We start from the raw sequence: 55315 nt of genomic DNA on the forward strand, positions 1-55315 counted from the left end.
TCTCCGGTTAGTCCTGTTATTCCGGTCGGTCCTGTTACTCCGATCGGCCCCGTTTCTCCGGTTGGGCCTGTTATTCCGGTCGGCCCCATTTCTCCGGTTAGTCCTGTTATTCCGGTCGGTCCTGTTACTCCGATCGGCCCCGTTTCTCCGGTTGGGCCTGTTATTCCGGTCGGCCCCGTTTCTCCGGTTGCTCCTGTTATTCCGGTCGGCCCCGTTATTCCAGTCGGGCCTGTTGCTCCTGTTGGAATATAAATCGGTGGAAGAATCGGAAATGTAGGTCCAATATTTTCTGGTCCTATCATCTCCTTATTCAATGATAAATTGTCATTGCGTTTCAATTTAATACCTCATTCCACATGTTTTTTAATTCATACACATCATTATGACCCTATCATTAAAGAATAACTTTATAACTATTCTCTTTTTTCTCCCCAAAGAATTATTACATATATTAAACATTTTACCGTTGCTATAACCGCTTTAATTAATATAATAAATTAATCATTCTATTTAAAAAGTACTAAATCTATAACATTCTTATTTAAAAAGATGAGGTGATTTATATTCATGATAATAATGAAATTAGAAAAAAAGAAATAATGTCAATGGCCCTTGACATTATTTTCCCTTACAGGCTTACTGGACCTACGGGGCCTACTGGAAGTACTGGGCTTACCGGAAGTACTGGGCCTACCGGAAGTACTGGGCCTACCGGAAGTACTGGACCTACCGGAAGTACTGGGCCTACCGGAAGTACTGGTTCAATCGTTACAACAAACTCTATGTTCGCTAATAATACATCAGGTGGTCCTGTTTCAGTCATATTAGGAGGAACAAACATTCCACTTTCAAATAACCAAAGTCTCGGTAATTTTACAGTTAACGCTTCAAATGACGTATTTACAATTCCTGTAACTGGAAGATATCATTTAACCTATCAAGTTAATATGACAACCGCTCTACTTGCTGGAACTAGACTACTATTAAACGCTTCTACGCCAATTCCTGGCTCTATTTTTTCTCCCGCTTTATCAACTTCAAATTATAGTAATAATTTAATTACTAATTTAAATGCTGGTAATACAATTTCACTACAATTATTTGGTATATTATCCGTCGTGAATTTAGTTGGAGGTGGATCAACAGGTGCCTCTCTTACAATTATACGAATTGATTAAAAAATGATTCATTCTTTTTATAATAAACAATCTAAATACTCAATTGATAAATATTACGATAGTGATTACGTAACAAAAATAAATTGTACTATATCCATAGTAGAAAACATCTATACTAAATTTTCCGTATATATATTATCAATTTACACTTCCCCCATGTCGATGTTACATTAAAGATGAAGATCGTTTCTTCTTTACAGACCATCTCAATATGTATTTGAGGAACATCTCCAATCCTATACGCGAGAGCAATACTATATTGACACTCAATTGAGTGTCTTTTTTTATATTCAAAAAAATAAAACCATCTCTTATAGATGGTTTTAACAATACACATTTACTTTTACTCTTTATATTATTGCCAGCTTATAAAGCTGGATAATAAATAGTCATACTTAACCGAGTTAATGTTCTTCCTGAATTAGTATAAGTATGCGGTCTATCCGCCTTAAAGCGAATTGAGTCTCCATTATTTAACGTATATTGACAATCATTTATATCAATTGTCAATTTCCCTTCAAATACCGTTATAAACTCTTCTGTTCCTTCTTTATGCGCTTCTGAACTTAATTTCCCTTCTGTATCAATTTCAACCATATAGATTTCAAAATTCCTATCATCTTGGAAAGGAAATGAGGGATACACCTTATATCTCCCATTGTCTTCAGACAATACTTGAACATCATTTCGTAAAACTACTTTCGTATCAGGCTGTGGATTATTAATTAAAGAGGTAAATGATACTTTCAAACCATTAGCAATTTTCCATATTGTTGTTAGTGTCGGGCTTGAATCTCCTCTTTCTATCTGTCCAATCATTGTTTTACTTACACCTGTTAATTGAGAGACCTTTTCTAAACTTAATTTTTCTTTTTCACGTATTGATTTTAAATTTTTTGCCAGAATAAGTTGAATTTCTTCCATAAAAAACACTCCTACACTGTATACAATATAACGACCGTTATGTATAATAAAAAGCACACGTTATATTGTTCTTTTTGGTCATTATAACACACAAAAAATAGGGGGTTTTGAAATGCCTATATTTTCTTTTTTGTTATTTGTATTTATAAGTAGCTTCACACCTGGTCCCAACAATTTCTTAGCTATGACATACGCAAATCAACATGGATTAAAGAGAAGCATAAACTTTTGCTTTGGAGTAGCATTCGGTTTTTTCATCCTCACTTCTTTATGCAGTTTCTTTAATATTGTATTAATTAATATTATCCCTATAATTGAATTTCCTTTAAAAATTTTAGGTGTCGCGTATATGCTATATTTAGCCTTTAAAATAATTACTAGTAAAGGCGGTGCCGGTCACAATGAAAAAAATAATAAAAACTTATTTACAGTGGGTATTTTCCTTCAATTTATTAACCCTAAAGGAATATTATTCGGACTCACAGTAGTCTCTACTTTTATACTCCCTTACTACAATTCATATTCAAGTTTTCTACTTTTCTCATTATTTCTAGGTATAGTCGGTTTACTGAGTACATTTAGTTGGAGCCTTTTTGGTTCCATGTTCCAAAAACTTTTATTAAAACATAATCAATTATTTAACATCATTATGGCTGTTTTATTAGTTTTCAGTGCCGTTTCAATCGTTATGCACTAATTCGATGCTCATTTTAGATTTTGTACTTTTTAATACCACTCTTTATCATTCAGACTACTTTACATACTAATCCATCCACATACCCTATGTGGTTTAAAACTTTTAAGAGGAGACCTTCTAACAATAGGTTTCCTTCCATATCATATTAAATAAGAAGCAGGTTAAATACGGAGGTGATTTTGATTCAGACTACTTTAATTTCTCATTTTTACAATGAAGAATATTTACTTCCGTGGTGGTTAATGCACCATACAAAGCTATTTGATCATGGCATTCTTATTAACCGTGGATCCACTGATCGTTCAGTTGAAATCTGTAAAACATTCGCTCCTAATTGGGAAATACGAAACTCAAAATCATTCGAATTTGATGCTTATTTAGTTGATCAAGAAGTTATGGAAATTGAAAGAGAAATTACAGGATGGAAAATGGTATTGAATACGACAGAATTCCTGTGCTGTTATAATAAAGAACAATTTTTCAAATCACTTAACACTATGGGCGGCAATATGTTTTCAATAAGAATGATTATGATGATTGATGAACCGACTCATGGCTACACTAATCCAAGATATAGCTCTCCGCTTGTTAAACAACGTTATCACGGCATAATAATTCAACCTAATCCAAACCAACTATATCTTAACGGTAGATTAATTCACAATAATTCGCATGGGAACTATAGAGTCGGGAGACATGGTTCGCATTATCCTTATAGCATTTACATGGAACCTGCTTTTATTTTTAAATTTTTTTATAGTCCATGGAACGATGCAATGAAAAAACGAAAATTACAAATTGGGCCGACTCTTTCTCAACATAGTGTACGACGCGGATTAGGTTCTCATCACATAACAACAATTGAAAAATTAGAAAAAAAATACAAATACTATGCAACCTTAACTACGGATCTCCGGTTATTCCCAGAATACCAAATTATATTTCCTGATCTTTGTCCTTAATGTCATGAATATTTAGTTTCGACATCCATCCGTTTTTTATTAACATACCAACTCCAACTAAATACTTTTCTCTAGTAGAAATCTGAGCTAGGACGCTTGCAGCACGCAAACTCCTCTTATTTAATCTCGTATCTCTAGCCTATAATCTTTCATACCATTTCATTAAGCACTTGATGTTGGATCAGAAATAAAAAATCGTAATTCATTTGGAAAATTTTCAATTTCAGATTATATATCTTCTAAAACAAAAAATTCAAACAATAGAACCTAAACTAATGTTTGAAGTTATGGCTTTATTTTTTTCTTATTATTCACTTTAAAATCTTTTTATAATAATATTGGAAAATACGGTATAATATAAATTACTGTTCTTTAGGAGGATCACAATGGCTGATAAGTATAAATTTTTTATTCTCATTGTTACCGCATTTTTTTCATTCTTTTCTTTAATAAAAGATTTCCGCAACACTTCAAAAAGTTTCTTTTGGGGTAGTTTTATCATTCTTACAAGCTTCATGATACTATTAATACATGCTCTAGATTTAACTCAAATACTTTTTTATCCAAAGCAAATTGCGCTTGAATTTATTACAATACCACGTAAATTATTTCTACCATCTGTCACTGAGGCCGCCAGTTTCCCTCCAACACTAAGATAATAATTTGATTAAGAGCTCTTTCTAAAAGAGCTCTCTTTTTTAACATAAACATACCATATACAAAATCCAACCTTAACCACTTAATTACTTATAAGAACCTAACTTATAAAACGCATAATAATTATACTTATTTACTAGTATACAAGCCGTATCTCTTAGTAGAAGCACAGCATAATATACGATACAGGACAAAACTTTCAAAAAACTTGTCTAAGTTAATTCTCAAAAAGGGGTGAATATAAATGCCTATCGTTAAACCTTTTATAGCCGGAAGACGATTTGTAAGTACAGCCGCAACAGGAACTGCTGCTGGTGCAGATTTAACTTTTGCTAACACAGACTTCACTGATGACACTGGTGCTGTAACAACATTCCCTGCTTCTTATGCCTTTTTAACACTTTATATTAATGGTGTTATTCAAACAGGTGATACTATTACTGGTGTGACTACTACAGCTGCTACTATTGTAGGAGGAGCAGTCCTAGATGGAGGCACTCCTATCGCAATTGAATTTACTATAACGTAAATTTAGTTGTCTTTTTAGAGGTTTCATTGAAAGAAACCTCTAATTTTAAAAATTCACATCAATTTTAGTAGCAACTACATAATACAGTGCACATACTAGATAGAATGATAGAATTTTATACTCACTCTCAAAAAGAGCACTTATCTATAGCGATCTTTTATATAGCGCAATAATTTTTCGCCTATTTGCTCTTGGAGAACCGACTAAGCAGTTAGTTAAATTAGCTAACTGCTTTTTCCATATAGTATTTATTATTATTCATAGCTTTATCCGTAATAGTAATGCTTGTGCACTATCTACTATAAATTTTCATATATTGTATTACGCTTGTCCAAAATGTGAAGTTAATACTCACGAAATCTAAATACAAGAAAGGAGTGAAAATATGCGCTCATCCATTCGTAAATTCGCTAATTTTAATTGTGAAGCACAAGCACCTAGTTCACTACCTGCCCTAGGTTTTGCCTTCAATGCTACTTCACCTCAATTTGCAACATTATTTACACCACTACTATTACCTAGTACAGGCCCAAATCCTAACATTACTGTCCCTGTAATTAATGATACAATTAGTACTGGAACTGGTATTAAAATTCAGGTAGCTGGTATTTATCAAATTAGCTATACATTAACGATTAGCCTTGATAACGTTCCATTAGCCCCGGAAGCAGCTCGCTTTTTCTTGACATTAAATTCATCGACTAATATTATTGCAGGATCCGGATCCGCAGTCCGTTCTAATATTATCGGAACTGGTGAAGTCGATGTATCAAGTGGGGTCATTCTAATTAACTTAAACCCTGGTGATTTAATTCAAATTGTCCCCGTTGAAGTAATAGGTACAGTAGATATTCGTTCTGCAGCGTTAACAGTTGTGCAAATTCGTTAATAAAGTGAAACTTTAATCAGCCCTCACCAATCGGGCTTTTATGGGCAGTCCAGCCCCCACCTAACTTCTTTGCTTCCGCTGAATTTTAAGGTGGGGGTCTTACTGTCCGGCAAATAGCAGGATAAAAACAAAAGACTTAGCTAATTAACATTTATTGTTCCTTATACACAATATCTTTTTATAGATTTGACACACATTTATATTAAACAAGCATATTTTATTGTATGACTATATAGTCATACAAATCTAAAGCGTTCATAAAAGCACACTTATATGTGTGCTTTATTTTTAATTAAAACCTACAACATTCTCACACAATATCCATATATTATCTTGATTCCTCTCTAAATGTATGGTTTGTCTCAGAGCGCTTTTAACAGCGCTCTTTTTATTTAAACTCCGATTTTTAAAGTTCGATTTTATGATTTACGTTATTATACACATGCTACGCTACTTTTGAAACAAGGTATACATCCAAAGACTGTAAGTGGACACTTCAGTTATAAAGATATGTTCATAACATTAAATCGCTATTCACATGTTTTGCCTGGAATGCAGGTGGATGCTGTTAAAATATGTAGTGAAAGACCATTTGGATAGTAATATTTGCAAATATAAAAAATGCGGTTTCTCCTCTCAAGAGAAACCGCAACATATCAATGCTTTTACTATATTTTAAACTGACTCGTATACAAATCAAAATAAAACCCTCTATCTTCCATGAGAGATTCATGATTCCCTCTTTCTAAAATATTTCCATCTTTTATAACAAGAATTTGATCTGCTTTTTCAATTGTTTTAAGTCGATGAGCGATCACAAAACTTGTGCGACCTCTCATTAAATTATTTAGTCCTGCTTGTATTTGTAATTCTGTTCTTGTATCAATATTTGATGTCGCTTCATCGAGAATTAATATATCTGCATCTGCTAAAATTGCTCGTGCAATCGCTAGAAGTTGTTTTTGCCCTTGACTTAAATTCGATCCTTCTGAAGCAATTTCTGTTTCATATTGATTTGGCAAATGCTTAATAAAAGAATGTGCAGATGCTGCCTTAGCTGCAGTGATAACTTCTTCATCAGTAGCATCTAAGCGTCCATAACGGATATTATCCATAATCGAACCAGCAAATAAATACGTATCCTGTAAAACTACTCCTATTTTACTTCGTAAAGAATTAATATCATAATCTTTTATATCTTTTCCATCAATATGAATTTGTCCTTGCTGTATATCGTAAAAGCGAGTTAACAAATTAATGATTGTTGTTTTCCCTGATCCAGTCGGACCAACTAAAGCAATTGTCTCTCCTGGCTGCGCTTTAAGACTCACTTCTTTTAAAATCGTTTTATTTTCTGCGTAGCCAAATGAAACATTCTCAAGTGCAACATGCCCTTGTAAATTTTGTACAACGAATGCGTCTTTTTTATTTTGAATTTCTGGTACCTCATCCATAATTTCAAAAACACGTTCTCCACCAGCAACTGCCGCTTGAATTGTATTCATTAAAGTCGCAAATTGACTCAGCGGTCTTGAGAATTGACGAGAATAATTAATAAAAGCCGCAATAACTCCTACTGTTGTCATTCCGTTTAAGACCATAACTGATCCAGTCCCAATGACAAGGCCCATACCTAAATTATTAATAAAGTTCATACTTGGAAAAATAAAAGCTGAAAATGTATCAGCCTTCGTAGCTGAAACTCTTAGCTGTTCATTAATTTTATTGAAATTTTGTACAGTTTCTTTTTCTTTTCCGTACAACGTTGTAACATCCGCACCTGTAATTGCTTCCTCAATAAATCCATTTAATTCACCTAAATCTTTTTGACGCTTCGCAAAGTTTTTACCACTATATGCAACTAGTTTTTTTGTAACGTAAAACATAATAGGTACTGTAATTAAAGTTACAATTGCTAAAATCCAATTTAAGGCGAACATTGCAATCGTTACACCTATAAAAGTTAATGCTGATGAAATAATTTGTACAACGCTTTGTGTCAAAGCTTGATTCAAATTATCTATATCATTTGTCACACGGCTCATTAAATCACCTTGAGAACGCACATCAAAGAACCGTAAAGAAAGCGTTTGGATTTTCTCAAAAATATCTTGTCGTATTTTTTGAATTGTTTTTAATGCAACGTTAATCATGACAAACGTTTGTAACCATGTTAAAAGTACAGTTACACCATAAATCGCGATAAGTAACATACACATTCTTGCTGTACCACTTAAATCTTTCGGTACAATATATTGATCTATAATGACTCCCATAAAATAGGGACCTAATAATCCAAGTAATGTAGTAACAACGACTAGAAATATAACAAACATAAGAGCAGCTTTTTGATAGCCCATATAGTTCCATACCCGCATTACAGTTCCTTGAGCATTTTTAGCTTTTCCCATCTTTGGGGTGTTTCGTCCAACTTTATTAGCAAATTGCCCTTGAAAATTACGCATGTTCTTCCCCACCTTCTTTATCTAAATTACCACCTTGGGAAAGATAAATTTCCTGATAAACCTCACTTTGTTCTAACAATTGTTCATGTGTACCATTGCCAACTAATTCACCATTATCTAATACAAGTATTTTATCCGCATCCATTATGGAAGAAATTTTAGACGCAATTAATAAAGTTGTTGTGCCTTTATATTTTGTTTTTAAAGCTATTTGAATAGTAGCCTCTGATTTTGCATCAACTGCTGATGTAGAATCATCTAATATGAGAATCGGTGGCTTTCTCACAAGTGCCCTTGCAATTGATACACGTTGTTTTTGTCCACCTGATAGATTTGTCGCGCCTTGTGTTAAATTATATTGATAAGATTCTTCCAGCTTATTGATAAACTCAGTCGCACAAGCTGATGCAGCTGCTACTTCCAGCTCGTCATGTGTTGCATCTTCTTTACCATAACGTAAATTTTCTTCTATACTGCCTGAGAACAACAACGCCTTCTGAGGTACAAACCCTATTGAAGCACGGAGTTTTTGCAAATCATATTTTTTAACATCTATTCCATCTATACATATTTCACCATGATCCACATCATATAGACGTGGTAACAGTTTCGCTAAGGTAGATTTACCACTTCCAGTTGATCCAATAATCCCTACTTTTTCACCTTTTTGTATGCTAAACGAAATATCTTTTAAAACGTATTCATTATTTTTCGTATAGCTATAACTAACATTTTTAAATTCGATATTTCCTTCAATTTTCTCAGGTTCGATCGCATACGCTTCGCTTATAATATCAACCTCGGTATTTAACACTTGCTGTACACGATCCGCAGATGGAAAAGCTCGCGCAATTTGAATAAATACCATGCTAATCGACATAAGTGACATTAAAATGATATTCAAGTAATTAATAAATGCCAAAATCGCTCCTACTTGAAGCGTTCCATCGAATACTTTTTCTCCACCAATCCATAATGTTGCGACAATCCCGCCACTTACAACTAGCATAATGATTGGCATCATTAAAGAAATAAGTTGCACAGCTCGAATATTTATCTTCGTTAAATTTGTATTTACATTTCCAAATTGAGCGATTTCGTATTTTTGTCTTACATACGCTTTTATAACACGCACACCAGATAAATTTTCTTGTAGCTTTGTATTCACTTTGTCTAATGCCTCTTGCACCTTTTTAAATGTACCACTTGCTTTACTTGCAATTAAAATAATCGCAAGTAATAAAATCGGAACAACTACAAGTAATATTGGAAATAACTCTCGCGCTGTTACAAAAACAATAATTATACTTCCGATAAATAACAGTGGACCACGAACGAGAACACGTAATGTCATCGTCATTGCCGATTGAATGGAAGTGATATCATTTGTCACGATCGTTAATAATTTACCTGTTCCAAATGAGTCCCGATTATTACTAGAAAATGTTTCTATTTTCGCAAACACATCTTTTCGTATGTCTGTAGCGAAATTAACAGCTGCTTTTGTAGAATACATCATACACCCAAGCCCTCCAACTAAACCGAGTGCTGCTGCTCCTATCATAAGAAGCCCCATTTTTATTACATAATTTAAATCCCGATTTGCAATCCCAACATCAATGATATGTTGCATAATAGTCGGTTGAATTAAGTCCATCGCAACCTCAAGTACCATAAATAGCGGCCCAATAATAGCGAAGAACATGTATGGTTTTAAATACTGTAATAACTTACGAAATGATTTCATACATAATCTCCTTTTCCCATGAAATTACCACTGAATAATTCATATCCCTCCTTATTTAAGCTATATATTTTGTAATTTCTTTATTACTTCTATTATATTATGTAAATTAATATTTAACATTATTAAATGATAAGTATTAATGACTTTCTAGTCAATAAATGTGCTTTATATTATATAAATACAAAAACCGTATTCTTAATGAAAAGAATACGGTTTTTCATCTATATTTCTTCAATTGTAAAATGTAAAAACTCAGTCTCAAATCCCTTATTTTTAGAAGGACTACACGTGTAAAAACCTATTTTAACAGGCTCCTTCCCTATATCCTCCATTAAATGAGCGATTCTTATTTGTTCCCATTGATGGCCCTTTTTCACATATATTGTATAATCACCGCTTTTTCGAATAATTCGAAAACGAAGTTGTTGCTTAGATGCTTCAGTTGGATAATCTTGCGTTGACCAGTCAGAATATCCATTATTCGTTACGACAGCACCTAAGTGAGATGGCCCTTCAGGGATATATTCTAAAGATGTTTTTAGCCAACAGTTCTCCGAAATCATAACAAAAAGACCTGCTTGATCGAATTTTGAATTTGGATTCATACGTAACTGAACTTCAGCTTGAAAGTCTGTCATCATCTCATTATAAAATACATGACCATTCATTACTTCAAAACCATAATGTGTTTTAAGCCAAAAATCAGTTTCTGCTTTCGAACGGACAATAAACGCATGATTATCATTAATTTTATAGTATTCAGGTACATTCATTATAGTGAGTTGCTCAATATGTTCTGGTATATACGATATATTCATAGCTCCTCCATAATAAAGCATTTATATAGACACTTAAAACTCCGCTAATACTGGGAATTTATAACCTTTAAAATCTAACTCTTTATCACTTCGAACCATTAAATACTTGCTAGACTGTACTTCTGTAAACTGTACATCCTCAACCCCTAATTGATCCGGAGAAAAATAAAATTCGATTTCCGTAAACCTTTCATTGATTTCTCCACATAATTCATCTAAAACCGGAAGTACTGGCGCAAATACTCCAAATAATTTCAACTTTTCATTTTCTACTTCATAAACGATTAGAGCATCTAGTTTCTCTGAATAATACAATTTCTCATTCCATTCCGAATCATACATATTCAAATAAAATGAAGGATGGAAGTTTAAAGTTGAAAAACTATTTGAAAGTCTTTGGCTACTATCAATAGTTTCATGTATTAACTGTCTATTCTCTATATTATAGTAATCTAACTTTTTAAGTAGTGAATCGTTATTATTAATATTTTTATCATATGGTATAGTCATCAAATATTCCTGCACAACTTTAAATCCAAATGCTGTATATAGTTCAGGGTTTTCCGTAAACAATAATGCACATTCACATTTCTTATCGATTTCTTCTATCATTTTATCCATTAATTGTGTCATTAACCCTTGTCTACGGAAATTAGGGTGTGTCATTACTGATTGAATACCCGCCGCATTTATTTTTTCACCATTAATTAATAATGGGAGTGAAAATGCCGCAACATTTGCAATCACTTTATCTTCTTGTAAAAACGATAAAGCTTTATATGTATCATCCCAATATCCTTTATCCGAAAAATCATTCAATGTTTGAGTTTTAATTCCAAACACTTCTTCAAATAAAGGAAATAACTGCTCTCTTTTCGGTTCTTCTATTAGAAGACTTGCCAATTTTTCAACATTCCCCATGTTGTACCTCCAAATGTTAAATTCCATTAAATTAGATATACTTATATGACCTACTCTTAAAAATAGAGGTCTTACCAATCAATATACTATCATAAAACATAAAAAAAAAGTCTAATTAATTTTATGTTTTGACTATTTGAAAATAAGTCGAATAAAACAATATTAAGATTTCTGGATATTAATTAGTTTATTATATAAAAATAGCGCTTTCTAATTAGCTTTTACTAATAGAAATACACTATTTATAATAAAATATTTTTATTCTTTTATCCCTTCAAGTCTTTCCTTCGTATTAATTTCTTCTCCACTTATACGCTTTTCAAAAGACTTTCTCCAACTACTTGAAAGTGCATTTACTTCTAATATTCTTTTTACCCCTTCAATATTTTGTTTTTCCTTATGCATGATACGATTAGCAAACGCTATTGAAACACCTTTCGGATCAGACTGTAGACTTTTTAATGTATCGACTGATGATACCCATCCTTCTTTTAATACACGAAAATAAAATCCTGTATATCCTGTTTCTTGAAAATATAGTGGTAACTTTGGAATATTATATTTTTTTGCTAATTTAAAACAAGGTTGCCTTGGTTGTGTTACCTGTACGATTGCCTCTCCGAGCTCAAACGTATCACCAATACAAACATCCTCTTCGCGCATACCACTAACTGTTATATTTTCTCCGAAAGCCCCATATACAAGATCTTGATTCAATTCTTTTTCCCAGTATGGATAGTGATCACCAGTATAAACACAAACTGCTTTATCTACTCCTCCATGATGAACTAAGTCCGCCTGTCCATCTCCATTAAATTTTACAAAGGATAAATATACCGGTTCCTTTACTTGTTTCTTATTTATGCCTGTATGAATTACTTTTCCGCCGTATATAACCTCTTTTGGTAATCCTATATTTAAAGATAATAATTGATATTCATTAGCCATTCTATTTCCTCCTTTAAAGGTGTTACATGTATTTTCTCTCGATTAATTTTTACAACCCTCTCTGTTACATAAAGATGATTATAAAACCTCTAAAATCATTGTTCAATTCAATTATTTATATAATAATGATAGGTATAACCTATCATTATACTTGAGGTGATTCCAATCGAATTACGACAACTTGAATACTTTTTAGCTGTTTCAAAAGAATTACATTTCACAAAAGCAGCTGAAAAATTAAATATTTCACAGCCTTCACTAAGTCAACAAATACGTGCATTAGAGCATGAAGTAGGAATGCCACTTTTCGATCGAATTGGTAAAAAAATATCATTAACTGAAGCAGGGAAGATTTTATTATCACATAGTAAAACCATTTTTCATGAAGTCGAACAAGCTCGTTCAGCTATTCAAGACCTAAACGGATTACAGCAAGGTTCCTTAACAATAGGGGCTTTGTTAACCGTCGTAAATTATTTACTACCAACAGCTATTTTAAATTTTAATAATTTATATCCTAATATAGAGCTTTCTGTATTAGGGCTTCGTACAGGAGATATTCGTGAAAAATTATTACAAAACGAACTAGATATTGGAATTACATTTCTCCCGGTGCAAGATAAAGAGATTATCTCCATCCCTCTATACAAAAGCAATCTTACATTGGTCGTGCCCACTGGTCATCGATTAGCTGAACGTAATCATGTATCTATTGCTGAATTACAGAACTACCCTTTAATTCTTTTACCTAAAAATTTCTTTTTAACCGAACTAATTACATCTCATTGTCAAAAGTTAAACTTTAAACCAAGGCCAATTTTAGAAATTAGTACGATGGAATCTTTAATCCAAATGGTTTCCAAAGGAATGGGAATTACAGTGTTACCCAAACCATATATAGACTTTTTACAAAATAAAAACATTCAAGCTATTAAAATAGAAAACCCTACTCCAATAATTGAAATAGGGCTAATTTATAGAAAAGATAAATATATGTGTGCTGCAACTCGAGAATTTATTGAGCAACTAAAAATCACAGTACGTTCTTTCCAAAACTAAACAAAAGAGATTATCCTATGAAACCGTTTCACAACAATTTAGTAGAATAATCTCTTTTCAAAACAAAGTAAACATTATATTTAACTCTTATAAACTTTAATGTACCTTTTTAGATATTGGAATATATTTAGTAAAATATGCACCAACTAGCAATAATACAATTGAAAATAACCAAGTAAAAGCACCGCCAAAATGAAACCAATATGCAAACATATTTAAGATTGCAAGTGAAAAGAAGCAAATAGAAGTTACCGCACTTTTCAATCCTTTTATCCCAGACTTTTTTCTCTTTTGATAAGCAATATACATCGCAATGACAAGAAAAAAGATAAGAACAAATGGTAACGTAACTTTTAGTATTGATAATCCCTCCAGTATAAATGCACTCTTTACATCACCATCTTATCCCATTTATCTTTTAGGTATCAATTCATTCTTATCTTCCTTCCAAAAGTCAGTATAAGTTTTATTTTTAAAGTTCACGTTCACCTCAGAAAACGGCATACTTCCTCCAACTTTCAATGAATACCAGTCGTTTAAAAGTGGTGATCCGAAACAAATCTTCATTGTACGATCATGTAAATCGAATAATACAGAATGTAAAGTTCCAAACCATTCTTCATAGTTATGCACAGTAAGTCCAGCAGGATATTCTTCTTCTACTAACTTTTTTAAAGACTCTATGCTTACTTGTTCACATCTATTTAAATGCTCATGTAAAAGGTGATATCTCTTTGTTGATTGTTCTAATTTCCTATTATTTAATTTCTGAATTGATGAACTAACTGCATGGTTTGTTGATACAATAAAAGCTTGTTTTTCACCATCAATCGTTATTGTGGATTTATGACCGTCAAATATTTCAATATATGCTGCATTTAAAGGATCAGCTATTATTAAATTAATATTACTAGCAATTGGGATTTCTTCTATTAGTAACTTAGCTTCCTGCACATTTTTACATTTCTCCAACAACAATCGAATTACCGCAAAACATTGTAAACCACTCACCATTGGCTTTCTTAAACCTGCAATATTTCCTACTGGTTGACCACATGCTGAAAATGTAACAGCTAATCCATGCTCGTTTATCCCTTCCGTTCGGCCAAAATATTGAGTAGAAAAGCCACTATGTGCATACGCACCTTCAACATGAGTTGAACAAAAACGCATATCATCTATTACTGGTGACAAATCATAATTCCTTAATACATATGTGTGCTCTAAATCGGTCTTTTTAGGTAATACTGCACAATGACTACAACCTGCTTTCAATAGTGTTTGATAGTAATACATCATATTTTTTGAAGGAATTTTTAACACTTCACAAAACCCCTCAATTTCTTCATTTATGCCTGGACAATGTTTGTTTAGTATATTTCTCGATTCTGTCCAATGGTTATTAGATATTACATTTTCTTCGTGTATAAATTGCGGGATGAGATACGGATTTTGTTTCACGAATTCCCCTTGTTGCTTTCCAATCTCATAATAACTTCCTTTTAATGATGAAAAATACCCCTTTACTTGATACATCAAACTCCCCCTCACATTGGATATATCCATATCGTACCAAATGGATTTCATTCATCCTTGATGTTTTTTACTATCTTTCTTTAACACCATCCCATTTTAATATCTCCACTAATAATTATTTACTAGACAATTAAAGTTTTGTTAATATTGCTGTAATAGCTTTATTTCAAAATACAGTAGTTTGGATATCAAATGAGCAAAATACTTTGTTAAACCCACTTATAAGCAATCATCTAATTCATGAAATCAAAAAACTTATTTATCAAAATAAAAGGAGAATTTATGTATGAGTAGTTGCAAACCAATTGATAAATTAACTATTGAGGACCTAAAACAAAACCCCATTTGGGAATGGGCAATAGATGAAGAGGAAAACGAAGAACATGACGAAACATGGGTAAAACCAGCGGCAACTACTAATTTTACAGAAGAATTAAACGGTTCAATCGTACTAGGCGAATTATTCTTACATAATGGTGAAAAATCCCCTATGATGTGTGAAATTGATATTGAAGGTGACGAGGCCGTAATTCGTTCTGTTGTTTATTATAAGGAAGCAAAAAATGAGTATATTGCTATAGAAGATATTGTGAAAACGGTCGAAATGCCGTTATCGATTATTATTAATCTTACAATTCATGCAGAATCCAAAACCTTACGCTTCACTGCACATAAAGTAGATATTTATAAAAATTCAATAACGACTAATTTTAATTAAAGTCGGCCGAAATAAAGAAATCAATTATGAAATACAAACTGGGGAATCATTAACGATTCCCCAGTTTTTTAAACTATATTAAAGTATCCCCTTTTCCACTAAAGTCTCTGCGATTTGAACTGAATTCCAAGCCGCACCTTTTAATAGGTTATCGGAAACAATCCAGAGGTGGAATCCGTTTGGCGTATCAGGATCTTTACGTATTCTTCCGACAAATGTATCTATTTTCCCTTCTGCATATAATGGCATTGGATACAACTGTTCACTAGGGTTATCCTGCAAAATAACACCTGGTGCATCCATTAGTATTCCCTTGATTTCCGCAACGCTTGCTTCTTTTTCCAGTTCTATATAAACCGATTCTGAATGCCCCGATACAACTGGAACACGTACACAAGTAGCTGCCATTTTCAAGTTTTCATCTTCTAATATTTTCTTCGTTTCTTGAATCATTTTGACTTCTTCAAAAGTAAAATCATTGTCTGTAAATATATCTACTTGAGGCAGTACATTAAATGCTATTGGATAATGTTTTTTATCTTTTTTCACCGGTAATATATCACTCTTCACTTCTTCACCTGCAAGTATAGACTTAGCCTGCTCTCGTAATTCATGAATCGCATGAATGCCAGAACCCGATACAGCTTGATATGTTGAAACGATAATTCTTTCTAAACCAAATGATTTTCGAATCGGCTGAAGTGCTGTTACCATCTGTAGTGCTGAACAATTTGGAACTGCAATGATACCTTTATGCTGTTTTAAAGTGTGCGCATTCACTTCCGGAACAACGAGCGGTACACCTTGTGCCATTCGGTACTCACTTGTGTTATCAATTACAATCGCACCACTAGAAACTGCATGAGTTACAAATTGTCTAGATACTTCTCCCCCAGCGCTAAAAAAGGCAATATCTACACCTTCAAAGCTAGTTGTTTTTGCCTCTTGTATAATTATCTCTCGTCCTTTGAATCTTACTTTCTTACCAGCGGATCGTTTTGACGAAAGCAATGTAACTCCAACTATATTAAACTTCATTTCATTCTCTAACAGTTCAATAATTTTTTGCCCTACCGCACCTGTAGCCCCAACAACAGCTACATGATAGCCCTTTTTGATCATCTTTTCTCCTCCAATATCACCTGAATGAATATTTCTACAATTTCATTTTATACAGAATTTAATCATTTGGAAAATTAAAATACATGATATAATCATTCACAAATCATGATAATAAAAGAGGGATCGCTTATGGAAATGAGACATGTTAAAACATTTTGCGCCATTGTGAAGTATGGTAATTTTTCTAAAGCTGCGCACGCGCTAGGTTATGCGCAATCTACTGTTACAGCACATATGAAAGCTTTAGAGAACGATTTACATATTCCTCTTTTCGATCGGTTAGGGAAAAAAGTGCTACTTACAAAAGCAGGTCATCAATTTCATCCTTATGCATTAGAATTACTTTCAATATATGAAAAAGCGCAAGAAATCCCCCAAAATACAGATTATTTAGAAGGTACATTAAGTATTACATCTAATGAATCATTAGCGGTATACCGATTACCACAATTATTACGTACTTACAAACAGAAAAATCCGAAAGTAAATATCGTACTTGAAACAAACACAAATGAACAAGCATTACAAAAATTACGTGAAGGAGAAACAGACGTTGTCTTCATAATTGGAGAAAGTATAGAACATAATGATTTTATTACGCGTACTTTTAGTAATGAAACATTTGGATGGATTTTACCAGCTTATTCCGCTGCACATACAAATCCATTCCAGTTATTACAGGAAACTCAGTTCATTTTTACAGAACAAAGCTGCGGCTATAGGACAATGGTAGATCGTTTTTTACGTCAAAGCGGAAATATTCCAGCTAAAACATTTGAAACTTCCAATGTTGAAGTCATTAAACAATCTGTCATGTGTAAGTTAGGCATTTCAATTCTTCCTTATATCGTTGTACAGGAAAGTTGTCAAAAAGAACAACTATGTTTTCAGCCTATCGAAACTCCATCCGTTATTCAAAGTCATGTAATCTATCATAAATCCAGATGGATTTCCCCGGTGTTACAGTCGTTTCTTTCCTTACTTGAACGAGATTAAGATATTAAGAAGTACATTTAAAAAGAGTAATTGCCTAATAAGCAATTACTCTCTTACATTAATTAGTATATTATTTATTAGTCTGTCCGCCACCTGCAATTAATTTACTACCTGAATATGTACCTTTGTTCATAAACACTTGATTAATTAATTCTTTTTGCTCAGCTTCCGACATTACTCCTTTTCCTTCTCCTAAATTCCCACTTTGTAATTTCCAAATCTTATTGTGATCCCCATCAACCTTTTCATATTTTCCTTGTTTCCATCGTTCTAAAATTTCTACATATGTACTTCCCTGTACAAGATCATTACTCTTTACAATATCAATTAAGCTTTCAATCCGCTCTTGTGTAATAAAAATATAGCCCCACTTTTGATCAGCTTTCGCTTTTTGATGTGCCATTTCATGTAATGCTGTCTGTATGTTCTCATCTGTCCATTTAAAATTTTTATTAAAACCACTATTTGGCAATGAATAATTGCCATTCTCTAAAAGCTTTGCATCTTCTGCTTTTACGTTACTATCAGCTAATACTTCTACTGCTGGAGCAGCTGGTGATGCCTTTTTCGCAGCTGGTTTACTATTATTTAAATAATGCAGCATACCATATGTTAAACCTACTCCGATTACCGCCATACCAGCTAGAATACCGATTATTTTAAATAGTGTTTTCATCGCGCTTGTTTCCTCCCAAATATCTCTGTTCTGACTACCTAATTATTTTTTATATAAAAACTGTTACTTCATTTAAAATATCGCATCCCATCCCCTATCATATTATTTATATATACTTTCTCATATTGTATTTCTTTTTCTTTAAAATTGAAAGATTATTCTGTTAAATTTTGAAAGTATTCTACAAATTTTTCCTTTATATTTATAAAGAAGCAAAAAAACAACGAGTGCGTTCTACAACACTCGTTGTTTTTACTTTATGCACGATTTTCTTTTAACCACTTCGTAATAGCATCTAACCTCGAAACATCAAAACGTCTTTCTTCACACACGTTCAAATTTTTTGAGTTTCTCACTATTTCTAATTCATTATTTCTTACACTTTTCGCCTCAATTAATTTACAATACCCATCTGTAACAGTATTTAAATTTTCATAATAACGCTGAAACGATTTTGATATATGTAAATGTTTTTCAAAGTTTCTCCTTCTTTTCGTTTCATCATATACTTTCCGCTTTCTAAGTTCTTCATCGTTCGTATATAAATAAAAATATTGATCCGGAAAACCAATTTCCCTATTTAACATCTTTTCTTTATAAAAATTTTCTATTAAAGATAATGGCTGATTAAATATATCAAAATGAAAACACCAATTATAACTAAGTGGCTGAAATATATCACCATCGAGTATTACTAATTCATATTGCTCTGACTTCTGAACAGCTATATTCCAGCGCTCAACTTGTTTTTCAAAATACCATGTTCTATGTTCATTTTTTGGCCTTTCAAATAAAGAATTCACTTCAGGTATTATATAAGCACCATAATTCTTTTCTAATTCACGGCACGTGGTACTTTTACCAACAGCGCTTGCTCCCTCAAATGCTATTATCCCCATAGTTTCTCCTTCTTTCATTAACTAAAATTTCGTTGTTTCACTTTTCTTCCCCATAACTTTCTCCATAAAACAATTGAAGCGATAGTGAGCATGATTGTTGTAATGATACTACCTTCAATTCCAAACGTGCCTCCATGAAGGAATACGGGGCCATTTGTTGCAGGTTTAAATAACGGCGTTGAATATATGGTCATCCCGCTAACTGCAAAACCGTAGACGTTATATTGTGCCCAATTCCAAATGGAATGCCATGCGCAAATCCCCCACAGACTACTGTCTTTTAAAACGTAAAAAGCTGCAAATACACCAACTAATATTATATTCGATATTGAAAGAATTGTAATACCTGGATTAAGTAAATGAAGAAAACCAAATAAGAAAGACGTCACAACAATCCCAACCCATATACGACTTCTAACAGAAAGAACCGGGAATAACCAACCTCGTACAATAATTTCTTCTGTTGCCCCTTGTATTAAAAATGCGACTAAAGAACCTACAATACCCAATATAGCGGTTACTGTAATTTTTTATATTTGTAATGTTACAACTCCTGCTAATAGGAGTAAAATTACTGGTATTGAAATGAAAACAAATCCTATTAATGCACCTCTCAAATATTTTCTTATCCATTGATTCCCCCAAAAACCAATGGATGAAAATGATCTTTTCTCTACAAATCTAATCCATAAAAACACAAAAAATATTGCGCCGCCAAACGTTAATATCATCTCAATGTCGCTATAAATCGCCTTCATAAAAGTTGTTTCTGCTTTCGGTAAAATCAGCAAAAACAACATAAATAATTCACCTAAAGTTAAAAATATAATCGCGAGTATGACAGCAAAAACAGGATGAACTTTTCTTCTTCCTTCTTTTGCTGCTTCAATTATTTTAAATTGTTTATTTTGCAATATTCTATCCTCCTAATTATGGTACTCATCAGCAATATTAAAATAATATTTAGCCTTTTATTTAAACTTATTTTTTCATATAAATGATTTTTGTTTGGAATAAATTCAAATTAGGAATAATATATAAATAAAAGAGGTGCCTTTGTGCCTTTACTATTATCACCCAGATTAGTCAGTGGTATTACCAGCACTTGCTATTTCCCACCATTTGTTGTAAGATAGTAATTAAGGTCAATTTAACACTATATTTTCTTTGCATATTATCAAGTATCAATCAGGGACATTTTGTACTCCTTATGGGTTTTTGATAATATGTGAACTTTTATTTTCATTCAAATAAGGCCGATCATATTGTAATTTTTCTACTTTTAGGAGGCATTACCATGACATTAACAGGTAAAGTAAAATGGTTTAACAGCGAAAAAGGTTTCGGTTTCATCGAAGTTGCAGACGGTAACGACGTATTCGTTCACTTCTCAGCTATCACTGGCGACGGCTTCAAGTCTCTAGACGAAGGTCAAGAAGTTAGCTTCGAAGTTGAAGAAGGTAACCGCGGACCTCAAGCTAAAAACGTTGTAAAGCTATAATTCAAACAATAAAAAGGTTGTTACCAGCAAGGTTAACAACCTTTTTAATATATAACTAAAATTTTTTACATAAAAGGAGTGGTTACATGTATCGCAATCGAAAGAACGATGTAGCAGAAGTACCACCAGAACAAACCCCTGTTTGGGAATGTGAATCAGAGGATTGTTTAGGATGGATGAGAAAGAACTTTTCATTTGAAGAAGAGCCTAAATGCCCTTTATGTAAAAGTAGCATGAAAAGCGGAGAACGTTTATTACCTAAATTAGGTTAATTTATAATAAAAAAAACCTCTTTTAATTAAGAGGTTTTTTTTATTATAAATTTATGTCCTCAATATCAGTTCGCACTATAGAATACAATAATGCATCGTGTTGCTTATTTCCTTGATGAATATATCCGCGCAATAGACCTTCCTTTTGAAAGCCGATTTTAGATAACATTCTACAAGAAGTAACATTTTCAGGATATGTAATAGCTCCAATTCTAAACAAACCCAAATCTTTAAACCCATAATCAATAATTTCTCGAGCCGCTTCTGACGCATAACCATTTCCCCAATAACGAGGATGCAGGTCATATCCAATCTCAGATCGTTTACTCCATAATTGTAAATTGTTTAGTCCAATTGTTCCTATTAAAACGTTCGTTTCTTTTAACACAATTCCCCATCGTATTGCCTTTTTCTCAAAGTAATTTTTCGAAAAAGATTCGATCATACGTGAAGCTTGTCCAAACTCCGTAAAAGAATTCATACCGTAATAACACGTTACTTCATCCAATGAAAAGATTTCATATATTTTTTGACAATAAGATTGTTCTATTTCAACTAAACGTAAGCGTTCTGTTTCTAATATAGGAAATGCCATAGGATCACTCCTTTCTCTCTACTCATTCATTATATCAGAAAAAATATTTATAATTACTAAAGTCCTTATTGTTCCATAAATCAAACATTTCTAATGACGCATTCCCTCTTTATTCTATATACACGAATTGGATACCTTCTGATTACTACTCAAACATTACGCTATAATTTCCATAAATCGAATTTCAAATTATCAAGAACTGTAAAAAAAATTGTTTCTTCATTTTCTCCTTCCAAACAACCACCCTACCCCATACATTTATGGTAAAATATAGTTAATACATTATTTTATTGTGGAGGTGTAAATTTCCTATGTATATATTCATCGGCTTATCCCTCTTACTCATATTACTTATTTTTTTATTCGCAAAAAAATTCACACCAAACTCTTTCATGATGACTAACTTTAAAGGCAATAGCTTTAAGACATTTTCAATCGGTATTTTAATCGCTGCCATACTCTCACTTTCATATGGAACTTATCATGCAGTAACATATCAACCTAGTTATTTAGATATTAAATTAAAAAATCAAAACTACACTGTTTTCGGTAATGTAGGCGAATTCGGTTATTTCTCCGAAGAATTATTAAAAAAAGATACAGAAGTTCAACTATATTTCGTCTCTTGGAAAAAAATGCAGTTAAAAAATCCGGTAATACTTATAGAATATCCTTCAGGAAAACAAGAAACATGGAAGCCAAATATCGTATTAATACCGATAAGTAAATTACAAGAAAAACATGATATAAAAGATATTTATCAACTATCACCGTATTCATTTAAAGAATCTGGAGAAATAACATTAACAATAAAAGAAAACAATGTAAAAAACAATAAAATTTCCATTCAAATAAAATAAATAAAAACTGTTCCTTCATTTTGCTGAAGGAACAGTTTTTATTTATTCTACAGTATTATTTATTTAATGTAGCCATTATTTCATTGGCAATATTCTTTCCATTTCCAATACACGCACCAATTCCAACACCGTAATATGAGGCACCAGCTAAATATACATTTGGATAAAGATTTGTCATTTTTTCTTGCAATGCTTGAACCGCTTGATTATGTTCTAAATGATATTTCGGCATTAAATCTTTCCAATTTGTAACTTCAACTACTTCTGGTTCACCTTTAATTCCGAGACTCTTTTCAATATCATATAAAGCTACTCGTACTAATTCTTCTTCACTGTAATCCTTGATTGTTTCATATACCGGATTGGTACTCTTATAAAACATTCTAACTAATAATTTTTGTTTACCCGATGTATGTTTCCACTTTCGACTTGTCCATGTACAAGCATCACAATGTAAATCACTGTTTTCCGTTACAATAAACCCCGTACCGTCAGCTGGTAGTTGTTCATCTAGTATGTCAAATCCTAAATAAATACTAATAAGAGATGAGTTTTTAAATGTATTAAACTGCTCATTTAACTCATTAGACTGTAATAAAGTTTGCGCTATATCATGTGGAGCTGCTAAAACAACATAATCAGCTTGTATTGTTTCATGATTTGCAAAAGAAATCTCATATCGATCTTCTTGTTTACTTACAGCCGTCGTTATAGCACCTTTTTTTACGACAGTTTCAGTCAGCACTTCTTCTAAGCGATTAATTATCGTAGATAGTCCACCCTTAAATGATACGAATTTTTTATTTCCTGCTGATTGAAATTGTTTTTTATTCTCTTCAAAACCTTTAATAATACTTCCATACTTATTTTTATAATCCAGTAAATACGGTAATGTAGATGCCATTGTAAGCTCATTCAATTTACCAGAATATACGCCTGAAAGCACAGGAGCAATTTGTCTGTCCACTAACTCTTTGCCTAAAAAGCTTTCTAAAAATAGAGCAAGTGATGTATCTTTCGTAAACTCTTTATTTTTCGTTATGAAATCTTTTAAAGCTACGATTTTCCCCTTCGTTGAGACTAGCGTACTGCTAAACAACGACCGGGCGCTCATCGGTATCCCAAATATAGTATCAGAAGGAATCGGATGTAACATGTTTTCAGAATATATGTAAGAAATACCCGTTTCATTATATACCATTTCATCTTCTAAATTTAAATCTTTTATAAGCGGCATGACATGTTCATTACGAGCAACAATAGAATCTGCTCCGGATTCCATAATAAAATCCTTTTCTTCCACACTATGGATTTTACCACCTAAATACTCTTCTTTTTCAATAAGAATTAAATTTAAATCGATATTATAATCCTTTTTTAATTTTTCTAAATAAAACATAGTAGAAAGTCCCGTTATACCTCCACCGATGACAACAACTGTTTTCATATGTATTAAGCTCCTAACCGATACAATTAATAATTCCTTTATTATTATACCCAAAAGTCCTTATATTCGACTAGCAACTTGCGCGTTCTGTAAGAAATTAGACAATATATTCGAATAAATTTTTGGTTGATCACTATGCACTAAATGACCAGCAAACGGAATAACGGCAATATGAATATTTTTGTTTAATTGTTTAAACGTTGTAGCAGCTGTAACTTCATCTTCTGAATCTCCCCCAACAATACAAAGTGTAGGTATTTGAAGATTCGCTACTTCACCAGTTTCATCGTAAGGGTACCAATCTTTAACTTGCCACGATTCAAGCAATGCTTTCCAATCACTTTTTTCATGAATTTGATTCATATAAGTTACAACTTCTTCATTTTCCATCAATTGCTGGTGACACTTCGCTTCATACTCCAGAGACTCTTCCCAATTATCCCTCTTAACCGGAAATATACCTGAAAAAGTTAATGTTCTCACTTTCTCTGGATACTTTTTTGCAAATAATAAAGCGACTAATCCTCCTAGTGAAACACCAGCTATATGACATCTATCAATTTGTAGATGCTCTAACGTATCATATAAATCCTTTGCAGAACGTATGAAATAATCCTCCAATGCTCCTCCTGATCTTCCATGCCCTCTTAAATCAGGGCGAATGACTTGATAATTTTGTTCTCGAAAAAATGCTACCTGCTCTTCATATTCTACTAAACCTGTCATACCACCAGAATGTAAAAGTACGATTTGTTCCCCTTCGCCTGAAATGTGCGTAAATAATATCATAGTTCCCCCACCTTTAAAACGGAATATTCTATCAATTATTAGTATATAGTATACATTTGAATTTCCAAATAAAAAAGAACTATAACATTTTCACATCATGTCATAGTTCTTCCTATTTTAAAAACATAAAGTAATTGATTAATTTGTCTAGTTCTTGACTCAATGCCAATACTTTTTCATGTTGAATTCCATAATCCGATACTAAATATAAAAGTTCTTCTTTTTTTATTTCAATTACTTTTTCCAATTTCGCTAGTTCCATGTCGTTTTACATCTCTCCAAAAATAAAATGTATGTATTTCAGTATAGCCTACTTACATAATTAGTAAAAGTAAAATACGCATGTAAAATCTTACATATTTGAAAAAATAATATACTACTAACAAAAAAACTAGGTTAAACTTCCTTTTACAGATCATTAACGTTCATTAAGAATGAATAACATACCGGAATTTTTCTAATGTGATATCTTTATAATTTGGAGCTCTTTTTATATGATTAAAATAACTATATGAGAATTTAAATACATGACCAAAATCCCAATCGAATTCACTATAGTCTTTTATCCAAAATATATTTTCAGTTGGTAAAATATTTGCACGTTTAGATTGAATTAAAGGTAATCGATCAATAGGTGAGTGTAAAGTTATTTCCGTATTCAGCTTGAGCTTTTGGCTAGCTCTTAGTACGTATACTAGTTTTAAAAGCGGACGTATCCCTCGTTGAAATATATCTATATGTCCTAAATCGTACATTATATTAATTGCGTGGGAGTATGTAAGCAAATGCCCAATTAAATCATGATGTGATTCCGCTCGATAAATACTATTAAATTTCGATAACTCATTTAAAATGAACTGAGATACTTGTGTTGGATTACTCAATTCACTTTGTATCTCATCTTCAAAACTTAATTGTTTTACTTCTTTCGTCGTATAACCAATCCACGATCTACCTGGAATTGTTTTTCGAAATGATAAAATAAGAGTAGTAATCCCTTCAATTGCTTGATTATTACCCCATTTTTGTAGCTCTTTCATAGCTAATAAACTTAATGACGCATAAATGACGTTATGCCCCACCCAATGAAGTTCATCAATCGTTTGTTCTAAAGATTTTATAATCATATTCTCCGCAATCTGAAAATCTATTTCTTTTTTATCATCAATCATCTCACCAATTTTTTTCTTGCTTAGCATCATCCTTGTTTGCGAATACATATTACGAGCTGTTTCTTCATCAATATTATTATCTTTCATAAAAAAATAACTAGCAATTGCAGCTGCTCCAAAATGCGCATGCCAAATATCATTTGTTTCTTTTTTACATTGAGAAATAATTGAAAGGCCGCCTTTTAAAATACTTTTGTTTTCCATTTTCTTTCTCCCCTAATAAAAATCACTATATTTTCATCCTAAAGATGGTGTCAGTACAAATAAAATGTGATTCGATTCATCACTTTTATTCAAAAATCGATGCTTCACATTCGGTGGAATACGTACAACATCGCCTTCTTCTAAAAAATATTCTTTTCCCTCCAATTCCACATACACTTCCCCTTTCATTACAACAGCAATTTCTTCCTTATCTTCATGGGAATAATGGCTTTCTGTTGTGTTTGCTTGTTTATTTAAATCCATCATTAGCATTTCAATACGTGCTTTCATAAAATCCGGTGTTAATACATCATATACAATGTGATCATTGTTTTCCCGATATACTTTTTTTCGATCTTTTCTCTTAGAAATGAGCGAATCTGTATCAATATCGTTAATAAAAAGTGTAAACAGCGGTACATTTAATGCTTTTGCAATTAATTCCAAAACATTTAAAGAAGGATTAGCATGTCCTCTTTCAATTTGGCTAATTAACGACGTACTAATCCCTGCATAATCAGCGAATTCACGAATTGTCATATTATTTTTCTTACGATAACTTAATACTGTTTGCCCAAGCCTATCATGTACCATAGTAAAACTTCCTTTCGTCCATCATAATGCATGTTTCGTTGTCTTTGTGCTGACATACTAAACAAAGGTAAATAACCCTTCCCTATTATCTCCGGGACTTATATACTTACCTTTGTACATTATATCGTATTAAGTTTATTATAATAAACATTCTATCGGAGGGACAAACTTTGAAATCACCTATTCTTTCATATTGCATCTTATTTTTTGGTGTATTCGCCTTATCAACTTCAGCTATTTTTGTAAAATTGGCAGATGCTCCTGCGACAATCATTGCTTTTTACCGATTATTCTTTGCCACACTAATTCTGTTACCGTTATTACTATTTAATAAAAATAGTCGAAATGAGCTAAAAACTTTAACGAAAAAACAATGGGCACTTGGATTCGTATCTGGGCTATTTTTAGCTGCACATTATGTACTATGGTTTGAATCATTACAATATACTTCTGTAGCAAGCTCTACAGTTATCGTAACGTTACAACCTTTGTTCTCAATGATTGGTGGTTATTTTTTATTTAAGGAGAGGTTTACGAAAGGAGCAGTTATTGGTTGCCTCATCGCTATTTCAGGTAGTATCATCATTGGCTGGCAAGATTTCCAAATTAGTGGAGAAGCTTTATATGGAGATATTTTAGCACTTATCGCTGCCGGTATCATTACTGCTTATTTTTTCATTAGCCAACACGTTCGTAAAGATTTGTCACTTATACCATATTCGGTAATTAGTTATGGAAGTAGTGCTGGCTTTCTTGGCATATTTGCTTTCACGCAACAAGGATCTTTCATCCATTACTCTACACAAACTTGGTTGTGCTTTATTGGATTAGCTTTCATTGCTACAATTTTAGGACAAACCATTTTTAATTGGTTATTAAAATGGATGAGTGCTACTGTAATTTCAATGAGTATTTTAGGAGAAACAATTGGAACTTGTATACTAGCGTACTTTATATTACATGAGACCATTTCTTTACAACAAGGACTAGGAATTACCGTTATTTTTATTGGTTTAGTATTATTTTTATTACAGCCAAGTTCTAATAAAAAAGCATGACAGTATACTGTCATGCTTTTAACTATTCATTATGTACAATTAAACCATCCGGTCTAAAACGACTCATCATAATTTCATTAATAAACTTTCCATGAGCTTTCAAATTCCCTATCTTTACTCCCTCTTCTACAAATCCAAATTTTTCATATAAAGCTTTTGCTTTTGGATTCGTTTCTAACACACCTAGTTCTACTCTCTCTAACATTAACCAATTATCAGCCAGATCAAGTATCTTCGTAAGAAGTGCTTTCCCAATTCCTTTATTATGATATTCACTGTCTACCCCAATGAATAAATCACCTGAATGAGATCTTCGGCCCTGACTTTGTGTTAAACCTACAAACCCAACAACTTCTCTATCATATTCTGCAACAAATTCAAATTGATTTGGTGCTAAATTTCGAATTCTATTTTCCATAGCGTCTACACGCATGCTAGGTAAGAAAACCATATACGGTAAAACGTCATCTTGTATACATATACGATGAATTGCTCTAGCATCTTGTATTTCTACCGCTCTAACGTTAATCCCCATCTTTCTCTCCTCCATATAAATAACAATATATTTGTGGTGTATTCTAGAAACGTTCATGAATGTCCTTCTCATCCGTATTTCTTTATGTCATTTTTACATAATTATTTCGATATAATACTTAACTTCCAAAAAGATTAACAACTATATGGATATGGTTAACTTTTCACCTTGTTATATAAATTAAGCAAATTTTCAATCGGAATGCCATTTAGTTTCATACCGACTATATCACAATTTTCTATTTCAATATTTTTCAGATTACTATCACTTATGGTACTACCTTCCAAATCACATTTATTAAATAAAATAGGTTCCTTCTCATCTCCGAGACTTGTATTTTTAAATTGTACTCCACCTAAAGTCACCAAATTAAATTTACTGCCAGAAAGATTTAAATCTGCATATGATGACCATCTAAAATTTATATTTCTAAACTTTGATTGACTTACATTACAATTACTCATATTCATATTCATTATATTGCTACCAACAAATGAACTGTTTTTTAAATTCACTTGATAATACTCTGTATTTGCTAAATTACAGTTTTCGTATTGACTATTTTTCATATCTTTATTTGTAACTACACTCTCTTTGTTTGAGCTTGTTTTTATTCTTTTCACGTAACAATACTCATCTTCCGATTCAAAAATCATTTGGTAACCCATCTTTTTATAAAAGTGATGATTATTAATTTGTCTACTAGATGTTTCGAGATCCCAAATCTTTATGTTTGGATATTCCTTTTCTATTAATTTCATAACATGTGATCCAATTCCTTTTCCTTGATAAACAGGATCTACAAAAATACGGTCAATTCGACCGTACGACTTACCAGAAATCGTAACTATTATCCCTCCGATTATTTCTTTATCCATTACAACTTTGAAAGAATCCAATTCTTCAATGGAATATTCCATCATTTCAACTGAAGAATATCCTGGCGGTTGAATGTTATAATCAATGACATCATCTTGGCCGTATAGCCATTGTTTTGCTTCTGCATCAAATGTTCTTTTCATTATTTCTGTTAACTTTTTAGCATCTAAAATTGTAGCTTTTTCTATAGATATCATTGTTGTTTTCCCCTTCATTATTACAAACCAATAATTTTTGTGAATGCCATAATTATCAATTCACTTTTGTTTTTAATGCTTTTCCCATTATTACATATGGAACATCATTTTTACTTGGATGAAATGGCTCCAATACATTTATCCAATCTAATCTTTCATATAACGAACGTGCTTTTTCATTGTTTATTTGTGTTGTTAAAACACTCGTTCTATTTGAAACCCCTTCTAGTAATCCATTATGTAATTTCGTTCCAAGACCTTCATTTTGATATTGTGGGTGAACTGCTAACTCTACAAATTCAAAACAATCTTGTAACCATTCTTCTACTAACTCTAGATGTAACGCTTCTCTCATTAATTGATTATAGTACTGTCCCTCCATTGAGCGATAACCATAAGTAAAACCAACTACTTCATTTTCATCATTTATTGCTACTATACCTTTAAAACCTGTATATTCTATATGCCTATTCATTCGCTTGATCATTTCATTGAAATTTGTTTTCTCAAATAATTTACAATACAAATTTGCCATATTCCCAATTAGGATCTCCTCTTTTTCAATGCTTACAAATTTCACTTTACTCCCCCTATTAAAACATTTATATCCTTTTTAAAAAATAAGAAAATTAACACTAATCACTCTATTTACTATTAAACTACAAATCACCCTATATTTTCCACAGTTACTTAGTATTAATGAATAATAAAAAGAGACCATGTAATATAAACATGTTCTCTTCTTTTATTCATTTTCAATTTTATCCCGCTATTTGCCTGGCAGTAAGACCCCCACCTCAAAATTCAGCGAAAGCAAAGAAGTTAGGTGGGGGATCAATTGCCCGTAAAATCCCGATTGGTGAGGGCTGAACCCCCCCACTGATTAAAGTTTCACTTTATATAATTAAAAATTAGATATTACTTAAGCCACTCGTTGCAAGTATTACTTAACTGCTGTAAATCTTCTATAAATTTACTCGCATCATATCCATCACAAACCGAATGATGTACTTGCAATGAAACTGGTAGCATAACCTTGTTTCCTTCGTTAAAATATTTCCCACAAGTTATAATTGGCAATAGAAAATTTTCATCATTATTAATATTAAGATTAAATCCAGTAAAACTAGTCCAAGGTATGCTAGAAATCGGAAATACATTAGGCGGAATATTTTCTTTCGTGAAAAGACCATGAACACTAGCATAGTATCTCATATCGTCTTCATACTTTTTATAGAAAGTGCGGAAATCACTTGAATAATCCGTCCATATACTTGAAAAAGACTTATCATCTTTATGAAAGATTGTATAACTCGGTATCATTTCCTCCCAATAGCCTAAAACTCCTTCATCGTTAAAACATGTTCGAAATTTTTTATGATTATTTACTACTCTAGAAATTAAATATATAAAAACGGGATAAAATTTTATTCCCTTTTGATATACTTCCTCTAATAACATCGTGATATCAACATTCACAGTCATACTAAATGTACATTTCAACTTTAAATAATGCTCAAAATACCGCTCTCTATTCCAATCTTCTCTATCAATTACATGAAACTTCATTCTAATAGCCTCCTAAAATTTTCTTTTTATTTTAGAAGGCTAATTCCCTTGCTCTCACCATACTTTGTCACTCCTAACAGTTTACAATTCACCCTAATTATTCATTTAATTATATAACATATGTAAGAATCAATTCACATATTTCTGGAAATCCATCCACATACTATAGATAAATCAAATGAAATTTGGAGGATACATACATGAATAACAAAAATATGAATAAAAAAGAAAATGTTACTGAAAACACTACATCTATTCAAAATAATAATACTGCAAATCTTACTATCGAAGAACAAGCAATGAACGGCTTATACGGAATGCCCGAAACAACAATTGAAGATGCTGATCACGCTGCAGCTGATGATTTGACTTCAAAAAATTAATTAACTACATTTAAAAAAGCCAAGGAAAATATCCTTGGCTTTTTTAACTATGCATCCACCTTTTGTATTTCTTCACTCTTTCTTGAAAGTTTACCTGGCCAAAAAGCAAATCGGCCTAAAACTACTGTAATCGCGGGTACAAGTAACGGTCTTACGATAAACGTATCTAGTAATACGCCAATTGCAGTTACAATACCAAATTGAACTAATACTTGAATTGGAAGTGTACCTAACACTGCAAAAGTTCCTGCTAAAATTAAACCAGCCGATGTAATAACACTACCTGTTTGTATTACACCATTTTTTACTGCATCCAAGTGATTTTGTGTCTTTCTGTTTTTCCATATTTCTGAAACCATAAAGATATTATAATCTTCACCTAAAGCAACTAAAAATACGAATGCGTACAACGGTATCGCACCTTGAATGGCCGGCGCACCCATACCGTAATGAAGTAATATCCATCCTGCTCCTAACGCTGAGAAGAATGATAAAACGACAGTTACAATTAAATAAATCATCGCAACAACCGATCGTAAGTAGACAAGTAATAGTAAAGCGATAATGCTAATCATTACTGGAATAATTACTGATTCATCACGTTCCGTAATTTGCTTTGTATCATATAATGAAGCTGTTTCCCCACCAATCCATAATTGATCTTTAGCATTACTAATCCCAGCATCTTTTAATACTTTTTCTATACTACTTTTCAATTTAGGAATTTGATCTAACGCTTCAATTGAGTATGGATTTTCCGCTAAAGAAACTTCATACATTTGTATTTGCTTATTTTCTTTTCCCTCTTTTGGCTCTTTCACTGTATTTACGAAAGAAAATTTCTCTAGTTCTTGTTTAATAGGAAGCTCTTTGCCTTTCGTATCAACAACAACTTTTATTGGTGCTAGTTCACCAGCTGAGAAATGATCACTAATTAACGTAAACCCTTCACGAGAAGGCATATCCTTTGGAAACGACTCTAATAAGTCATATGTGTATTGAATACGTGGTACGAATGAAGCCAATCCGCCTAATACAAATACAGTTAGCATAATTATTGTCCACGGTCTTCGTACTACAATATCTCCAAGTTTTTTACTAAAGGAGCCTTTTGATTTTTCAACTTTTACAGCCCTCTTTTTCTTTCTTGCAAACTCCTCATTCATTGAAGTTGTTCTCGGTATAAACGGGAAAAATGCAATCCTACCGAATATTAATAATAGTGCTGGTAAAATCGTTAAAGCAGCGATTCCCATTATAAATACAGCAACACTAAATGGTACTGCAAATCGATGAAAGGCTCCATAATGAGCAAGTAGTAATGTTCCTAATCCAAGTACAACAGTTAATGCACTCATTATAATTGCACCGCCAGAAGCTTTAATCGCAAGTTGTAATGCTTTATATTTACTTTCTTCTTCTAACAAGTACTCTCTATATCTCGAAATTAAAAATAGACAATAGTCCGTTCCAGCGCCAAACAATAATACTGTCATAATTGATATCGCTTGGGCATCTACTTTAATCCATCCGTGATCAGCTAAAAAACCGAGTGTAGGACTAATAATACCGTATGCAAAGCCAACAACAAGTATAGGTAAAATCGCTAAAATTGGTGAACGATAAAGTAAAATTAACAAAACTAACACTAGTAGTACAGTAGCCACTAACAATTTCACATCTGCTTGACTAAATAAACTAACTGCATCCGTTTGAATACCTACAGGTCCTGATAATCGAACATGTAAACCAGATTCACTTATTTTTTGTTTAAATGGATCTTCATCCACCTTACTATTCACTATTTTTCTAAACTCTTCAAGATTTCCTTTTAATATATCTGTACCAGCAGATTTATTAAAAAATACCGGTGTAACAAATGATGTACCATCTTTTGATGCACTTTTTGATAATACTTGCTCTGGGATTGTATCAAATGGTGGTAACGTTGATTGTTCTTTTAAAGGACTAGCTTTTAACTCCTTATAAACATCTTGTATGAGTTTATAATCCTGTGACTGTAATCCACCATCTCTATACCATACTACTAACAACGGATTCCCTGCATTATTCGGAAACTCTTTTTTCATAAGCGCTTCCGCTTGCAGTGACATAGCTGTTTCAGGTAAATTTTTCGGATTCGGTTCTTTCGTACTGTTTACTTGTGGTAACGTAAATGAAAGTAATAATGTAATAAGAATCCACACCGATAAAGTGATCCACTGCGTATTTCTCCCTGCTACAAGCCTCCCTAACATATGTAACGGGTGCTTTTTCATAAAAACCCACCTTCCTTTTTTCCTCCATTATTAATTATATATACTGGTCGGTTAATTAATCAAGAATGATTGAAAATTATGTTATAATTATCTCAATCATAAATGTCAGGAGCGAATGTATTTGGAACAAAAACAACGTCCTCTCGGAAGGCCGCGTCAAAATAAAAATACAAAATCTACAAAAGAAACCATTTTAGAAGTAGCAACCCGCTTATTTCTTACACAAAATTATCAAGTCGTTTCTATGGATGAGGTCGCAAAAGTTTGTGGTGTTACGAAAGCAACTGTCTACTATTACTATTCAACAAAAGCCGATTTATTTACCGCTACTATGATCGAAATGATGGTACGTATACGTGAGAATATGTCTCAAATACTCTCTACAAACAAAACGTTAGAAGAAAGATTATTAGACTTCGCTAAAGTTTACTTACACGCAACGATGGATATTGATATGAAAAATTTTATGAGAGATGCAAAACTGTCGTTATCTGAAGAACAATTGAAAGAATTAAAAAATGCTGAAGATAATATGTATGAAGTACTAGAAAAAGCACTCGATAATGCGATGCACATCGGAGAAATCCCGAAAGGGAACGCTAAATTTGCGGCTCATGCTTTCGTATCTTTATTATCAATTGGGAATTTTAAAGATGAAAATCACAATCCTATTCTTGCAAATATAGATGAATTATCACAAGAAATCGTTTCTTTTTATTGGAACGGATTAGGTCATTCATATTAAACTGATTTTCTTTAATAAAAGAGCATGTTTGAATTTTTTCAAACATGCTCTTTTATAATTTATTTATATACTAATAATCAGATTATACTTCAATGCTGTTTAACAAAAAATTTCACTTTAACTTTTACAAATTTTGAAGTTGAACATTTATATTCCCCTTACTAAATCCCCCATGGTAACAAACTACAGATTCAATATGTAAATTTAAATACTTCTTCAAAGACTGCTGTGCTTCCTTAATATTTATAGTTGTTGGGGCGTGAATTCCTCCTAACATCCCATTCACACTATACATAGAGTCTCCTGCAATAAGAATTTTACTTTGTTTCAAATATAAACTAATATGACCCGGAGTATGCCCTGGAGTATGAAGAATTAGTATTCCACCGCAATACGGAAGTTCTTGCCCGTCAATCACAGTATCACTCACTTTTCCTTTTGGTCGGTTCTCTATATTTCCGTCCTTCAATAAAGGTAAATCCCCCTCGATATATGGCTTATCTAGTTCGTGCGCATAAACTTTAATATTACTTCGACAGCGCTGCAACAACTCCGGAAGACTACCTATATGATCAATATCCTGATGCGTCAAAATCACGACTTTTAACTTATCAAATGATACCCCAACCTTTTCCATCTCTACTTGTATATCTTCAATTTGTCCTGGGAAACCCGTATCTATTAATACTGCCATTTCATCATCCCATAAAAGAATTGGATGAATAACAAATTCTTGAAATTCAAGTTGTAACATTTCTATCCCTTTAGCGATCTCCATACAGCCATTCTCCTTTATATTAAAGTTTGAAAATATGTACGAGTAAACTGAAAATATAAAGTGAAACTTTAATCAGTGGGGGTTTTACTGCCCGGCAAATAGCGTGATAAAGCTCCTCTATCTTATAATATGTTTTGTCATACCAATAGAGAATGCCTCAAACCCTATAGATTCATAGTAAGATTGCAATTTTTCTACACACATAAGTTGTGGAATAACCTTGTTTTGTTCACAGTGCTGGATTAATCGTTCCACTATTTCTTTCCCAATACCAATGGACTGATATTTTGGCAATACACATACACCACAAATAACGCCTGTTATTACTCCATCGGATATAACACGCCCCATCCCAATTAATTGTTCCTCTTTAAATGCATATATTGCATACCAACTATGTTTACACATTTGTTCCAATTCATTAACTGTTAATTTAAGAGAATTCCATCCTAAAGATTCGTATAAGAATAATAATCCATTAAAATCTGTAGGATGTTCACTTGTGTAGCGTATACTATTTTCCATGTAAATACTCCCTATTCTCTGGCTTGTTTATATTTCATAAAATTCCCATTACACAAATCTGATCGATGTAAAAATAACTAGAACAAACTTCAATAAGAAAGATAGAATTCCTTCTCAACATAAAATAAAAAGAAGTTATCTCACTTAAGATAACTTCTTTTATATAAGACTCTCATTATATTATCAACCAAAAAATATACAACTGCATACGATTAGCACAAATAAAACTAATAAACCATTTGAGAAATAACCCATTGAAAACTACCCCTTTATTAAATTATGTAAAAGATTTTATCATAAAATGATTTACAACTTAATAACTGAAAAAGACATTGTATTCATTAGTTATATATGTTAAGTAATATTTTATTTTCGGGTATATTCTGCTTAACTTAAACCACTTCCCATTCCCTTATACTTAAGTTCTGATAACTTCAGAACAATACATAAAGAAGACCTCAACTTATTGACGTCTTCTTTTCAACTACACTAATAGCTAATTCACGTTTTTTTTCGAATATATATAGACTCTTCACTAACAGAGACATATATGAAATGTATTCCCACTACATAAACATCTATAATCTGATTATCAACATCCTTATAACCTTTAAATCTCATCCTCGGTTATTCGAATAGCTCTCTTGTTTGAAAAGATATTTTTAAAAATTCCTACTCCCACAATTAATAAACCTATACCAACTAATTTATTTATTTGTAATGGAATGCTCTCCATTCCAAATAATCCAAATGTATCAATACATAACGCAACGACCAATTGAGTAATAAGACTAATTAGCACCGTATATGCTGGACCTAAACTCTTTATTGCACCCATTATACAAATAATTAACCCGATGCCAAACAGTCCACTTACATAAAACAAATAATTTGCAGTATACACTTTAATGCTAATACTGTTTTCTGTAATGATATAAAATAGAATAGAACTAATGAGACCTATTCCAAGGACACATGTAGTCGTTAACCACTGTCCTACATTTTCATTTACTTTTGCATTAAAAACAGATTGTAAGCTAATTAATATTCCTGCTAATATAGCTAAACTAAATCCAATCAAAATCTTCCTCTCCCTTTCATTGCTCATATATATTATCTTTAGCGACTTCCTTCATTCTAGAAAAATCTTTAATGACAATAACTCCATTACTTTTTTCAATTAATTTTTCATTATAAAATCTTTGTAATACCCGAATTACGTGCCTATAACTTACCCCTATAAAGTCTGCAATACTCGTTACCGAAGTCGTATCCAAATCCCCTTTGTACATATTTCCGTTACTATCTGTTGAAATTGAAAGTAAATAACTAGCTACACGTACTTCTACAGGATAAAGTAAATTAAGAGCAGTAAAACGAGTCGATATTTTTAACGTGTTCGCAATGTTTTCAAGTAAGAATTTCATAAATATAGGATCATGTAATAACTTGTTTCTAATAACCTTATTAGAAATGGAAATCGCTACAACATCTGAACAAGATTCAACGACATTATGTGCTTTGCTATTTTGAATTAATTCAATATCACCAACAATTGCGAGTGGATTGATAAAGCGAAGGATTAGTTTCTTCCCTTCAGGTGTAATCGTATAAACTTTTACTTTACCTTTAACAACAAAATATAAACGATCCATTTCGTCATCTATATTGCAAATAAGCTCGCCTTTTTCAAAATGATTTAATTGAAAATATGCTGTATCTATTTCTGAAAAAACCTCGAGCGTTTTATTGATTTTCAAATAATGCGTAATTAAACTTGATCTATTCTCCATATTCATTTCCTCCTTTCATTTACATATTAAATACAACAATACCTATAATCATTACTATTGTTCCCACAATATGATATCTCTCCATCTGTATCTTTTTTATATGAAACAGTCCTTTCATTTCAATAACTGTTGCCGTTAACAATTGAGCAACCATTAGTGTGCCAGCTGTCAATGTAACTCCTAGTGAATATATCGCCATAGTTTCTGCACAAATAATGAATCCACCAAATGCACCCGCTACTAAATATATTTTTTTTACACTCTTTAAATCCGTTACTTTCTCTTCTTTCTTTAACAAAAATACAGTTGTTGCAATAATGAATCCAATTAAATGGGTTATAATACTCGTCGACCATATACCGATATGTGAACTAAGTTTCGCATTAAAGGTTCCTTGAAGTGTTATAAATATCCCCGCAAAAACAGCAAATAGAATACCTTTCAAAAAATCATCTCCTCATCCTTTATTTCTGACTTAATTAAAAACCATCATCCTATAATGGCAAAAGGACAAATGTCACATCACTATGAAAATAACTTGGAATGAAAAAAACACACCTCAAAAATGCGAGATATGTTTTTCAATATTTATATATAATGTTTTATAAATAAAAATTACGCTACATTAAAAGATTTCTTTTTCATAACAAACTTTGCAAATAAGAAACGTACAAGCGGTCCCATAATAATTAATTGTAATGGATATGCCATTATGAAATTTTTAATAAAAATCGAAAAATAAATTGAAACAAATGAATCTCCTTGTAGTCCACCATGTAAATGCATCATAGCCATACCGAAAAATGACATAAAGAACACCATTCCGATTACCATAGTTGTCGCCATTGCAACGATAATATTTATTTTCTTAGATTTATCAAATGGCAACATGAATACAATTTTTTTCGCACAAGGTCCAACTATACTTATTTCAATTAATAGCGCAATAATAAAGCCAATTAATAGTTCTAATGCAATCTCTTTAATATAAATTGGTCCTCCTGTTTCATTCATTAGTAAATTGTAAAACGTCATTACGATAACCATTCCAAGGCACATCATCATGCCAAATTGGAGGTTTTCTTTTCTTGTTGTTGGCAAATTTCATCATCCTCTCTCTTTGAGTCTTTGTCATTATATCGACATTGGAACCCCCTTCGTAAGTGAACATTTTGTGAACAAATTTAAAACGTTTTCATGTATTTTCTTTACTTTCAACTCAAATTCTCACTTTTACTTATAAAGGTTTTATATATTTCAATGTTGAATTACTAAATTTAACATTGCATTACATTATTACTAGGAGGATAACCATGAATGAAACAGAATTTTACGCATATCACATCGTAACAAGGAAAAGAATGCATATCGGACAAATGATTCCTTTTAAAAAAAATCAACACAATACTCTATATAACTTCTTTTTTGAAAGAGAACAATTAAATGTTAGTGGTGAAGATGGCATACAAATTTTAAATAATCACTATAAAAATGACGAATTACATATAAATAATGAAAATGCTAAAGTAGTTATGAATTATATGAATCAAACAATTAGAGCAGTTAGAGAAACAATTGTAGAAATGGTTAGACTACAAGAATTCCCTGAATACCCTTCCAGGTTATCTTGTTTATATGCTGCTAAAAGCTATGAGGATGCTTTGAAATGGCAAGCGCTATTTGATTCTTACAATCGAGAAGTTTTACAGATTGTTAAACTACGAGTAATCGGAAGTTCTTTTGAAGGTGACGGGAATCTTTTACCGAAAGAAGATGGTATTCCTTTTTCTCAAAAAATCGAACAAGCTAGAAAGTATTGGAAAGGAAATATTAGAAATGAGCTTCCTGAGCTACTGATTAATGGAGAAATTGAAGTGGTGGAAATTATTGATGACTTTTCCTCAATTCATATTTAATTTCTAACTAAATCATATAGGATGGAGATTACAATGAAAAAAAAAGTATACTTCAATCATGATGGCGGCGTAGATGATTTAATTTCATTATTTTTATTACTTCAAATGGAAAACGTTGAACTTACCGGTGTATCTGTTATCCCAGCAGACTGCTATTTAGAACCTGCAATGTCTGCAAGTCGTAAAATTATTGATCGCTTCAGCAAAGATAATATTGCAGTAGCCGCTTCAAACTCTCGCGGGCAAAACCCGTTTCCGAAAGACTGGCGGATGCATGCATTTTATGTAGATGCTTTACCAATTTTAAATGAGTCTGGAAAAGTTGTAGCACCCATGGCAGCAAAGCCTGCACATCACCATTTAATAGAAACACTTCTACAAACGGAAGGAAAAACAACTTTATTATTTACCGGGCCCCTAACTGACCTTGCTCGTGCGTTATATGAAGCTCCCATAATTGAAGATAAAATTGAATGTCTCGTTTGGATGGGTGGTACATTTCTTACAGCAGGCAATGTACATGAACCAGAGCATGATGGAACAGCTGAGTGGAATTCGTTTTGGGACCCTGAAGCAGTGGCTCGTGTATGGGATGCAAAAATTAAAATCGACTTAGTGACACTAGAAAGTACAAACCAAGTTCCGTTAACTATAAACATACGTGAACAATGGGCAAAAGAACGAAAGTATATTGGTATGGATTTCCTTGGTCAATGCTATGCAATGGTCCCCCCTCTCGTTCACTTCTCAACGAACTCTACTTATTATTTATGGGATGTACTAACTACCGCGCTTGTCGGAAACACTAGCCTTGCAAAAACTGAAACGATTAATAGTATCGTTCATACATATGGACCTAGCCAGGGGCGTACAGAGGAAACTGCTGATGGACGACCTGTAAATGTCGTTTATGATGTAAAACGTGATGTATTCTTTGAATATATTACTGAATTAGCAAAGAAAGCTTCTACTTGAACCACTATCTATACGAAAAATAAATAGAATAAAATCACTTCAGACGATGAACCCCTATATTTAGAATTTAGTTGAAACTACATATTTAACTATTGAAAAGAGTATTGAATTAAATTTCAATACTCTTTTTGTGCAATTTAATTATATTGGATTAATGTAGTGTCTTATTGATTATTCATTTCATAACCATTGACAAAATAAGTTATTGTTTCTAACTCATCTTCATTTAATTCTCTATCTAGTTCTCGTTTATACGCTGCCTTTATCTTCTCTTCATCACCTATATGAGCTTCTGTATAAGTTCCTACTGTTTTTAACATACGAATCTCTTGTAAAAACTCCTCTCGATTTATCGCTTCACCATGAGAGAGAATATATGTCTCAGCATCAAATTTCTCTAATTCATCTATCAATTTAAACGTTCTTTTCGTCGTATAGTTCCACTTCGAAGAAAAAATATCTGCATATATACAGTCTCCTAAAAATAATATCTTTTCTTCTTTCACGTAAATAACAACTGAATCATGTGCATGATCTCCGCCCACATGTTTTAACACGCATGTCACTTCACCAAGATCTAATTCAATTTGATTCTGGAACGTTAAGGTCGGAGGAATAATGTTAATATTTCTCGCTTTTTCTTCAAACTCTTTTTTTATGCAATCCGCACAAAATGCAATTTCAGTACCCTCTTTTACGCGTGCGTCCAAAGCTTCATCTGTCCATTCATAAGAAACAAGTGTACGCATCTCTTTTTTCGTTTCAGAATGTGCAATTGACAATGCATCTTGTAGTACAGGCAATCCAAAAATATGATCCCAATGCCAATGGGTTAGTGCTACGAAATCTGGATTCGATACATTTTGTTCTTTTAACATTTCTAAAAATAATTGTGCATGCTCCTCTGAATTCCCTGCATCGATCATTAAAGTTTTTTCTTGTCCAACAACCATTCCTAATATAGGTCTATCTGTTTCAGAAACAGGTGTCATATACCAAAATGAGTTTCCTATTTTTTTAATTTGTTGCATAACCAATTCCCCTTTTCATTTTCTCATTTAAATTTAATATATAAATTATAACGAATCACTACTTTTTTCTCTATAATCAAACACAATTACTTGGACTAATCTAACTTTCCTTTTCGTAAGCTAAAAATAAGGGAATAGAATCGGAGTGTGATACTATGGAACGTTTATGGATTCCAATGATTGTAACATTTTTTTCGTTCGGTGGATTACTTTTAGGAGGTGCTGTTGGAGTAGCAACACGCCAACTTATTGAAGAAAAGATGCATCGTTTATACGCATTATGTGGTGGTATTTTACTTGGGCTTTTATCCCTTGAAATTATTCCTGAAACATTTTCAAGCTACGAAATGGTTGGGCCTATACTTGGTATAGCTATCGGTATTTTAGTTATGAGCTTATTAGATAACTATTGTCACCATCCAATGATACATAAAAAAGATCAACAAGCATGGCAAACCTTCCTTTTTCTCTCTTTCGCTATATTTATTCATAATATACCGAGTGGATTTGCGTTAGGTACAGCTTTTATAAATCATAATGACTCTGCCATTCCCTTTTTAATAGCAATTGTCGTTCACCATATTCCAGAAGGATTAGCTTTAATTATTCCATTTCTTTTTACAAAACATAAATATATTTCCTTTTTATTAACGACTTTATTACTTTCTCTTATTCTCGGTACTGGCACAGTTTTTGGCATTTTGATGGAAGGAAAAGCTCTTCACCTGCAAGGACTCATTATGGGAAGTGCTATTGGTTCACTTGGATATGTCACAATTCATGAAATGCTTTGGAAAGCTAAGAAACAGCTCTCTTTCCTTACATTTCTAATGTGGGCAACTAGTGGTTTTTTACTAATAACAGTGTTCACTTTATTCGCTGGTCATCATTAAAGTTGCTAAAGTGAAACTTTTGTTCCTCCCACACTGATTCTTAGATTACAAATAACCAGATAAATTTTCTTATTTGTATATTTTTCCTTTTTATCCAAAACATAATGTTATCTACCTATTATAAGGAGGAACAATTATGTTTGGGAAAACAGCCGGTGAAGCATTAGTTGATTTATTAATTGAATGGGGAGTAGAACACATATACGGTATGCCTGGAGATTCCATCAATTCTATCATTGAAGCTTTAAGAAAAAAACAAGATAAAATTAAATTCATTCAAGTTCGCCATGAAGAAGCTGGTGCATTAGCAGCGGCTGCCTATGCAAAATTAACAGGAAAACTTGGCGTTTGTATGGCAATTGCAGGACCTGGTGCTATTCATTTATTAAATGGTTTATATGATGCGAAACTCGATAAAGCCCCTGTTCTAGCAATTTCAGGTCAAGTAGAAACCGATTTACTTGGAACGGACTTTTTCCAAGAAGTAAATTTAGAAAGAATGTTTGATGATGTTGCGGTTTATAACCAGCGTATTATGTCAGCAGAGCAACTACCTGCCGTAGTGAATCAAGCAATTCGAATGGCTTATACGAAAAAAGGTGTATCCGTTCTTACAATTCCAGATGATGTCCCGAAATTCGAAGTGAAAAATGGTGCTCGTATTACAAATACTTCTTTTACTTTACCTGAGTTGTTTCCACAAAAAGAAGATTTAGATGGAGCGAAACTCGCAATAAATGAAGCGAAAAAGCCTGTGATTTTAGCTGGAAAAGGAACAAAACATGCGAGAGAATCTTTACTTGCATTGGCAGAACATATTGGTGCTCCAATCGTACTTACATTACCTGCTAAAGGAATTATTCCTGATGAGCATCCTCTTTGTATCGGTGGATTAGGATTAATCGGAACGAAACCTTCTTATGAAGCAATGAAACATGCAGATACTTTAATTATGGTTGGTACTTCTTATCCGTTCACTGGTTTCTTACCTGAAAAAGCAAAAACAATTCATATCGATACAGATCCTGCCCAAATCGGAAAACGTTATGCGACAGATATTGGTTTAGCTGGTGATGCTGATAAAACATTACGATGGTTAATTGAAAATGTTGAAAAACACACAGACCATTCTTTCTTAGAACATCATCAAGAAATGATGAAAAAGTGGGAAGAAAAATTACACGATCAAGAAGAAGACTCTTCTATTCCAATTAAACCACAACGCGTTATGCATGCTCTGCAGCAAGTAGCACATGATGACGCAATTCTATCAGTCGATGTCGGAAATGTAACAGTATGGACCGCAAGGCACTTCCGTATGACGAACCAGCAATTTGTTATTTCTAGCTGGCTCGCAACACTTGGTTGCGGTTTACCTGGTGCTCTTGCTGGAAAAATTGCATTCCCGGATAAACAAGTATTTGCAGTTTGTGGTGATGGCGGATTTGGAATGACGATGAATGACTTCGTAACAGCTGTAAAATATAAATTACCAATCGTTGTCGTCGTATTAAACAATAATAAAATTGCGATGATTAAATTCGAGCAAGAAGTTATGGGTAACATCGAATTCGAAACAGATTTAACGAACCCTGATTTTGCAAAATATGCAGAGGCGTGTGGAGGTATTGGATACCGTGTTGAGAATTTAGATGAACTCCTTCCCGCTTTCGAAAATGCAGTAAAACAAAATAAACCGTGTATTATTGATGTAGTTGTAGATGCTAACGAAGCACCAATGCCAGCAAAAATCACATTTGGTCAAGCCGCTGGTTATACGAAGCATATGATAAAAGAATTATTTGAAGAAGGTAAGATTGATTTACCTCCACTTTAAGCGAAAAAAGATAGCTGAAAACGATTTGTCTTCAGCTATCTTTCTTTACTTTTGTATCTCCCTATAAAAAGAAAAGTCATTCATAGTTGGTTGTACTTGTTTCTCTACTTGCACTTCTCTCCCTTCCCGCTTTGACCTTCTCACATTTCCTAGCTTAATCGCATCTTGCATGCTATTACTAATAAGGTTTCCAGCTAAGATTGTCATACTATAAAAAGCAATCGGTATAAGTACAATCCATGTATGAGTAGTTAAGTGCCGGAAGTTTTGACCAATTAATCCTGTCCATTCTTTTGTTACACTATCTGGATCCATTCCACTGAAGGTTATTGTTCCACCAAAAAATAATTGCAACAAACCAAGGTGTAAAAGAAGTAATAAAGTACTCACAAATTGTTGTGCTACTAATAAAAGAAATGATGGTAACATATGAGGCCATATATGGCGCTTCAACCTCTGCCATTTACTCCCGCCAAGCACAGTGGCTGCCAACATAAATTCTTCTTTCTTAATACGTTTAACTTCTTGCGCTACATACAACATAACTGTTGGTACAGCAAGACATGTAAGAACTATAATTTGAAATGTCACCCGCAAATACAACGGCACAACTTCCGCTCCACTATCAAACGTTAAAACTTCATTTAACATAAAATAAGAAATCATAACCATTGGTACAATACTAAAAGGATCAAAAAAGGATGAGATAACCGGAAAAGATCGCTTACCATACATACCAAGAAGTAAACCAATCCCTCCTCCAACTATAACTCGTAAAGTTGCTATAATTATACTCGCTCCAACTGTCCATTTCGCGCCTTCTATTATTAATTGGACAAGGTCACGGCCTTTCGTATCACTTCCGAACCAAAATTTACTTGATGGCGAAAATGGAGCAGCCTCTAGTTCTCCTTTTTCGTTATACATCATCGTAAGTTCACGAATATTCCCATCGAAAAATAACGTATATCCAATACTAATAATCATTAGTACACTCAGAAAAGTAACACCTATCCAAAATCTCACATCTCTTTTTACAACTTGCCACATGTTACACACGCTCCCTTATAACATTTTGTAAAAGCGTATGTAATATACGAAATAGTATAAAAAGCGGAACGTATAATATAACTAGACTCACTGTAAATATTTCTAATTTAGAATTTTCTTTTACAAATACAAACATTCCATATGTATTAAAAATCCATTCGATAATATATAAATTGGATAGCATAAATAAAATATTTGTTTTCGCATAGTAAATTGTCGTCAATAAAACATTCCTTGAAACATGATGTGTTAAAATATGCTGCAAACTTAGTCCTTTACTCTTCGCAAATATACTATAATCTTTCTCCATTTCTTCTTTAAAACGTAATAACAATAGTTTAATAAATAATAACGTTGTTGGTATTGTAAGACATATAATCGGTAACAATCGTACTCTCTCTTCTCCTAATCCAGCAAGTTTTATTGGCATAAAACCTGTTTTTTGAAAAACAATTACGACAAGAAGTTGTGATAATAAAATAAGTAATATATCCGGTATACTCTCTAGCGTAAGAAAAACTCCATTCCACATTTTTTGCTTCATATGAGAACGCTGCAATACCCAAACAACAAGTACATACGCTATAAGCAAAGATAGTAAAAAAGCTGATAGAAATACAATCATAGTTTCACTATAATGAATCCATATTTGTGGAAATAATCTCCTTGAGTCTCGAAATCCAAATGTAATTTCCCATGGTCGGAGTAACTTTCCTCCAATAAACACAATCGTGTTCCAAAAACCGATTAAATCAATTTGCAATCCCTTAAATAATCGAGGGAGCGCACCTAAACAGATTATACATAGAATTGCAGCTAATAATTGTAAACAAGTAATCCCACACCATTTAGCAATTCGCATCAACATAACGATTTCCCCTTACAATCCAATAGAATATTCAGAAACAAAAAGACAGATATATTACATCTCTTCAGCTAAACCTTGCACCTGCTTCTTTCCACTAGGTAAAACAGCTTGATATAAACACGTAACGAAAAATAATAAACCAAATAAAATAATATATAACGTATCTGCACTAATCCATTTCGGGAACAACATCGCTATCGCACCGAGAGATAATAGCTGAAACCCTGTCGTTAATGGACTAAGTAAACTTTGAACGCGCCCCATGAATGACTCTTCTACAATTTCATACATCCAACCCATTGTTGCAATTCCTACACCAAACAAAGCATATAAACTATTTACCATTTGATTCATGCCCACTGCTGCACCGTATTGGTCGGATTCAACTACTCCCTGTATCATCGACTGTTCTGATGGAGAGAAAAATTGTATACATTTCCCAAAATAATAATATAAAGATAAGTATAATCATCCCGTAGTCAACTACCCCCACTGAAACGTTTCAGTGGAGGCTTGAGTTAGAACGCTAGGTCTTTTCGTCTATCGCTAGACAGTTGACGCTCTAGCATTCATGCCACCTTATGGTAACACCCCAAGTATGTTTTTGGTTGGTACTTGAAACGAACTATCGTTTCCCCACTTGCACCACCCTTTCGAAAAAGAGCAGTTCCTCCTTGTGGAAGAAGCCACCACTCAGATGAATCCGGCGTGTGCTACAAGCCCCGACAAGTCGAGTACACATGGATGGTTGACGCACCCACTAAGCTATGCGCGAAGCAACAGCCTTACGTTTTTGCACTTCTAATAGAATCGGCGTTTTCACTTTGAGATTGTCATCCAATTCTACAACTTTTGATTTTTGCAATGTATTCAGAGCACCGTTAATATCAGCATGGATACATGTTCCTGCTTTACTTTGGTACAGACCACGAGTGATTCGTTTGCCACTAAAGCGATAATGCATCCTATCATCCTTAGACCAAACTGGAACCGGATCTTTATCAAGAAAACTAGCTTTTGAAGTATAGCTTTCTTCTTGTTTTAAAAATCGGATGCCTTCTTTTACACATTTATTCTCAATTGCTGCAAGCAGTTTATGCAATGGGATTTGAACAAATGTTTGATTATTCTTTTTTCCCATATCAGATTTTTGTTTCCAACCAGCGTTATACCCTACGACAACCGTATCTATGCCAAATGCTTTCACTTTTTTGAACAACAGACCTACCGTTTGTGAAATGTAACCATTTATTTGTCTTTCTCGTTTATGCCAAAGTGCAGCCATTTTGTTCGTTACAACGCGTTTTGAAAGTCCATTTTCAATATTTTTCTGCTGGAGATTACGTATCATTTTGTTGAAGTATTGGTTTATGGATTTTAATTTTTTTCCATCAATTAAGAAAGCATCACCTGTATTTGTCACGTAACTTACTAATCTATCTACACCTAAATCGCAACTTAAAGCGTTACTCGTAGTCGTGGGTTGTTTCTTCATTTGAGAAACGTACATTTCATATGTGTAATGCACCTCAAAGAACCGACCTTTTTGCTTCGGTACAATCTCAATGTAGGAGATTTTTTTATGTCTTAAGTTTTTTGGCATACATATTTTAATGGAACCGAATTTTTTTCTAAATGCAACATTCATCGGAATCATCCAATACCCGTTATCATCCACTTTTGGAACTTGATAGATTTCAATAATTCGTTTGTCCGTTGAACGAGAATAATTCGGAAACTTAGGACGACCTGTGAATGTTTCAGGTTTTTTCTTCCACTGTTCCATTGCTTTAAAAAAGCTTTTTACGTCTGCATATAAGGCTCTACGAATCGCTTGGACAGAGTTTGATTGAATGCCCCAGTAGTTCATATCGGCTTGCATGGCATTGTCCACTTCTTTTACAGTAGCCATCTTGTTATGATTCAAGTAACTTTGTTTAATCGTGTACAATCCAACATTTCGCAACGCTTTTGAACTATGTGACATGCGTTGCAGTAAGCGGAATTCTTTTGCAGTCAGGCAAGCTCGTCCGATATTCTGTTTCTGCGTGAATCGTTGCATGGTTTCTCTTTTCTTTTGTTTACGTAATACTTTCACTGCTTTCTTTCTAGTCATTGTTTTCACCACCTTTCTCAGAGTGTTCAGCCTATTGACTGACAGCAATCATAGAACCGAGTCGCTCTAAAATATTTGCTAGAAAAAACGTGTGTACACTTTGTTGCGAAATAACTGTAGCATTTCTTTCATACTTAATATCCTTTCTCTCGACAAAATTTTATTATTCTAGTCATTTCCCGGAAGTTATATTATATTTTTCGACTATTATCCAATCTTTTCCTTCTACATAGAGAACATTATAAAAAGACTCTTGTCATTTATACAAGAGTCTTTTTATTTAACTTCGCTTTACGTAATGATATGTAGCTAAGATTTTTTTACGTCTCGCTAACTTTTTTAATTCTATAAATTTCGGATCCACTTTATTTATTTTAAAAATGTATCACACATCCACTTATAAAATTTTTCTTTCTCTTCAAATTGTGGATAATGACCTGATTTCTCAAAAGTAATAAATTCTTTTTGATCTGCTTCAATCGTATCAAAATATGTTTTTGCCGCATGATATGAAGTGTTATAGTCATATTTCCCCATAAGAAAATAAAGCGGTAATTTCATTTTAGTCACCTTAGTAGGCAATAGATTCTTTAAATCCTTTTCTAATAAGACAGTTTGAGAATGTGATAATCCAACGTTATAACGAATTACATCTAACAAGTTATATTCATTACTAAGTAACATCCCGATATTATCACCATCTGGATTTTCAATAAGTCTTGATGTTCCACCATATTTCGCAACATAATTTCTCGGAGTATATGTATCACCATTTTTAATTTTTTCAGTCAACCCATTTAAATAGGAAACCTCATCTGTATTCCCAGCATTTTGTGCCTGTTCAATTACATAGTTTAAACTATCCATTTCACTTTCTACTGTATCACTCATCTGCCCTATGCCAACATATGCTTCATATTTTTCAGGAGCATTATTGGCAGCTTGCATTCCGATATATGTACCATAAGAATGACCAACCAATATTACTTTTTCTTTACCAAGACGTTTTGAAACATAATCTGTCATAGCTAATAAATCTTCTACAAGAAGATCTGATGTAAGATTCGAATAGTCTTCAAAGAAATGATACGACTTCCCGCTCGCTCTTTGATCGTAATTAACAACTGTGAATTCCTCTTCCAATAAGTTTTGGTATTTTTGAGCATATGGTATTTCTGAAGTACCTGGTCCACCATGTACAAAAATAATAACCGGATTGTTCTTATCTTTGCCACGTATCATAATTTCATGACCACTTCCATTGATCTCTACTTGCTCTAATGTACTTATACTGTTTTTCCCCTTTATTTGCGCAGTCCATGTAGGAAATACTAATGATACGATTACTAATAGTGTAATGGTAGCACCAATAAGTTTTATTAATTTTTTTATCTTCTTCATAAGTAGTCTCCTTTCTTTTAAATTTATAAAAATATCAATTTAATTCTGCACAACTACCTCAAAATAATAGGAATATATAACAATTACACTCTTCAATTTCACCTTGATCTTTTGCACATTCTTAATATCCCATACACTTCTTAACTTTCCGCTATATAAACTCTTAATATTTTCTTAATTTTCAATACACGATTCATAGAAAGACTCGATCACAATGTATTACAAATATAGAAAAAAGCCCTTGTTTTCTAAACAAGGACTCTTTTCATAAACTATTTAGCTACCTCTTCTTTCGGCATTACCATACCTTTATAAAGTTGAACAGTTATCCAGTAATAAATGAAATAAATGACTAAGAAAATTCCTATTGGCACCCATACTTTTACAAACGGGTCAACTAATATAAAGCTGAATAAGTTAAGCCCAACTAAAACGTGGGAAATTCCAATAATTGCTGGGAAGATAAATAAATATGAAATTTCTTTATATATACTTTTCGTTAACATACTACGTCTTACGCCGATTTTTCGTAACATTTCATAACGTCGTACGTCACGAGAAGCACCTGTTAATATTTTGAACATCAGGGAACTTGCCATCATTGCTAAAAAGGCAATTCCGAGGAAAAATCCCATAAACATTGTTCCACTCATGAAGCTGTTCATAAACTGATAAATTGTCATTTTCGTAAATAAGTCTACCTTTTCACCTGTTGCTTTTTCAATTTGTGCTTTTTGTCTCTTGTCTATTTCGATCAATAACGGTTTATATTTTTTCATATCATCTACTTTTGCTAATGTTACAGTGTGTTCTGTTCCTTGAATTCCTTTATAATGCTCTTCGTCTGCAATTCTTACTGGTTTTCCGCTAAATTGATTATGCGTAATTTGTATCTCTCTTACAACTGCGTCTTCCCAATCCTTTGGCATACGAGGGAATTTTGCTAATTCAGGAGCCTCTAAAGCTGAATATACAGGTTCAGTTAAAGGTTCAGTCACACGTTTACGAACAGGCTCTTTTAACGTTTTTGTATCAAAATGGTCTGAAACAAGTGGTGGTTTCGCAGTTAAGTCGTTACGTAAATAATAAACCGCTTCTCCATCTACTTTATATTTGTACTTGCTTTCTTCAACAATTTCCATTTCTTTTAAGGCAGCTTTGTCTTGATCATTCGGATCATGAATTACAACATCATATACACGAGAAAAGTCTGTCATAATACCTACATTTTTTTGGAACGCCATACCTGCCGTCATCGCACCTGCGCCTAATGCAATTAACATCGCTACCGTACCTAATACTCTTGATAAACTATTTACGCGAAAGCGTAGCTGTGCATATGTAAAACTATTTAAGCCTGTTTCATTTCGTTTTTTATTCCCTTTAATTTTCATCACAAAAAATGGGAGCAATGAACTAAAAATAAAATATGTTCCAAGTGTTGTAACGATTGTCGCTATTATAAAACCGACTTCAGCAAACATTTTTATATTTACCATAAAGTAGTATCCTGTACTTACTAGCAATATACCGAGTACTGTCATTATAATAATACGAGTTTTACTTTTCTTCACTTCATCTAGTGTTTCATCTTCACGAATTAACTCTAGTTCAGTTTTACGTAACAATCGGACACTGTTCATTAAGCCAGTAATGAAAAATAGTATTAAAAAGAAAATAGTTGTAACTAAAATTGCTGGTGTGTATACAGATGCATAACTACCTTTTGCTGAAATTTCCATTCCATTCATTAAAAAGTTTCCTGCTACACTTGCAAGTAACATCCCTACTAAAATACCGATAATAATACTGACAATACCCATACCGAATGTTTCAATAAATAATAACTGTGCTACTTTTTTCTTTTTTGCACCAAGCATCATGTACATACCGAGTTCTTTTCTTCTTAACGTGAGTAAGAAAGAGTTGGCATATATAATATAAAATACAGTAATGAAAGATAATAGTATTGCACCTACCCAAAAGACGAGTCTAATACTACTAATTAGGCTATTATCTTTCGTAAATTCACTATTCATCGCCATTGTTTGGAACATGTAGAAAATACTAATACTAATAACGAGGCCAATAAGTAAAACCATATAATCTTTTAACATCTTTTTCATACTATGACGTGATAATTTAAATAACATAGTTTCGCCCCCTACTTAGACTCAGCAGCTGAGCCCATATGAGCGAGCACACCTAAAATGTCTTGATAGAAATTCTCTCGAGTGCCTTGACGATTTAATTCTTTATAAAGAAGACCATCTTGAATAAATAAAATACGCTCACAATAACTTGCACTGAATGCATCGTGTGTAACCATTAAAATACTTACATTATGATTTTCATGTAAATCTTGCATCGCTTCTAATAAACTTTTTGCATTTTTACTATCAAGCGCGCCTGTCGGTTCATCTGCTAATACAATTGCTGGATTATGTACTAAAGCTCTTGCCGCCGCTGTTCTTTGCTTTTGTCCTCCAGAAACAGCCGTCGGATATTTTGTTAAAATTTCAGTGATGCCTAATTTCTTCGCAACGTCATTTACCTTTCCAGTAATCTCACTTGATGGTACGCCTTGCAAAGAAAGTGGTAAAGCGATATTTTCATAAATTGATAAATTTTCTAGTAAGTTAAAATCTTGAAAGATAAAACCTAATTTTTGAGAGCGAAAATCAGATAACGCATTGCCCTTCATAGAAGTAATATTTGTACCAGCTATCGTCACACTACCACCTGTCGCTTGGTCAAGTGTACTTATCACATTAAGTAAAGTCGTTTTTCCAGAACCAGAAGGTCCCATGATCCCGACAAATTCTCCTTCTTTAATACTTAACGATACACCCCTTAATGCTTTTGACTGATTCTCATTTCTTTTCCCATACGTTTTTTCTACACTTTCTACAGTAACTACATTTGTTGACATCTCTTTCACTCCATCCCTTTTGTATAAAATCAATTTCTCACATATTTCTTATTATTTTGTCATGTAAATTCTTAAGAATTTTTTAATTATTCACCCAATAAGAGTTACACCCTTAACATGAACCTATTTCCTACTTCATATTCTCATTTTTCTACAACTCGTTCCCTCGATTTCGCTTACATTTACCTTACATTTTTGTAAGATAAAAAAGAAAACACACTAATTTCTAATAGTGTGTTTTCTTTACAATCAATATTTTCTATTCTTTATTTCTTCTTCAATACTTGCCACAAATAAATCTAGCGCAACAACTTCTGACTTCTCTTCTCCATATTTACGTACATTTACAGCTCCGTTTTCCATTTCCTTATCCCCAATAACAAGAACATACGGTACTTTTTGTATTTGTGCTTCTCTTATTTTATATCCTAATTTTTCATCTCGTGCATCTTGTTCAACACGAACTCCAGCTTGTTCTAATTTAAGTGCAATCTCATTGGCATATTGTTCATGTACTGCATTTGAAACTGGAATTACTTTCACTTGAACTGGTGCCACCCATGCCGGGAACGCCCCTCCAAAGTGCTCAATTAATATTGCTAAAAAGCGATCTAATGACCCTAAAACTGCCCTGTGAATAACAACTGGTCTTTTCTTTTCATTATTTTCATCTATATAATTTAAATCAAATTTCTCTGGCATTTGGAAATCAAGCTGGATTGTTCCGCACTGGTGACTTCTATTTAAAGCATCTTTAATATGAAAATCAATTTTCGGCCCGTAAAATGCACCGTCACCTTCATTTAGTCTATATTTATAATTTAGCGATTGTAATACATTTTCTAATGCTGCTTCTGCTTGCTCCCATAATTTATCATCACCCATTGAATCTTCTGGACGAGTAGAAAGTTCTACTTCATATTCGAATCCAAAAGTTTTATATACGTAATCAATCTGCGCCATTACTGATTTAATTTCATTTTCAATTTGTTTTGGAGTTACAAATAAATGTGCATCATCTTGGCAGAAAGTACGTACTCTTAATAATCCGTTTAACGCACCACTAAACTCATGGCGATGTACTTGACCAAATTCACACATACGAATCGGTAATTCACGATAAGAATGCAATTTATTTTTAAACATAAGCATGTGCCCTGGACAGTTCATCGGTTTTAATGCAAAACTTTTATTATCTACTTCAGAGAAATACATATTATCTTTATAATGTCCCCAGTGCCCTGATTTCTCCCATACTTCTTGGTTCATCATGAACGGAGTGCGTACTTCTTGATAATTGTACTCTTTTTGAATTCCTCTTAAAAATGCTTCCAATTCGTTACGAATCATTTGTCCTTTCGGTAAATAAAACGGCATTCCCGGAGCCTCTTCAGAAAACATAAATAACTCAAGCTCATTGCCTAACTTACGATGATTTCTTTTTGCTGCTTCTTCAACGAAATGTAAATACTCTTCTAATTCTTTTTGAGAAGAGAATGCAACACCATATATGCGCTGAAGCACTTGGTTATTACTATCACCTCGCCAATATGCACCGGAAACATGAGTTAATTGAAATGCTTTCAAATAACCTGTTGATGGTAAATGTGGCCCTCTACATAAATCTACAAATTCACCTTGTTTATATAGTGTTACACTTTCCCCACTAGGAATTGCTTCTAAAAGTTCTAATTTCAAGCAATCGTTCATTTCTTGAAACAGTTTTGCTGCTTCTTCTCGAGAAACCTCAACTCGTTCTATCTTTATATTTTCATTTATAATCTTTTTCATTTCTTTTTCGATTTTTCGTAAATCTTCTATGTTTACACTACTTGGAAGATCCATATCATAATAAAATCCATTTTCAATAACAGGCCCTACCCCAAGATTTATATCACCATACATTCTTTTTACAGCTTGCGCTAAAATATGTGCCGCAGAGTGTCTTGCAATTTCTACACCTTCATTTGAATCTATAGTAATGATTTCTACTTCCGCATTTTCTTCAATATTTCGGCGTAAATCATATAATCCATCATTCACTTTCCCCCCGACTGCTTTCTTTTTCAAACTACTACTAATAGATCCCGCAATTTCTTCTAAAGTAATTCCTTTTCCAAATTCTTTCACGCTACCATCTGGAAATTTAATTTCAATCATTTGTTCTTTCATTTTTCATCTCTCCATTTCATAATAAAAAGCACACTCATCCCTAAAATAGGGACGAGCGTGCTTATACCCGTGGTTCCACCCAGATTCCCATCACAAAATGCAATGGCTTCTTTTACGGTAACGTCGTTTATACGGCACTAGATACTTAATTTCCCTAGGGCAGCTCTAAGGTGGTAAGTTATTTTTCTGCGTTAGGAAGTTCTCAGCT

At 32.9% G+C, this 55315-nt stretch carries 56 protein-coding genes and 3 pseudogenes; 19 read left to right on the forward strand and 40 right to left on the reverse strand.

Annotated elements, in window-relative coordinates:
- Nucleotides 1-338: exosporium leader peptide-containing protein (locus MRP26_RS28975; protein ID WP_276576198.1), on the reverse strand; the 338-nt coding region annotated here is incomplete at its 3' end.
- Nucleotides 339-554: 216 nt separating this feature from the next.
- Between MRP26_RS28975 and MRP26_RS28980 the strand changes: the two genes are divergently transcribed.
- The gene (locus MRP26_RS28980; RefSeq protein WP_242807371.1) at nucleotides 555-1178 is read left to right on the forward strand and encodes a BclA C-terminal domain-containing protein; all 624 of its coding nucleotides are present in this window, start codon (nucleotides 555-557) and stop codon (nucleotides 1176-1178) included.
- Nucleotides 1179-1544: 366 nt separating this feature from the next.
- Here the strand turns inward: MRP26_RS28980 and MRP26_RS28985 are convergent, their stop codons facing one another.
- Entirely contained in the window at nucleotides 1545-2159 is a 615-nt protein-coding gene (locus MRP26_RS28985; RefSeq protein WP_130813712.1) for a helix-turn-helix domain-containing protein, read from the reverse strand.
- A gap of 55 nt (nucleotides 2160-2214) precedes the next feature.
- On the opposite strand from MRP26_RS28985, the gene MRP26_RS28990 reads away from it, so the two are divergent.
- From MRP26_RS28990 to exsF, 5 genes are all read left to right on the forward strand, one after another.
- A complete protein-coding gene (locus MRP26_RS28990; RefSeq protein WP_197241522.1) occupies nucleotides 2215-2799 on the forward strand; it encodes a LysE family transporter in 585 nt (194 codons plus the stop codon).
- Nucleotides 2800-2978: 179 nt separating this feature from the next.
- On the forward strand, nucleotides 2979-3761 hold the full coding sequence (locus tag MRP26_RS28995; protein WP_197241519.1) for a glycosyltransferase family 2 protein: 783 nt from the start codon (nucleotides 2979-2981) through the stop codon (nucleotides 3759-3761).
- Between the two features lie 386 nt (nucleotides 3762-4147).
- Nucleotides 4148-4420: a hypothetical protein gene (locus tag MRP26_RS29000; RefSeq protein ID WP_000774115.1), complete on the forward strand. Its 273-nt coding sequence runs from the start codon at nucleotides 4148-4150 to the stop codon at nucleotides 4418-4420.
- Between the two features lie 242 nt (nucleotides 4421-4662).
- On the forward strand, nucleotides 4663-4947 hold the full coding sequence (locus MRP26_RS29005) for a DUF4183 domain-containing protein (protein WP_001123247.1): 285 nt from the start codon (nucleotides 4663-4665) through the stop codon (nucleotides 4945-4947).
- Between the two features lie 385 nt (nucleotides 4948-5332).
- Nucleotides 5333-5836 carry an exosporium protein ExsF gene (exsF, locus tag MRP26_RS29010; RefSeq protein WP_001257871.1) on the forward strand — a complete coding sequence of 168 codons (504 nt, stop codon included), beginning with the start codon at nucleotides 5333-5335 and terminating at the stop codon, nucleotides 5834-5836.
- Between the two features lie 668 nt (nucleotides 5837-6504).
- Here the strand turns inward: exsF and MRP26_RS29015 are convergent.
- The 5 genes from MRP26_RS29015 to MRP26_RS29035 form a co-directional block, all read right to left on the reverse strand.
- Nucleotides 6505-8301, reverse strand: coding sequence for an ABC transporter ATP-binding protein (locus MRP26_RS29015; protein ID WP_242807372.1), 1797 nt, complete (start codon nucleotides 8299-8301; stop codon nucleotides 6505-6507).
- The gene (locus MRP26_RS29020) at nucleotides 8294-10048 is read right to left on the reverse strand and encodes an ABC transporter ATP-binding protein (RefSeq protein ID WP_053564518.1); all 1755 of its coding nucleotides are present in this window, start codon (nucleotides 10046-10048) and stop codon (nucleotides 8294-8296) included. The genes MRP26_RS29015 and MRP26_RS29020 overlap by 8 nt, the downstream gene beginning before the upstream one ends.
- 221 nt (nucleotides 10049-10269) lie before the next feature.
- The gene (locus MRP26_RS29025; RefSeq protein ID WP_053564519.1) at nucleotides 10270-10866 is read right to left on the reverse strand and encodes a DUF1349 domain-containing protein; all 597 of its coding nucleotides are present in this window, start codon (nucleotides 10864-10866) and stop codon (nucleotides 10270-10272) included.
- 33 nt (nucleotides 10867-10899) lie between these two features.
- The gene (locus MRP26_RS29030; protein ID WP_050843558.1) at nucleotides 10900-11787 is read right to left on the reverse strand and encodes a GNAT family N-acetyltransferase; all 888 of its coding nucleotides are present in this window, start codon (nucleotides 11785-11787) and stop codon (nucleotides 10900-10902) included.
- 258 nt (nucleotides 11788-12045) lie between these two features.
- Nucleotides 12046-12735, reverse strand: coding sequence for an MOSC domain-containing protein (locus MRP26_RS29035; RefSeq protein WP_001262982.1), 690 nt, complete (start codon nucleotides 12733-12735; stop codon nucleotides 12046-12048).
- 156 nt (nucleotides 12736-12891) lie between these two features.
- On the opposite strand from MRP26_RS29035, the gene MRP26_RS29040 reads away from it, so the two are divergent.
- A complete protein-coding gene (locus tag MRP26_RS29040) occupies nucleotides 12892-13794 on the forward strand; it encodes a LysR family transcriptional regulator (RefSeq protein ID WP_053564520.1) in 903 nt (300 codons plus the stop codon).
- Between the two features lie 96 nt (nucleotides 13795-13890).
- Here MRP26_RS29040 and MRP26_RS29045 read toward each other — a convergent pair whose 3' ends face one another.
- On the reverse strand, nucleotides 13891-14154 hold the full coding sequence (locus tag MRP26_RS29045; protein WP_140155603.1) for a hypothetical protein: 264 nt from the start codon (nucleotides 14152-14154) through the stop codon (nucleotides 13891-13893).
- A gap of 51 nt (nucleotides 14155-14205) precedes the next feature.
- Nucleotides 14206-15330: a C45 family autoproteolytic acyltransferase/hydrolase gene (locus MRP26_RS29050; protein WP_000285230.1), complete on the reverse strand. Its 1125-nt coding sequence runs from the start codon at nucleotides 15328-15330 to the stop codon at nucleotides 14206-14208.
- Nucleotides 15331-15616: 286 nt separating this feature from the next.
- Here MRP26_RS29050 and MRP26_RS29055 point away from each other — a divergent pair, with 286 nt between their 5' ends.
- Nucleotides 15617-16048 (forward strand): hypothetical protein, encoded by a 432-nt coding sequence (locus tag MRP26_RS29055; RefSeq protein ID WP_106825104.1) that lies wholly within the window; start codon nucleotides 15617-15619, stop codon nucleotides 16046-16048.
- Nucleotides 16049-16126: 78 nt separating this feature from the next.
- Here MRP26_RS29055 and MRP26_RS29060 read toward each other — a convergent pair whose 3' ends face one another.
- Nucleotides 16127-17170 carry an aspartate-semialdehyde dehydrogenase gene (locus MRP26_RS29060; RefSeq protein WP_197241518.1) on the reverse strand — a complete coding sequence of 348 codons (1044 nt, stop codon included), beginning with the start codon at nucleotides 17168-17170 and terminating at the stop codon, nucleotides 16127-16129.
- 129 nt (nucleotides 17171-17299) lie between these two features.
- On the opposite strand from MRP26_RS29060, the gene MRP26_RS29065 reads away from it, so the two are divergent.
- Nucleotides 17300-18166: a LysR family transcriptional regulator gene (locus MRP26_RS29065; RefSeq protein ID WP_089170967.1), complete on the forward strand. Its 867-nt coding sequence runs from the start codon at nucleotides 17300-17302 to the stop codon at nucleotides 18164-18166.
- A gap of 70 nt (nucleotides 18167-18236) precedes the next feature.
- Here MRP26_RS29065 and MRP26_RS29070 read toward each other — a convergent pair whose 3' ends face one another.
- From MRP26_RS29070 to MRP26_RS29080, 3 genes and pseudogenes are all read right to left on the reverse strand, one after another.
- A complete protein-coding gene (locus MRP26_RS29070) occupies nucleotides 18237-18842 on the reverse strand; it encodes a PRK06770 family protein (RefSeq protein ID WP_053564524.1) in 606 nt (201 codons plus the stop codon).
- A 257-nt stretch (nucleotides 18843-19099) separates the two neighbouring features.
- The gene (locus MRP26_RS29075; protein WP_139213228.1) at nucleotides 19100-19759 is read right to left on the reverse strand and encodes a DEAD/DEAH box helicase family protein; all 660 of its coding nucleotides are present in this window, start codon (nucleotides 19757-19759) and stop codon (nucleotides 19100-19102) included.
- Nucleotides 19759-20655: pseudogene (locus tag MRP26_RS29080) on the reverse strand (CPBP family intramembrane glutamic endopeptidase). Before MRP26_RS29080 ends, MRP26_RS29075 begins: the two are co-directional and overlap by 1 nt.
- Before the next feature lie 383 nt (nucleotides 20656-21038).
- On the opposite strand from MRP26_RS29080, the gene cspD reads away from it, so the two are divergent.
- Nucleotides 21039-21242 (forward strand): cold-shock protein CspD, encoded by a 204-nt coding sequence (gene cspD, locus MRP26_RS29085; RefSeq protein WP_000176366.1) that lies wholly within the window; start codon nucleotides 21039-21041, stop codon nucleotides 21240-21242.
- An 86-nt stretch (nucleotides 21243-21328) separates the two neighbouring features.
- On the forward strand, nucleotides 21329-21514 hold the full coding sequence (locus MRP26_RS29090) for a cold-shock protein (protein ID WP_000286203.1): 186 nt from the start codon (nucleotides 21329-21331) through the stop codon (nucleotides 21512-21514).
- A gap of 43 nt (nucleotides 21515-21557) precedes the next feature.
- On the opposite strand, the gene MRP26_RS29095 is transcribed toward MRP26_RS29090, so the two are convergent.
- Nucleotides 21558-22109, reverse strand: a complete 552-nt coding sequence (locus MRP26_RS29095) for a GNAT family N-acetyltransferase (RefSeq protein ID WP_000885398.1) — start codon at nucleotides 22107-22109, stop codon at nucleotides 21558-21560.
- 311 nt (nucleotides 22110-22420) lie between these two features.
- On the opposite strand from MRP26_RS29095, the gene MRP26_RS29100 reads away from it, so the two are divergent.
- Nucleotides 22421-22969, forward strand: coding sequence for a hypothetical protein (locus tag MRP26_RS29100; protein ID WP_000275232.1), 549 nt, complete (start codon nucleotides 22421-22423; stop codon nucleotides 22967-22969).
- 55 nt (nucleotides 22970-23024) lie between these two features.
- Here the strand turns inward: MRP26_RS29100 and MRP26_RS29105 are convergent, their stop codons facing one another.
- The 5 genes from MRP26_RS29105 to MRP26_RS29125 form a co-directional block, all read right to left on the reverse strand.
- The gene (locus MRP26_RS29105; protein WP_197241515.1) at nucleotides 23025-24416 is read right to left on the reverse strand and encodes a protoporphyrinogen oxidase; all 1392 of its coding nucleotides are present in this window, start codon (nucleotides 24414-24416) and stop codon (nucleotides 23025-23027) included.
- 60 nt (nucleotides 24417-24476) lie between these two features.
- Nucleotides 24477-25205: an alpha/beta fold hydrolase gene (locus MRP26_RS29110; RefSeq protein WP_001972536.1), complete on the reverse strand. Its 729-nt coding sequence runs from the start codon at nucleotides 25203-25205 to the stop codon at nucleotides 24477-24479.
- Between the two features lie 112 nt (nucleotides 25206-25317).
- A complete protein-coding gene (locus MRP26_RS29115) occupies nucleotides 25318-25467 on the reverse strand; it encodes an aspartyl-phosphate phosphatase Spo0E family protein (protein WP_000417698.1) in 150 nt (49 codons plus the stop codon).
- Between the two features lie 166 nt (nucleotides 25468-25633).
- Nucleotides 25634-26581: a hypothetical protein gene (locus tag MRP26_RS29120; protein WP_029442276.1), complete on the reverse strand. Its 948-nt coding sequence runs from the start codon at nucleotides 26579-26581 to the stop codon at nucleotides 25634-25636.
- A 33-nt stretch (nucleotides 26582-26614) separates the two neighbouring features.
- Complete coding sequence (locus MRP26_RS29125) at nucleotides 26615-27175, reverse strand: helix-turn-helix domain-containing protein (protein ID WP_088024813.1); 561 nt, start codon at nucleotides 27173-27175, stop codon at nucleotides 26615-26617.
- A gap of 170 nt (nucleotides 27176-27345) precedes the next feature.
- Here MRP26_RS29125 and MRP26_RS29130 point away from each other — a divergent pair, with 170 nt between their 5' ends.
- Nucleotides 27346-28233 (forward strand): DMT family transporter, encoded by an 888-nt coding sequence (locus tag MRP26_RS29130; RefSeq protein WP_242807373.1) that lies wholly within the window; start codon nucleotides 27346-27348, stop codon nucleotides 28231-28233.
- Nucleotides 28234-28255: 22 nt separating this feature from the next.
- Here the strand turns inward: MRP26_RS29130 and MRP26_RS29135 are convergent, their stop codons facing one another.
- The 4 genes from MRP26_RS29135 to catA form a co-directional block, all read right to left on the reverse strand.
- Nucleotides 28256-28768 (reverse strand): GNAT family N-acetyltransferase, encoded by a 513-nt coding sequence (locus MRP26_RS29135; protein ID WP_043315211.1) that lies wholly within the window; start codon nucleotides 28766-28768, stop codon nucleotides 28256-28258.
- A gap of 155 nt (nucleotides 28769-28923) precedes the next feature.
- Nucleotides 28924-29862 carry a GNAT family N-acetyltransferase gene (locus MRP26_RS29140; RefSeq protein ID WP_088022128.1) on the reverse strand — a complete coding sequence of 313 codons (939 nt, stop codon included), beginning with the start codon at nucleotides 29860-29862 and terminating at the stop codon, nucleotides 28924-28926.
- 37 nt (nucleotides 29863-29899) lie between these two features.
- Nucleotides 29900-30424 carry a GNAT family N-acetyltransferase gene (locus MRP26_RS29145; protein WP_088022127.1) on the reverse strand — a complete coding sequence of 175 codons (525 nt, stop codon included), beginning with the start codon at nucleotides 30422-30424 and terminating at the stop codon, nucleotides 29900-29902.
- 338 nt (nucleotides 30425-30762) lie between these two features.
- The gene (catA, locus tag MRP26_RS29150; protein ID WP_000668543.1) at nucleotides 30763-31413 is read right to left on the reverse strand and encodes a type A chloramphenicol O-acetyltransferase; all 651 of its coding nucleotides are present in this window, start codon (nucleotides 31411-31413) and stop codon (nucleotides 30763-30765) included.
- A 200-nt stretch (nucleotides 31414-31613) separates the two neighbouring features.
- Between catA and MRP26_RS29155 the strand changes: the two genes are divergently transcribed.
- Nucleotides 31614-31796 (forward strand): DUF4021 domain-containing protein, encoded by a 183-nt coding sequence (locus MRP26_RS29155; RefSeq protein ID WP_001060657.1) that lies wholly within the window; start codon nucleotides 31614-31616, stop codon nucleotides 31794-31796.
- 47 nt (nucleotides 31797-31843) lie between these two features.
- Here the strand turns inward: MRP26_RS29155 and MRP26_RS29160 are convergent, their stop codons facing one another.
- Entirely contained in the window at nucleotides 31844-34075 is a 2232-nt protein-coding gene (locus tag MRP26_RS29160; RefSeq protein WP_078400272.1) for an MMPL family transporter, read from the reverse strand.
- Between the two features lie 121 nt (nucleotides 34076-34196).
- Between MRP26_RS29160 and MRP26_RS29165 the strand changes: the two genes are divergently transcribed.
- Nucleotides 34197-34820, forward strand: a complete 624-nt coding sequence (locus tag MRP26_RS29165) for a TetR/AcrR family transcriptional regulator (protein ID WP_071730177.1) — start codon at nucleotides 34197-34199, stop codon at nucleotides 34818-34820.
- 124 nt (nucleotides 34821-34944) lie between these two features.
- On the opposite strand, the gene MRP26_RS29170 is transcribed toward MRP26_RS29165, so the two are convergent.
- The 6 genes from MRP26_RS29170 to MRP26_RS29195 all read right to left on the reverse strand — a co-directional run bounded on the left by MRP26_RS29170 (nucleotide 34945) and on the right by MRP26_RS29195 (nucleotide 39017).
- On the reverse strand, nucleotides 34945-35598 hold the full coding sequence (locus MRP26_RS29170; protein ID WP_053564539.1) for an MBL fold metallo-hydrolase: 654 nt from the start codon (nucleotides 35596-35598) through the stop codon (nucleotides 34945-34947).
- A gap of 117 nt (nucleotides 35599-35715) precedes the next feature.
- Nucleotides 35716-36123 carry a GNAT family N-acetyltransferase gene (locus MRP26_RS29175; protein WP_071730175.1) on the reverse strand — a complete coding sequence of 136 codons (408 nt, stop codon included), beginning with the start codon at nucleotides 36121-36123 and terminating at the stop codon, nucleotides 35716-35718.
- 610 nt (nucleotides 36124-36733) lie between these two features.
- Nucleotides 36734-37204, reverse strand: coding sequence for a DMT family transporter (locus MRP26_RS29180; RefSeq protein ID WP_061667012.1), 471 nt, complete (start codon nucleotides 37202-37204; stop codon nucleotides 36734-36736).
- Between the two features lie 16 nt (nucleotides 37205-37220).
- Entirely contained in the window at nucleotides 37221-37916 is a 696-nt protein-coding gene (locus MRP26_RS29185) for a Crp/Fnr family transcriptional regulator (protein ID WP_071730173.1), read from the reverse strand.
- Between the two features lie 19 nt (nucleotides 37917-37935).
- Nucleotides 37936-38361: a DMT family transporter gene (locus tag MRP26_RS29190; protein ID WP_000676258.1), complete on the reverse strand. Its 426-nt coding sequence runs from the start codon at nucleotides 38359-38361 to the stop codon at nucleotides 37936-37938.
- Between the two features lie 170 nt (nucleotides 38362-38531).
- Nucleotides 38532-39017 carry a DUF2798 domain-containing protein gene (locus MRP26_RS29195; protein WP_053564543.1) on the reverse strand — a complete coding sequence of 162 codons (486 nt, stop codon included), beginning with the start codon at nucleotides 39015-39017 and terminating at the stop codon, nucleotides 38532-38534.
- A 212-nt stretch (nucleotides 39018-39229) separates the two neighbouring features.
- Here MRP26_RS29195 and MRP26_RS29200 point away from each other — a divergent pair, with 212 nt between their 5' ends.
- Together MRP26_RS29200 and MRP26_RS29205 are read left to right on the forward strand one after the other, a co-directional pair.
- Entirely contained in the window at nucleotides 39230-39832 is a 603-nt protein-coding gene (locus MRP26_RS29200; protein ID WP_242807374.1) for a DUF2441 domain-containing protein, read from the forward strand.
- A gap of 21 nt (nucleotides 39833-39853) precedes the next feature.
- On the forward strand, nucleotides 39854-40807 hold the full coding sequence (locus MRP26_RS29205; RefSeq protein WP_141544927.1) for a nucleoside hydrolase: 954 nt from the start codon (nucleotides 39854-39856) through the stop codon (nucleotides 40805-40807).
- 164 nt (nucleotides 40808-40971) lie between these two features.
- Here the strand turns inward: MRP26_RS29205 and MRP26_RS29210 are convergent, their stop codons facing one another.
- Entirely contained in the window at nucleotides 40972-41838 is an 867-nt protein-coding gene (locus MRP26_RS29210; protein WP_242807376.1) for an MBL fold metallo-hydrolase, read from the reverse strand.
- 155 nt (nucleotides 41839-41993) lie between these two features.
- On the opposite strand from MRP26_RS29210, the gene MRP26_RS29215 reads away from it, so the two are divergent.
- On the forward strand, nucleotides 41994-42731 hold the full coding sequence (locus MRP26_RS29215) for a ZIP family metal transporter (protein ID WP_000440632.1): 738 nt from the start codon (nucleotides 41994-41996) through the stop codon (nucleotides 42729-42731).
- A 136-nt stretch (nucleotides 42732-42867) separates the two neighbouring features.
- Nucleotides 42868-44568 (forward strand): pyruvate oxidase, encoded by a 1701-nt coding sequence (locus MRP26_RS29220; RefSeq protein WP_071730158.1) that lies wholly within the window; start codon nucleotides 42868-42870, stop codon nucleotides 44566-44568.
- A gap of 45 nt (nucleotides 44569-44613) precedes the next feature.
- On the opposite strand, the gene MRP26_RS29225 is transcribed toward MRP26_RS29220, so the two are convergent.
- The 9 genes and pseudogenes from MRP26_RS29225 to thrS form a co-directional block, all read right to left on the reverse strand.
- Nucleotides 44614-45618, reverse strand: a complete 1005-nt coding sequence (locus tag MRP26_RS29225) for an ABC transporter permease subunit (protein ID WP_075717859.1) — start codon at nucleotides 45616-45618, stop codon at nucleotides 44614-44616.
- Nucleotide 45619: 1 nt separating this feature from the next.
- Nucleotides 45620-46486, reverse strand: a complete 867-nt coding sequence (locus tag MRP26_RS29230) for an ABC transporter permease subunit (RefSeq protein ID WP_242807378.1) — start codon at nucleotides 46484-46486, stop codon at nucleotides 45620-45622.
- Nucleotides 46487-46540: 54 nt separating this feature from the next.
- A pseudogene (locus MRP26_RS29235) lies at nucleotides 46541-46964 on the reverse strand (hypothetical protein); the annotation flags it as partial.
- Between the two features lie 282 nt (nucleotides 46965-47246).
- Nucleotides 47247-48602 (reverse strand): RNA-guided endonuclease TnpB family protein, encoded by a 1356-nt coding sequence (locus MRP26_RS29240; protein WP_078400266.1) that lies wholly within the window; start codon nucleotides 48600-48602, stop codon nucleotides 47247-47249.
- 43 nt (nucleotides 48603-48645) lie between these two features.
- Nucleotides 48646-48734, reverse strand: a pseudogene (locus MRP26_RS29245) (MFS transporter); the annotation flags it as partial.
- 237 nt (nucleotides 48735-48971) lie between these two features.
- On the reverse strand, nucleotides 48972-50003 hold the full coding sequence (locus MRP26_RS29250) for an alpha/beta fold hydrolase (protein WP_242807380.1): 1032 nt from the start codon (nucleotides 50001-50003) through the stop codon (nucleotides 48972-48974).
- A 272-nt stretch (nucleotides 50004-50275) separates the two neighbouring features.
- A complete protein-coding gene (locus tag MRP26_RS29255) occupies nucleotides 50276-52156 on the reverse strand; it encodes an FtsX-like permease family protein (protein ID WP_242807381.1) in 1881 nt (626 codons plus the stop codon).
- An 11-nt stretch (nucleotides 52157-52167) separates the two neighbouring features.
- Nucleotides 52168-52935 carry an ABC transporter ATP-binding protein gene (locus MRP26_RS29260; RefSeq protein WP_000106426.1) on the reverse strand — a complete coding sequence of 256 codons (768 nt, stop codon included), beginning with the start codon at nucleotides 52933-52935 and terminating at the stop codon, nucleotides 52168-52170.
- 249 nt (nucleotides 52936-53184) lie between these two features.
- A complete protein-coding gene (gene thrS / locus MRP26_RS29265; RefSeq protein ID WP_197241499.1) occupies nucleotides 53185-55107 on the reverse strand; it encodes a threonine--tRNA ligase in 1923 nt (640 codons plus the stop codon).
- Nucleotides 55108-55315 lie beyond the last annotated feature (208 nt).

This window comes from Bacillus sp. CCB-MMP212 (assembly GCF_022748145.1).
Lineage (GTDB): Bacteria > Bacillota > Bacilli > Bacillales > Bacillaceae_G > Bacillus_A > Bacillus_A cereus.

Coding starts and splice junctions, on each gene's coding strand:
- MRP26_RS29205 (WP_141544927.1), top strand. CDS start 39,854: ATGGAGATTACAATGAAAAAAAAAGTATACTTCAATCATGATGGCGGC.
- MRP26_RS29030 (WP_050843558.1), bottom strand. CDS start 11,787: ATGGGGAATGTTGAAAAATTGGCAAGTCTTCTAATAGAAGAACCGAAA.
- MRP26_RS29210 (WP_242807376.1), bottom strand. CDS start 41,838: ATGCAACAAATTAAAAAAATAGGAAACTCATTTTGGTATATGACACCT.
- MRP26_RS29110 (WP_001972536.1), bottom strand. CDS start 25,205: ATGATATTATTTACGCACATTTCAGGCGAAGGGGAACAAATCGTACTT.
- MRP26_RS29060 (WP_197241518.1), bottom strand. CDS start 17,170: ATGATCAAAAAGGGCTATCATGTAGCTGTTGTTGGGGCTACAGGTGCG.
- MRP26_RS29120 (WP_029442276.1), bottom strand. CDS start 26,581: ATGGAAAACAAAAGTATTTTAAAAGGCGGCCTTTCAATTATTTCTCAA.
- MRP26_RS29255 (WP_242807381.1), bottom strand. CDS start 52,156: ATGTTATTTAAATTATCACGTCATAGTATGAAAAAGATGTTAAAAGAT.
- MRP26_RS29020 (WP_053564518.1), bottom strand. CDS start 10,048: ATGAAATCATTTCGTAAGTTATTACAGTATTTAAAACCATACATGTTC.
- MRP26_RS28990 (WP_197241522.1), top strand. CDS start 2,215: ATGCCTATATTTTCTTTTTTGTTATTTGTATTTATAAGTAGCTTCACA.
- MRP26_RS29260 (WP_000106426.1), bottom strand. CDS start 52,935: ATGTCAACAAATGTAGTTACTGTAGAAAGTGTAGAAAAAACGTATGGG.
- MRP26_RS29215 (WP_000440632.1), top strand. CDS start 41,994: ATGGAACGTTTATGGATTCCAATGATTGTAACATTTTTTTCGTTCGGT.
- thrS (WP_197241499.1), bottom strand. CDS start 55,107: ATGAAAGAACAAATGATTGAAATTAAATTTCCAGATGGTAGCGTGAAA.
- MRP26_RS29075 (WP_139213228.1), bottom strand. CDS start 19,759: ATGAAAGAAGGAGAAACTATGGGGATAATAGCATTTGAGGGAGCAAGC.
- MRP26_RS29250 (WP_242807380.1), bottom strand. CDS start 50,003: ATGAAGAAGATAAAAAAATTAATAAAACTTATTGGTGCTACCATTACA.
- MRP26_RS29055 (WP_106825104.1), top strand. CDS start 15,617: ATGAGTAGTTGCAAACCAATTGATAAATTAACTATTGAGGACCTAAAA.
- MRP26_RS29220 (WP_071730158.1), top strand. CDS start 42,868: ATGTTTGGGAAAACAGCCGGTGAAGCATTAGTTGATTTATTAATTGAA.
- MRP26_RS29160 (WP_078400272.1), bottom strand. CDS start 34,075: ATGAAAAAGCACCCGTTACATATGTTAGGGAGGCTTGTAGCAGGGAGA.
- MRP26_RS29200 (WP_242807374.1), top strand. CDS start 39,230: ATGAATGAAACAGAATTTTACGCATATCACATCGTAACAAGGAAAAGA.
- cspD (WP_000176366.1), top strand. CDS start 21,039: ATGACATTAACAGGTAAAGTAAAATGGTTTAACAGCGAAAAAGGTTTC.
- MRP26_RS29100 (WP_000275232.1), top strand. CDS start 22,421: ATGTATATATTCATCGGCTTATCCCTCTTACTCATATTACTTATTTTT.
- MRP26_RS29115 (WP_000417698.1), bottom strand. CDS start 25,467: ATGGAACTAGCGAAATTGGAAAAAGTAATTGAAATAAAAAAAGAAGAA.
- MRP26_RS29135 (WP_043315211.1), bottom strand. CDS start 28,768: ATGGGGATTAACGTTAGAGCGGTAGAAATACAAGATGCTAGAGCAATT.
- MRP26_RS29140 (WP_088022128.1), bottom strand. CDS start 29,862: ATGAAGGGGAAAACAACAATGATATCTATAGAAAAAGCTACAATTTTA.
- MRP26_RS29240 (WP_078400266.1), bottom strand. CDS start 48,602: ATGACTAGAAAGAAAGCAGTGAAAGTATTACGTAAACAAAAGAAAAGA.
- exsF (WP_001257871.1), top strand. CDS start 5,333: ATGCGCTCATCCATTCGTAAATTCGCTAATTTTAATTGTGAAGCACAA.
- MRP26_RS29175 (WP_071730175.1), bottom strand. CDS start 36,123: ATGGAAAATAGTATACGCTACACAAGTGAACATCCTACAGATTTTAAT.
- MRP26_RS29105 (WP_197241515.1), bottom strand. CDS start 24,416: ATGAAAACAGTTGTTGTCATCGGTGGAGGTATAACGGGACTTTCTACT.
- MRP26_RS29090 (WP_000286203.1), top strand. CDS start 21,329: ATGTATCGCAATCGAAAGAACGATGTAGCAGAAGTACCACCAGAACAA.
- catA (WP_000668543.1), bottom strand. CDS start 31,413: ATGAAGTTTCATGTAATTGATAGAGAAGATTGGAATAGAGAGCGGTAT.
- MRP26_RS29170 (WP_053564539.1), bottom strand. CDS start 35,598: ATGGAGATCGCTAAAGGGATAGAAATGTTACAACTTGAATTTCAAGAA.
- MRP26_RS29225 (WP_075717859.1), bottom strand. CDS start 45,618: ATGTGGCAAGTTGTAAAAAGAGATGTGAGATTTTGGATAGGTGTTACT.
- MRP26_RS29025 (WP_053564519.1), bottom strand. CDS start 10,866: ATGAATATATCGTATATACCAGAACATATTGAGCAACTCACTATAATG.
- MRP26_RS29095 (WP_000885398.1), bottom strand. CDS start 22,109: ATGGCATTTCCTATATTAGAAACAGAACGCTTACGTTTAGTTGAAATA.
- MRP26_RS29050 (WP_000285230.1), bottom strand. CDS start 15,330: ATGTATCAAGTAAAGGGGTATTTTTCATCATTAAAAGGAAGTTATTAT.
- MRP26_RS29065 (WP_089170967.1), top strand. CDS start 17,300: ATGGAAATGAGACATGTTAAAACATTTTGCGCCATTGTGAAGTATGGT.
- MRP26_RS29185 (WP_071730173.1), bottom strand. CDS start 37,916: ATGGAGAATAGATCAAGTTTAATTACGCATTATTTGAAAATCAATAAA.
- MRP26_RS29230 (WP_242807378.1), bottom strand. CDS start 46,486: ATGTTGATGCGAATTGCTAAATGGTGTGGGATTACTTGTTTACAATTA.
- MRP26_RS29035 (WP_001262982.1), bottom strand. CDS start 12,735: ATGGCTAATGAATATCAATTATTATCTTTAAATATAGGATTACCAAAA.
- MRP26_RS29005 (WP_001123247.1), top strand. CDS start 4,663: ATGCCTATCGTTAAACCTTTTATAGCCGGAAGACGATTTGTAAGTACA.
- MRP26_RS29155 (WP_001060657.1), top strand. CDS start 31,614: ATGAATAACAAAAATATGAATAAAAAAGAAAATGTTACTGAAAACACT.
- MRP26_RS29070 (WP_053564524.1), bottom strand. CDS start 18,842: ATGAAAACACTATTTAAAATAATCGGTATTCTAGCTGGTATGGCGGTA.
- MRP26_RS29125 (WP_088024813.1), bottom strand. CDS start 27,175: ATGGTACATGATAGGCTTGGGCAAACAGTATTAAGTTATCGTAAGAAA.
- MRP26_RS29015 (WP_242807372.1), bottom strand. CDS start 8,301: ATGCGTAATTTTCAAGGGCAATTTGCTAATAAAGTTGGACGAAACACC.
- MRP26_RS29000 (WP_000774115.1), top strand. CDS start 4,148: ATGGCTGATAAGTATAAATTTTTTATTCTCATTGTTACCGCATTTTTT.